The organism is Streptomyces sp. SolWspMP-5a-2, assembly GCF_900091845.1.
GTDB lineage: Bacteria > Actinomycetota > Actinomycetes > Streptomycetales > Streptomycetaceae > Streptomyces > Streptomyces doudnae.
Window position 1 is genome coordinate 1 of the sequence record NZ_FMCI01000152.1, and the last position, 57671, is coordinate 57671.

Sequence of the window (57671 nt, forward strand, 5' to 3'; positions counted from 1 at the left end):
CGTACGCGGGCGCCGGTCCTGCCGTCGACGGGCGGACATCCCGCGCGGCGCTCGCGGTACCGCGCGCGGCGCGCCGACGCGGGTGCGACGGCCGTGCGCGGGGCCGGAGTTCAGACCGGCAGCCGGGGCACGCTGTCGATGAGGCGGCGGGTGTAGGGGTGGTCCGGAGCGCTCAGCACCTGGCCGGTGGGGCCCTGCTCGACGATCCGGCCGCGTTCGAGGACCGCCGTGCGCTCGCACAGGGAGGCGACGACGGACAGGTCGTGGGAGACCATCACCATCGTCATCCGCCGCTCCTCCTTGAGTTCGGCGAGCAGGTCGACGACCTTGACCCGGGTCGTCACGTCGAGCGCGCTGACCGGTTCGTCGGCGAGCAGGACGCGCGGGTCGCACACGATGGCGCGGGCGATCGCGACGCGCTGGCGCTGGCCGCCGGAGAACTCGTGCGGGTACCGGGTCGCGGCGTCGGCGGGCAGGCCGACCCGCTCCAGCGCGGCGGCCACCTTCGGGGCGGCGCCCGCGCGGTCGTCGATGCCGAGGGAGCGCAGCGGTTCGGCGACGATCGCGCCCACCCGGCGGCGCGGGTCGAGGGAGGAGTACGGGTCCTGGAACACCACCTGGACGCTCCGCCGGAAGCGGCGCATCTGGCGCCGGTCGCGCGGGGCGAGGCTCTCGCCGTCGAAGCGGACGGCGCCCGCGGTGGGCCGCACCAGGCCGGACAGCAGCCGCAGCAGGGTGGTCTTCCCGGCGCCCGACTCCCCGACCAGGGCGAGGGACTGTCCCTCCTCGACCGGGAAGGACACGTCCCGTACGACGTCCTCGGCGGCGCCCCGGTAGCGCACGGCGGCGTCGGCCAGTTCCAGCACCGGTGTCATCGCGAGCTCCTCAGATCCAGGGCGGCCTGCAGCGTGCGGGCGCCGTCGACCAGCGTCTTGGTGTAGGGGGCGCGCGGGGCGCCGACGACGTCGAGGACGGGTCCTTCCTCGACGCACCGGCCGTCCTTGAGGACCAGTGCCCGGTCGGTGACCCGCGCGACGACGGCGAGGTCGTGGCTGACGAAGAGCACCGCCATCTCCCGTTCGGCGACCAGGGTGTCGAGCAGGGTGAGGATCTCGGCCTGCACGGAGACGTCGAGGGCGGTGGTCGGTTCGTCGGCGATGAGCAGGGCGGGCGCGCAGGCCAGCGCCATGGCGAGGGCGACGCGCTGGCGCTGGCCGCCGGAGATCTCGTGCGGGAAGGCGCGTGCCACCCGCTCGGGGTCGGGCAGCCGGACCTGCTCGAGCCCGTCGAGGACGGCCGAGCGCAGGGCGGGGCCGCGCAGCCCGGTGCGCCGGGCGAGCGGCCCGGCGATCTGGCGGCCCACCCGCATCAGCGGGTCGAGGGCGGTCAGCGGCTCCTGGAAGACGACGGCCGCGTCCCGGCCGCGGACGGCGGTGAGCCGCTTCTCGGGGGCGCCGACGATCTGGGTGCCGGCCAGTTCCACGCTGCCGGACGCGGTCATCCCGGTGGGCAGCAGGCCGAGGATCGCGAGGGTGGTCAGGGACTTGCCCGAGCCGGACTCGCCGATCAGGCCGAGGCGTTCGCCGCTGCCGACGGTGAAGGAGAGGTCGTCGACCAGGGTGCGGCCGTCGGCGGTGCGCACGGTCAGGCCGCGCACGTCGAGCAGGGTCATGACCGCCTCCCGCGGGTCGCCGGGTCGAGGGTGTCGCGCAGCCCGTCGGCGATCAGATTGACCCCGACGACGAGCAGGACCAGCAGGACGCCGGGGGCGAGGGCACCGGCCGGGGCGGTGGTGAAGGTCGCCTGGGCCTCCTGGAGCATGCGGCCCCAGGAGGCGTTGGGCGGCGGGGCGCCGAGGCCGAGGTAGGACAGGCCCGCCTCGGCGAGCACGGCGAGCCCGAACTGGAGGGCGAGGTTGACCACGAGGGTGGGCCAGATGTTGGGCAGGACGTGTCCGGCGACGGTGCGCGGCCAGGAGGTGCCCGAGGTGCGGGCGGCCGTCACGTAGTCCTCGGCGAGGACCCGCTTGACCAGGATGCGCACCAGCCGGGCGACGACGGCGCTCTGCGCGAGCCCGATGGCGAGGACGGCGGAGCCCAGGGTGGCGGAGCGGGCCGCGACCACGAGCATCGCCAGCAGCAGCGTCGGGAAGGCGATCAGGATGTCGAGGAAGGCGGCGAGGGTGTCGTCGAGCCAGCCCTGCGCGAACGCGGCCAGCACGCCGAGGGTGACGCCGATCAGGGCGGCGATCGCCACCGAGCCGAGACCGGCCTCGACGGCGATCCGGGAGCCGGTCATCAGCTGGGTGAACAGGTCACGGCCGAGCTTGTCGGTGCCGAGCAGGTGGCCGTCGCCGGGAGGGGCGAGCCGTCCGCCGGAGGTGTCGTCGGTGGCGTAGGGCAGCCAGACCAGGGAGACCAGCGCCAGCAGCGCGATCAGTCCGGCCAGGGTGACGCCGACCGCCAGGGTCACCGAGCGCCCGCGGCGGCGCGCGGGGGCGGGTGCCCGGGTGAGGAGGTCCGCGGGGGTCATCGGGCGCCTCCGGAGAGCCGGGCGCGCAGCCGGGGATCGACGATCCGCTGCGCGAGGTCGGCGACGAAGCCGATCAGCAGGACGGCGAGGGTGGACACGAACAGGACGCCCTGGACGACCGGGTAGTCGTGCTGGGCGATGCCGGTGGCGAGCAGCGAGCCGAGTCCGGGCAGCGCGTACACCGACTCGACGACGACCGCCCCCAGGAGGGTGGAGGCGAGTTCGATGCCGAGCACGGAGATCACCGGGACGGAGGCGTTGCGCAGGCCGTGGCGCCACATGGCGGCGGGGAAGGAGGCGCCGAGGGCGCGGGCGGTGCGCAGGAAGTCGCTGTCGAGCACTTCCAGGGCGGCGGAGCGGACGTACCGGATCAGCGAGGCGCTCATCACGAGGGCGATGGTGAGGACCGGCAGGACGAGGGAGCGGACCGCGTCGGCGGGGGCGGCCCAGCCGTCCTGCGGGAATCCGCCGGACGGCAGCCAGCCCGCGCCGAGCGCGAAGACCGCGATGAGGATCATGCCGAGCCAGAACACCGGGACGGCCATGCCCAGTTGGGAGATCCCGCTGAGCAGGGCGCCGTACCAGGTGTGCCGTCTGCGGGCGGCGACGAAGCCGACGGGCACCGCGATGACGACGGCCAGGACGAACGCGGCCAGCGTCAGCGGGACGGTGACGTTCAGCCGGGCGGCGACCTCGGGGCCCACCGGCAGCGAGCTGACGAAGGACGTGCCGAGGTCGCCGGTGGCCAACTGGCCGAGCCAGTGGGTGAACTGCTCGGGCAGCGGCCGGTCGGAGCCGATGGCGTGGCGGGCCGCGGCGATCTGCTCCGGGCTCGCGCCGACCGAGGTGAGCGCGTTGGCGGGATCGCCCGGCAGCAGGCGCAGCAGGACGAACAGCACCACGCTGGCCAGGGCGAGCGACACCAGGAGGAACGCGAGGCGGCGCAGGAGGTAGCGCCCCATCAGCCCTTCTTCTTGATGTCGTAGGCGAAGAACTGGGAGTTGAGGCCGTTGACCGGGTAGCCGGAGAGCTTGGTCCCGGCCACCACGATCTGCGGGTAGAGGTAGAGCCAGTCGCTGGCCGCGTCCTCGGCGGTCTTGCGGTTGACCTTCTTCAGCAGCGCGGTCTGCTCGGCGGTGGTCGACGCCTCCTCGGCCTGCTCGACCCACCGGGTGACCTGCTTGTCGTCGTAGCCCCAGTAGAAGTCGGGGTTGCCGTACCAGACCAGGTCGCGGTCGTTGACGTGCTCCTGGAGCGTGGCCGTGAAGTCGTGGTTCTTGTAGACCTTCGTGTACCACTCGTCCGGCGTGATCGTGTTGATCCTGACGGTGATGCCGACCTTGGCGAGCTGCGCCTTGATGAAGGTCGCGGCGGTGGGGTGCGGGTCGTAGTTGGGGGTGTCGAGGGTGAAGGAGAAGCCCTTGGCGTACCCGGCCTCGGCGAGCAGCTTCTTCGCCGCGGTGACGTCGTAGGCGTTGACCTCGGTGAGGTCCTCGTACCAGGGGTCGGTGGGCGGCACCATGGAGCCGATGAGCTTGCCGTAGCCGCCCCACACGGATGCGAGGAGCTTCTTGTCGTCGATGGCGGCGGAGACGGCGCGGCGGACCCGGACGTCGGTGAAGGGCTTGGCCTTGTCGTTGAAGGCGAGCAGCAGCTTGGTGGTGGAGTCGCCGTCGCTGACCTTGTAGTTCGCGTTGGACGTGAACTGGTCGAGGGCGTCGGGCGACTGCTCGCTGGTGACCACGTCGACGGCGTTGGTCAGCAGGGAGTTGTTGAGGGCGGTGGCGTCCTTGAAGTAGTGGAAGACGACCTTCTTGTTGGCCGCCGCGTCCCCCCAGTAGCCGGGGTAGCGGTCGAGGCTCAGGGCGGAGCCGCGGGTCCACTTGCCGAGGGTGTAGGGGCCGGTGCCGTCCTCCTGCGTCTTCAGGTTCTTCGCGCGGGAGTTGATGATCCAGACGTAGGAGAGGTTGTAGACGAAGGAGATGGACTTCTTCGAGAGCGTGACCTCGACGGTGTGCGCGTCGGGGGTGGCGATGCTTTTGACGACCTGGAGGTTGCTCTTGCGCGCGGACTGCGAGTCGTCGGCGAGGACCTTCTCCAGGCTGTACTTGACGTCGGCGCTGGTGACGTCCTTGCCGCTGTGGAACGTCACGCCGTCGCGCAGGGTGAAGGTGTAGGTGAGGCCGTCGGCGCTCGCCTTGTAGTCCTTGGCGAGGAGGTTCTCGACCTTGCCGTCGTCGGTGAGCCGGAACAGGCCCTCGTAGACGTTGCCGTTGAGGGCCTCGGTGACGCCCTGGCCGCCGCCCGCGGTGTTGTCGAGGTTCTGCGGCTCGTACAGGGAGCCGATGTTGACGGTGGCGTCCTTGTCCCAGGTGCCGGTGGCGGCGCCGCCTGAGCCGGAGCCGGAGCAGGCGGTGAGGGCGACGGCGAGGGAGGCCGAGGCGGCGACGGCGTAGCGGGCGTTCTTGGGAAGTCTCATGGTGTCCAGCGCTTTCGTGCGGATGGTGCGGGAGGCCGCGGGGTCGGTCAGTGCTGCGGGGTGAAGCCGTCGCGGAAGACGGGCCGCTTCTCGCCTGCCGTCACGGGCAGGTGGAAGCGGTTCTGCCGCGGCGGCATCGGACAGTTGTACTGATCGGAGAATCCGCAGGGCGGCACGAAGGCGCGGTTGAAGTCGAGGACGACGCGGTGGGCGTCGTCGGTGCGCCGGACGAAGAGGAAGCGCCCGGCGCCGTAGGTGGTGTCGCCGTTGGTCGGGTCGCCGAAGACGAGGAGCAGGGTGCCGCCGTCGTCGAAGGCGCTGAGGGTGTAGGCGCGGCCGTCCACGGTGAGGGCGATGTCGCCGGGGACGACGAGGTCGCGGGTGCCGCCGTTGTCCCGGATGTGCTCGAAGGCGATGCGGCGGGCGTCGGCCACCGGGGTGTAGGTGGCCTCCAGGACCCAGGACGGGTCGTAGGGGAAGACCTCGACGTCCTCGAAGGCGCGGACGGCGGGTGCCTGCGCGTCCCAGAAGCGCAGGCCGTGCTCGGGGGCGCCGGTGACCAGGTCGGTGCGGCGCAGGGTGGTGACGGTCACGCTGTCGGGCTGTCCGGCGCGGGCCGCGGCCAGGTCGGGCTCCTCGCCGGCCGGCAGCCAGCGGGTCTCGGTCAGGGCGAGGTTCCCGGTCGGCGCGGTGAGCGCGCGGCGGCGCCCGGCGCGCCAGGCGTCCCACTCCTCCCCCCGGTCGACGGAGGACGGCGGGGCGGTGGACTGGGACACGGCGTACTCATTCGGCTAGAAGGTCACGGCCGTCACGGATTGTGCGTAGCTGGCCAAAGCATGCACTTTATCGTCCATAAGGTCTTCTAATGTCAAACCCCTGTCTCACAGGCTGGGACGTCTGTCCATTGCCGCGGGGCCGCTCCGGCGGGGCCGGGGGCGGCTAGAAGGAGTCCAGCCAGAGCACGATGCCGGTCCGTCCGGTGAGGACCGCGGCCGCTCCGGCCCGGACGGCGGCCGCGCAGCGCGCCTCGGTGAAGGACGCGGGATCGTAGGCCGAGGACATGCCGAGACCCTCGCCGCGGAAGGACGCGCCCGACCAGTCGACGGCGGTGACGTTGTGCGTCGGCTCCGCCAACTCCGCGCCCACGACCAGGAATTGCTGGGCGAGATGGTTCGGGGTGACGGTCGCCAGCGGGTCGATCAGCTCGTTGCCCGCGCTGATCACCAGGTCGGGGCGCATCCCGATCGCGGTGTCGGCGGCGGTGAGCGGGTCGGGGCTGTCGGCCGCGTCCACGGTCCGCAGGTCGACCCCCTCGGCCCCGGCCCACCCGCGCACCGCCGCCACCAGCGCCCTGGTCGGCCGGTCGTCGCCCGCTGTGAGGAGCACCACGCGGTAGCCGGACGAGGGGCGCACTCCGGACCAGGAGCCGGGGCGCGGGGTGACGGTCGCCTCGGGGGCGGGCGGGGCGGACGGGTCGACGAAGCCCGCGCCGACCTCGCCGACGGCGGAGGGGCTCGGCTGCGGACGTGACCAGTCGTCACCGGAACCGCATCCGGCGAGCAGGGCGGTGGCCGCGCACAGGGCGGCGGCCAGGAGCGGGCGGCGCAAGACGATCGTCCTCCGGGGTGTGGGCGGGCGGCGCGGCGGGCGTCCCCGGCCGGTGCCGGAACGCGGTCGGCGGGGGCGGCGCGCTGGGGTTCCGCGTGCACATCCTGCGTCGCCGCTCCCCGGGATCTCCACGCGCCCACCCTCGAACGATCACTTGTTCCCACACGGTTCGCCGGACGGCCGCCGGAGGTTCACGCGGGACCAGCACGGTGCACGGGCAACCCCAAGGAGCCCCATGTCACGCCCTGTTCGCCGTCTGCTGGTCGTCCTCGCCGCGGCGGTGCCCCTCTTCCTCGCCCTCGTCCCGTCCTCCTCCGCCCACGGCTTCTCGTCGACCGTGTACGCGCACGTCTCCGACGGCGACGACGGCCGACTGCGCACCGAACTCCGCCTGGAGTACGACCTGCTGGTGGTCTCCGCCGCCGACACCGGGAAGGACGACGCCCTCTTCCGCACCGGCACCGCCGCGTTCGACGCCGGGGACACCGGCGCGCAGGCGGCCGCTCTGGAGGCGCACCGCGCCGCGGTCGTCGGTTACGTCACCCGCCGCTTCACCGTCGACCGCGGCGGTGCCTGCGCGCCCGCGCCGGTCGGCGGCTTCCGCATGGGCCGGGAGGAGGGCGTGCCCTACGCCCGGCTGACCCTCGACTGGACCTGCCCCGAGCGGGGCGAGGGCGCCGGTGACCACACGATCAGCAGCGCCCTCTTCCCGGACGCCGAGGGGTACGTCAAAGGGACCAGGACGATCGTCACCTCCACGGTCGGCGGGCACGGCGGCAGCGCCGCGCTCGACGCCGCCCACCCCTCCTTCTCCGTCGGCCAGCCCTGGACGGCGCGCTTCTGGGAGTTCTTCCGGCTGGGCGCCGAGCACCTGCTGGGCGGCATCGACCACATCCTGTTCCTGCTCGCGCTCATCGCCGGGTCACGGCGACCGCGTGAGATCGTCCTCGCCGCGACCAGCTTCACCCTCGCCCACTCGGTGACGTTCCTGCTCGCCGCCCTGGGCCTGGTGGAGGTGCCGGCCCGGATCGTGGAACCCGTCATCGCGCTCTCCATCGCCGTCGTCGCCGGGTGGCACCTGTGGCGTCTCGTCCGGCGCGGCATCCGCGCCGGGGACCTCGGACCCACCGGCGACGGACGCCTCGGCCTCGACCGGGCCGGGTGGGTCAGGCTGGCCGTGGTGTTCTGCTTCGGCCTGGTGCACGGGCTGGGCTTCGCGGGCGCGCTCGGCATCGAGGCGGCCTGGTCCTGGACCCTGCTGTGGTCGCTGCTGGTCTTCAACGTCGGCATCGAGGTGGTCCAACTCGCCGTCATCGCCGTGGTGTTCCCGCTCCTCCTGCTGCTGCGCCGCCGGGCGCCGCGGGCCGGCCTCCTGGTGACCGGCACCCTCTGCGCGGGCGTCGCCGCCATGGGGCTGATCTGGTGCGTGCAGCGCGCTCTCGGGCTCTGAACACCCGCGCACCGCACCGCGGACGGACCCGTGCGGCTCGTCGGCGCGGGCAACACCCCGTGGTCATCCGCATGTTCAGCCTCACCCAGGATCACATTTATCTGGCGTTTACTTCGCGGCGAAAGCTTGGCGATCTCCACCTCATGCACACCTCGTGCACACACAAGAAACGACACCTCATGAGACCGAAGCACTCCGCGGGGGCCCACGGGCCGCTGCGACGCCGCGCGGCCGCCTCGGCCACCGCGGCATCCCTGGGCCTGATCATGGCCCTCGGCGGCGGACTCGCCTCGCCCGCCGCGGCGGCCGACACCGCCACCCTCTCCGGGATCGTCCTCGGGGTGGGCGCCGACGAGACCCAGCGCACCGTCACCTGGTACTCCTCGGCCGACACCGCGCAGAAGATCCAGGTCGCCCCCACCTCCCGCGTCACCGGCGGCGCGTTCCCCGCCGACGCGGCCACCTTCGACGCCCTGGGCGCGGCCAACATCGCCACCAGCGGCGGCTACAACCGCCACGCCACCATCACCGGCCTCCAGGAGAACACCGCGTACTCCTACCGGGTCGGCGGCGAGGGCAACTGGTCGACCGCCTACACCTTCCGCACGCAGGACTTCGAGGGTCCTTACGACTTCCTGTTCCTGGGCGACCCGCAGATCGGCTCCTCCGGCGACATCGCCAAGGACCAGGCGGGCTGGCAGGACACCCTCGACGTCGCGACCCGGGCCAACCCGGACACCGAACTCCTCGTCTCCGGCGGCGACCAGGTCGAGACCGCGAACACCGAGTCCCAGTGGAACGCGTTCCTCGCCCCCGACCAGCTCCGCCAGTACCCGTGGGCCGCCACCATCGGCAACCACGACGTCGGCGGCAAGGCCTACGAGCAGCACTTCTCGACACCGAACACGGACCGCTCGGGCGCCTACTACTCCAACGGCAACCCGGCCTCCAACACCTCGGGCGGTGACTACTGGTACATCTACAAGGATGTGCTGTTCATCGACCTCAACAGCAACAGCTACGCCACCACGCAGGGCGGCGGCGGTGACGAGGCGCACACCAAGTACGTCAGCGACGTCATCGAGCAGCACGGCTCCGAGGCGAAGTGGAAGGTGCTGGTCTACCACCACGCCATCTACTCCCCCGCCTCGCACGCCAAGGACAGCGACAACAAGAAGCGCCGCGTCGACTTCCCGACCACCTTCTCCAAGCTGGGCGTGGACCTCGTCCTGCAGGGCCACGACCACAGCTACTCGCGCAGCTACCTGGTGAAGAACGGCGAGAAGGCCGACAAGAACGAGCAGCCCGGCGCGGCCGACGTCTACCCGGGCCCCGGCGGCGTCCTGTACGTCACCGCCAACTCCGCCTCGGGCTCGAAGTACTACGACATCACGGCGCCCGACAGCAGCGGCACCAGCGGCGCGGGCAACGGCGCCGACCCGCTCAACCCGAAGAACTACTGGTACAACTCGGTCCAGAACCAGGAGCACGTCCGCACCTACGTCAAGGTGCAGGTCCGCAACGACAAGCTCGTCGTGGAGAACCTGCGCAGCGGCACCTGCGCGGCCCCCAACTCCGAGGTGGAGCACGGCCTTTCGTGCACCAACACGGCGTCGGGCCAGCCGGTCGGCTCGGTCGTCGACAAGGTGAGCGTCCACCCGTACCACGGTGACGGCCAGTCCCTCCAGGTCAACGTGCCCGACCCGGCCCCGGGCGAGTTCGGCTGGACCATCGACGGCTACAACGGTCTGGTGGACCTCGGTACCGCCAAGGAGCGGGACGGCGACCACTTCACCGCGGCGGGCAAGATCAACCCGATCCTCGTCTCGGACACCCGCCGCACGCTCTCCCCGTGGTCGGTGTCGGCCGACGTCAGCGACTTCAAGGACGCGGCCAAGACGTTCTCCGGCGCCTACCTCGGCTGGACGCCGTACCTGCTGGACGCGGGGGCCGGTGCCAAGGCCGGTGCCTCCGTCGCCTCGGGCTACGACGACCAGGGCAAGGGCCTGTCCGTCTCGCGCGGCCTCGGCTCGGCCGACCAGGGCCACGCCCGCGGCAAGGCCAGGCTCGGCGCCGACCTGGATCTGAAGATCCCGGACAGCGTCCGCAAGGGCGGCTACCGCGCGACCCTCACGATCACCGCGCTGAGCAGCTGACCGATCCCGTTCCACCCGCGGGGCGGGCGGCCCGGCCGCCCGCCCCGTCCCTCCAGGAGACCCCGCCATGCGCGCACCCGCACCCCTCCGAGGCCGAGCCCGCCTCGCCACCCTGATCCGCGCCGTCGTCCCGACGCTGCTGGCGGCCCTCGCGTTCACCGGCGTGGCCACCGCCCCGGCCACCGCCGCGGACGGCGACGTCACCTGGACGGTCAGGACGGCCGCGAACGGGTACGGCAAGGACCGCTCCAGCTTCAGCCACGCAGTCAACCCCGGCGGGCGGATCGAGGACGCGATGGTCGTCGCCAACCACGGCAAGGACCCGCTGCGCCTCACCGTCTACGCCGCCGACGGGTACACCACCGGGAAGGGTCAACTCGACCTGCTCACCGAGGAGAAGCGGTCCACGGGCGTCGGCGCCTGGGTCCGCCCCGGGAAGAGCGCCGTCACCGTCGCGCCCGGCCGGACCGCCGAGATCCCCTTCACCGTCACCGTGCCCCGCGACGCCACCCCCGGCGACCACGTCGGCGGCATCCTCACCTCGCTGCGCCAGGCCGACGACACCGAGGGCATCGCCGTCGACCGGCGCCTGGGCATCCGCGTCAAGCTGCGGGTCAGCGGCGCCCTGCGGCCCGCGCTCGCCGTCGAGCGGCCGCACGTCGACTACCACGGCACCGCCGACCCCTTCGGCCAGGGCGACGCCACCGTCACCTACACCCTCCACAACACCGGCAACGCGATGCTCTCCGGCGCCCAACAGGTCACGCTCACCGGCCCGTTCGGCACCCTGCGCACCGACGCGGGCGCCATCGCCGCGCCGCCCGAGCTGCTGCCCGGCGAGCGCTGGACGGTGACCGTGCCCGTCCACGGCGTCACCCCCGCGCTGCGGCTGACCGCCACCGTCACCGTCACCCCGGCGATCACCGACGCGGCCGGTTCCACGACCTCGCTGCCTCCGGTCGAGGCCACGGTGACCGGCTGGGCGGTGCCCTGGACCCTGGTGCTCGCGCTGCTGTGCCTCGCGTCCGCGGCGACGGCGGTGTTCCTGCTGCGCCGCCGCGGACGCGCGCGCCGCGCGGAGCGCGAGGACGCCCTGGTCCGCGACGCGGTCGAACGCGCCCTGCACGAGCGGGAGCGGCAGGACGTCCGGGGGTCCTGAGCACCCCGCTGGCGGGCCCCGTACACGGCGGCTGACGTTCCCGGCCGGGCAGCGCCGCCGCGCCCCGGCCGCCGCCGTGGGACCGGGCGCGACCTCTCGTCCCGCTCGCCCGCACCTTGGCGCCGCACGGAACATGCCCGTGCGGCGCCAGTCTGTTCTCGCCCGAGGCCCACCTCTGTCCTCAAGGCCCGCGCGCCGCCTGGCTGTTCTCGCCCGAGGCCGTACCTCCGCCCTCAAGGCCCGCGCGCCGCGCGGCTGTTCTCGCCCGGGGCCCGCACCGCAGTCTCCACGGCCCGTGCGCCGCCCGGCTGTTCTCGCCCGATGCCGCACCTCTGTCCTCAAGGCCCGCGCGCCGCCCCGCTGTTCTCGCCCGGGGCCCACACCGCAGTCTCCACGTCCCGTGCGCCGCCCGGCTGTTCTCGCCCGGGGCCGCACCTCCGCCCTCAAGGCTCATGCGCCGCGCGGCTGTTGTGGTCCGGGGGCCGCACCGCCATCTCCCGGGTCCCCGTCGTGGAACGGGCGGCCGGGGTGTGCTCGGCGCCACGGGCGGCGCGCCCGGCGCCGGTGGCCTGCCGCCCCTCACCGCCCGGTCGGCGGGGGTCGCCGCAAAGTAAGCAGTTTTACGGACGTAGCCGCCCGTCCCCCGCTCCTACTGTCCTGCCACGAGCTTCTCGGCGGGCGCCGCCGGACCACCCCGGGGCTCGGGACGGAGGACAGCAATGGGACGTCTGACGGGCAAGGTCGCGCTGGTCACCGGCGGTGCCCGGGGCATCGGACGCGGCATCGCGGAACTGTTCGCGGCCCACGGCGCGGCCGTGACGGCGGTCGACGTCCTCGACCCCGCCGCCCCCGAAGGACCGGCCGACCCGGCTCCCCGGGACGGCACCGGCACCCTGGAGCACGGGCGGCTCGACGTCACCGACGAGCGGGGCTGGGCCGAGACCGTCGCCGGGGTCGAGGAGCGGCACGGCCGCCTCGACATCCTCGTCAACAACGCGGGCGTCGGCTCCTACGAGGCCGTCCACGAGCTGGCCCCCGACGAGTGGCAGCGGGTCCTCGGCGTCAACCAGACCGGCGTCTACCTCGGGATGCGGGCCGCGATCCCCGCGCTGCGCAGGTCGGGCGGCGGCTCGATCATCAACATCTCCTCCATCTACGGCGCCGCCGCGGTGCCCGGCTCGCTCGCCTACCAGGCGACCAAGGGCGCGGTGCGCAGCATGACGCGCAACGCCGCCGTCACCTACGCCCCCGACAACATCCGCGCCAACGCCGTGCTGCCGGGCTGGATCCGCACGCCGATGACGCTGGCGCAGACCCGCGAGTTCAACGACGCGGTCATCGCCTCCACCCCGCTGGGACGCGGCGCCGAGCCGCTGGACATCGCCCACGGCTGCGTCTACCTCGCGTCGGACGAGTCGTCCTACGTCACGGGCACCGACCTGGTCATCGACGGCGGCTTCCTCGCCCGCTGACCCGGCTCACCCGGCGGCCCGGGGCCCCACGCGGCGGTGTCCGCGGCCCCGCCTGGGTGCGCCGTCCCGCCGCACCGCATCCGCACATCACCGTCGGCCGGGCCCACGGGCCGGTCGCAGGAAGGGAGTTCACGCCATGGGGCGTCTGACAGGCAAGGTGGCGCTGGTCACCGGAGGGTCCAGGGGGATCGGCCGGGGCATCGTCGAGGAGTTCGCCCGCGAGGGCGCCGTCGTGGTCAGCGCCGATCTCGACGAGGTCGCGCCGCCGGTGCCCGGGGTCGAGGAGATCCGGCTCGACGTCACCGACGAGGACGGCTGGGCCGCCGCCGTCGAGGGGGTGGAGCGGCGGCACGGGCGGCTGGACGTGCTGGTCAACAACGCGGGACTGATCTCCTACGAGCCCATCGAGACGCTCACCCTCGCCGAGTGGAACCGAGTCGTCGGCGTCGACCAGACCGGCGTCTTCCTCGGCATGCGGGCCGCGATCCCGGCCCTGCGCCGGGCGGGCGGCGGGTCGATCATCAACCTCTCCTCCGCCTGGGGCGTGGTCGGCGGCGTGGGCACCCACGCCTACCACGCCAGCAAGGGCGCGGTGCGCAGCATGACCCGCAACGCCGCCGTCACCTACGCCCCCGACAACATCCGCGCCAACGCGGTGGTCCCCGGCTGGATCGCCACCCCGCTGACCGACGCGCAGCCCGCCGACCTCAACGCCGCGGTGCTGGCCGGCACCCCGATGCGGCGCGGCGGCACCCCCGCCGAGATCGCCTACGGCTGCGTCTACCTGGCCTCCGACGAGTCCTCGTACGTCACCGGCACCGATCTGGTGATCGACGGCGGGCTGCTCGCGCAGTGACCGCCGCCGCGCGCTCCCGTTCCTTCGCCCCGCCCCCTGAGAGGAAACGCACCCCATGGGCACTTCCCTGACCGTCTCCGCGGTGCAGTTCGAGATGCGGCCGCTGGACGGCTTCGACGCCTTCGCACGTCAGGTCCGCGCCCTCCTCGACCGCACCGACGGCTCCGAACTGGTCGTCCTGCCCGAGCTGTTCACCGCGGCGCTGTTCACCGCCCGCCCCGGCTGGCGCGACGAGCCCGTCTCGGCGCTGGGCCGGATCGCCGACCACACCGACGAGTACGTCGCCCTCTTCACCGAACTGGCCCGCGCCCGGGACCAGGTGATCGTGGCCGGGAGCCATCTGGTGCGCGACCCGGACGGCGACGGCGTCCTCAACACGGCGTTCGTCTTCTTCCCCGACGGCTCGGTCGTCCGGCACGTCAAGACGCACATCTTCCCCGCCGAGGCGGGCTGGGGCACCCGGGAGGGCGACACCCTCGCGCCGTTCACGGTCGGCGGCGTCACCGTCGGGGTCTCCGTCTGCTACGAGACCGAGATACCCGAGGTGTCGACGGTGCTGGCCCGGCGCGGCGCCGAGCTGATCGTCAGCCCGTCCTACACCTTCACCGAGGCCGGGTTCTGGCGGGTGCGGCACTGCGCGCAGGCCCGTGCCGTCGAGAACCAGGTGTACGTGGTGCACTGCCCGACCACCGGTGACCCGGGCGGGCCGCTCTCCCCCGGCTGGGCGCGGGCCTCGGTGCTGTCGCCGTGCGACGCGGGTTTCGCGCCGGACGGGATCCTCGCCGAGGCCGCCACCAACGTCGAGGACGTCGTCACCGTCCGGCTCGATCTCGACCTGCTGCGGGAGAACCGGCGGACCGGCGCGGCGACCACCGACACCGACCGCCGCCGCCGTGCCGGTCTCTACCGCCGCTACGCCGCCGACCTGCTCCTCGGCTGAACCGTCCGCCCGCTCCCTTTGTGAACCGTCCCGGCGGTCCCCGGCCCCTCCCCTGCCGCCCGCCGTCCACTCCCGCACGGAGGCCCCCATGCCCCTGAACCTGCCCGAGGGCAAGACCCTCGCCGTCAACATCGGCGCCGACTTCGACGCGCACAGCGTCTGGATGGGCACCTTCAACCTCAGCAGCCCCAGCTACCTGTCCCGGGGCGAGTTCTGCGCCGAGGTCGGGGTGCCCCGGCTGATCAGCCTCTTCGAACGGCACGGGGTGCGCGCCACCTGGTGCACGCCGGGCCACACCATGGTCACGTTCCCCGAGCGGGTCCGGCAGATCGTCGACGCCGGTCACGAGATCGCCGCCCACGGCTGTTACCACGAGGGCGTGCCGAAGCTGGACGCCGACACCGAGCGCCGTCTGATGGAGGCTCAACTCGCGCAGCACGAGCGGTACATCGGGGTCAGGCCGCGCGGATACCGCTCGCCCGCCTGGGACTTCACCGACCAGACGATGAGCGTGCTGGAGGAGAACGGGTTCGAGTGGGACTCCTCCCTGATGGGCCGTGACTTCGAGCCGTACCACCCGCGCCCGGTCCAGGTCGGCTGGGAGGAGGGCAGCACCTTCGGACCCGCCAGCCCGCTGCTCGAGTTCCCGGTCTCCTGGTTCCTGGACGACTTCCCTGCCGCCGAGTACATCCCCGGCGTCAACCAGGGCCTCGGCTCCAGCGAGGTGATGTTCCAGCGCTGGCGGGACCACTTCGACTACGCCTACCGGAACGTCCCCGGCGGCGTGCTCACCCTCACCGTCCACCCGCAGACGATCGCCCGCGCCCACTACCTGATGGGCTTCGAGCGGCTCATCGAGTACATGGCCGGTCACACGGGCACCTGGTTCGCCCCGCTCAGCGACATCTACGACACCTGGACCGAGGACTGACCCGCGCGCGGTGGCGCGGCGGCCTCCCCGCCACCGCGCCCCGCGCCCCGGCTCCCCCACCCCGCACCCCCTCCCCGGCGTGCGCCCGCTCCCCCGTCCCGCCCCTCGCCTCCCCCATCACCCCCTCTCCCCCTCTCCCCCCTCGCCGCCGTCCCCGCTCCGCCCGCCCGAACAGGGAGACCACCGCCATGAACCGTCCCTCGCCCGCCCGTGTCAGACGCGGGAAAGCCGCGCGCTCCCTCGGCGTCGCCGCGACCGCCCTCGCCGTCCTGCTCGGCGCGGGGGCCTGTTCGGTCCCCGGCGACCAGAGCGCCGACGGCGCCTCCGCCACCGGCGGCACGGCCGCGGGGCCGAAGAAGGTCGCCGACCTGAAGATCGCCTACTTCTCGGCCGGCACCAGCAACGCCTACCTCCAGGCCGCCATCGCCGCCGGGAAGAAGAAGGCGTCCGCGCTGGGCGTCCGGCTCGACGTCTTCGACGGGCAGTTCGACGCGCAGAAGCAGTTCGACCAGATCCAGACGGCCCTCACCAGCGGCAAGTACAACGCGTTCGCGGTGGAGCCCAACGACGGCAACCTGGTCTGCAAGCTGCTCACCCAGCAGGCGCCCCGCAAGGGCATCCTGGTCTCCGTCTTCAACCTGCCGATCTGCGGCCGGGCCACCAAGCTCGGCGAGGAGACCTGGCAGCCGGGCACCGTCACCTACGTCGGCGGCCAGACCCTGGACGTGTACGAGAAGTGGGTCGCGCAGGTCGTCAAGGACCACCCGGACGGCGCGCGGATCGCCCTGATCTCCGGACCCGACCTCAACGCCAACACCCTCTGTTTCCAGCAGGCCGCCAAGGCGTTCGCCACCCACAAGGGCTTCAAGGTGGTCGCCCAGCAGGCCACCGACTACACCACGCCCAAGGGCAACTCCGCCGCCCAGACCATCCTGCGGGCCAACCCCGACCTGGACGTGATCATGTCCAACTTCTCCGGGATGAGCCGCGGCATCGTCCAGGCCGTCAACAGCGCGGGCCGCAAGGGCAAGGTCAAGATCTACGACTTCGGCGGCGACACCTGGGCGCTGAACTCGGTCCGCAAGGGCGACCTCCAGCAGAGCGTGATGATGCTCCCGGCCCAGGAGACCGAGGAGGCCCTCCAGGCCCTCGCCGACCACGTCTCCGGCAAGCCGGTGCCGCACTTCATCAACCTCACCGAGTCCTCCGAGCTGCCCGGGACGCCGTTCGCGACCGCCTCCACGGTCGACGACTTCACGCCCGAGTACTGACCGGCGCGCGGCACGGCAGGAAAGGAGCCCCGATGCCCGACACCTCCCCCGCCCCGTCCCCGGCGGCCACCACCGTCCCCGACCCGCAGGCCCCGGCCGTCGTCTGCCGCGGCGTCTCCAAGATCTTCGGCAGGACCTACGCGGTCCGGGACGTCGATCTCGAGATCCCGGCCGGTACCGTGCACGCCCTCGTCGGCGAGAACGGCGCCGGGAAGTCCACCCTGCTCGGCATGGTCAGCGGCAGGCTCGCCGCCGACACCGGCACAGTCGGCGTCTTCGGCACCGAGATCGGCGCCGGCGGCCCGCGCCGGGCGCGCGGGCTCGGACTGGTCGCCGTCTACCAGGAACTCACCATGGTCCCCGCGCTCAGCGCCGAGGCCAACGTGTTCCTCGGCGGCAACCTCAGCCGCCGCGGACTGCTCTCCTCGCGCGAGATGCGCCGCCGCTACCTGCGGATGTGCGAGGACTTCGAGGTCGACATCCCGCCGGACGCCCCGGCCCGCACCCTGTCGGTCTCCCAGCAGCAGCTCCTGGAGATCATGCGCGGGGTGCAGGCCGACGGCCGGATCCTGCTCCTGGACGAGCCGAGCGCCGCGCTCGCCGAGCACGAACGGGACATCCTCTACCGGGTCCTGGACCGGCTGCGCTCCCAGGGCACCACCATCGTCTTCGTCAGCCACAACCTGGACGAGGTGCTGCGGCTGAGCGACACCATCTCGGTGCTGCGCAACGGACAGCTCGTCGAGACCGCGCCCCGCGCCCGCTGGAACCGGCAGGCCCTGATCCGCGCCATGGTCGGCCGGGAGATCGAGGTCACCGCCCGGGGCGGCACCCACGAACCGGGCGGCCCGGCCCTGGAGGCGTCCGGGGTCGACGTGCCCGGCGTCCTCTCCGGCATCGACATCCGCGTCCACGAGGGCGAGATCGTCGGCCTGTGGGGGCTGGTGGGCTCCGGCCGCACCACGTTCCTGCGCGCCCTGGCCGGTCTCGACCGCACCTCCAGCGGGCGGCTGCGGCTCGCCGGGCAGCCGGTGCCCTGGCCGCGCTCGGCCCGGCAGGCGATCGGCAGCGGGGTGGTGATGGTCCCCGAGGACCGCAAGAACGGCCTGGTCCCGGCGATGGACGGCACCGACAACGTCAGCGTGGGCGTCACCCGGGCCACCCGCGCCGGGCAGATCGACCACGGTGAGGAACGGCGGCGCGCCGAGCGGTACACCCGCTACTTCGGCTTCGACCCGGCCCGGCTCGGCGCCCCGGTGCGCCATCTGTCCGGCGGCAACCAGCAGAAGGTGCTGCTCGCCAAGTGGGCGGCCCGCGACCCGCGGGTCTTCCTGATCGACGAACCCACCCGGGGCATCGACGTGGGCGCCAAGTCGGAGGTGCTGGCGTCCCTGGTGCGGCTGGCCGGGGACGGCGCCGCCGTCGTCGTCACCTCGTCGGAGCTGGAGGAGGTGCTCGCCATCGCCAACCGGCTGCTGGTCTTCGCGGGCGGCCGGGTGGTCTCCGAGATCCCCGCCGACTCACCGCACTTCCGGGTGCGGGACATCGTCCGGCTCGGCTTCCACGACCAGGACGACGCGTGACGCCCCGCACCGGGACCCGGCGTCCGCCGCGCCCCGGGACCACCGCCCGCGCCGTCGCCACGGCCCCGGGCACCGAACCGACCACCCGCGAGGTGAGCTGAAGTGACCCCGTCCACCCTCTCCCAGCCGTCCGCCCCGTCGGGCGGGCCCGGCGTCGCGCCGCCGAAGACCGCCGCGCCGGGCGGCGACGACCGCGCGTCCCGACTGCGCTCCCTCGCCCTGCGGTTCAGCATGCTCTGGGTGCTGGTGCTGCTGGTCGTCGCCGCGACCGTGCTCTACCCGGGCTTCCTGCGGGCGGCCAACCTCCAGGACATCCTGACCCAGAACGCGGCCGTCGGGATCATCGCCGTGGCGATGACCTTCGTGATCATCTCCGGCGGTTTCGACCTCTCGGTGGGCGCCACCTACGCGCTCGGCTCCACCGTCTTCGCCGGGGTCACCAAGAGCACGGGCTCGGTGCTCCTCGCCGGGGTGTGCGCCCTGCTCGCGGGGCTCGCGGTGGGCGGGGCCAACGGCACGATCATCGCCCGCTGGAAGGTCAACCCGTTCGTCACCACCCTGGGCATATCGTCGGTCATCGCGGGGCTCGCCTACGTGTACTCCGACTCGGCGCCGTTCATCGTCGACGACGTCTCGTTCCAGTACCTGGCGCTGACCGCGCTGGCCGGGGTGCCGCTGCCGATCTGGATCCTGCTCGGCGCCTTCCTGATCGGCTCGGTGCTGCTGTCCAGGACCGGGTACGGCCGCAACATCTTCGCCATCGGCGGCAACGAGGAGGCCGCCCGGCTCTCCGGGCTGCGGGTGCCGTGGCTGGTGGGCAGCGCGTACGTGATGACCGGCGTGACGGCCGCCCTGGCCGGCATGATCGACGCCTCCCGGCTGGGCGTGGGGCAGGCCGACGTCGGCGCCACCGTCGCCCTGGACACCATCGCCATCGTGGTCGTCGGCGGCACCTCGCTGCGCGGCGGCGAGGGCGCGGTCTGGCGCTCCGCGGTGGGCCTGCTGATCCTGGCCACCCTGACCAACGTCTTCTACAGCCTCAACATCAGCCAGCACTGGCAGCTCATCGCCAAGGGCGTCATCGTCGTCACCGCGGTGGCCCTGGACTCGCTGCTGCGCAGCCGCCGCACCTGAACCCGGCGGTCCCGCCCGGCCGTCGCGTCCTCCTCGCGTCCCCACGGCCGGGCGCGCGGCCCGTGGGGCGCCGGACCCGCACCCGCCGGTCCGGCGCCCCACGGGCCCCTGGCGTCCCGGGAGAACTCGACAGTAACCACAAATGATTCCTTACCCGTTCGTTACACGTAACCCTGTCGTATCCCCCAGTACCTGGGCATGATGAGCCTGTCATCGCACCGGTCGCCGTGATCCACGCGGCAGGCCGCGCACGAAGGGACGGGAGACGACGCCCGTGTCCGCTCGGAAACGAACCGCACCCGCCTGGCCCGCCGGAGACACCCTCGCGCCCCCCGCCTCGGCGATCATGCTCGCCGACGGCACCGTGGAGGCCACCGACCGCACCCGCCCCGACCCGGCCGGGGGACCCGGCCTCGCCGTCGGCTTCCTGCGCGACCACCCCGAACTGGCCGACCTGGTGCTGGCCTGCCTGCGCACCGAGGCCGGACGCACCGGCTTCATGTGGACCGACAGCACCGCGCGCACCCTGGTCAGGGTCTGGGTCGACCCGTTCACCGACCCGCGCGGCGCGCCGATGGGCCGGGTCCTGATCGAGCCCTGCCACCCCTCCCCCTACGGTCTGACCCTGCGCGAGCTGGACGTCCTCACCCTGGTCGTCGCCGGTCTCACCAACAACGAGATCGCCGAACGCCTCTTCGCCAGCCCCCGCACGGTCACCACCCACGTCGACCGGCTGCTCACCAAGCTCCAGCTCTCCGGCCGGGCGGCCGCCGCCGCGCTCGCCCTCGACCAGGGCCTGGTGCGGCTGCCGTTCCCCGGCGGCGACACCCGCTTCGAGCGGCTCGGGCTGGGCCGGATCGCCACCGCGGCCCGGGGCGGTGTCCCGGCCCCTCCCCGGTCCCCGGGGCGCCGCGCCCGCTGCGCCGCCGTCCCCTGCTGCTCGGGGCGGCCCTGCCGCTGACCGGACCGGCCGCCGCCGACGGGCGCGAGATGCTGCTCGCGACCCGGCTGGCGCTGGAGGAGATCAACGACCAGGGCGGCATCGCGGGCCGCCGGATCGAGCTGGTCACCGCGGACTTCGACGTGACCGTCCCGTCGGCGGTGCGGGCGGCGTTCACCGAGCTGGTGGAGCAGGAGGTCGACGCGCTCACCTCCGGCTACATCGGTCCGCAGGACGTGGCGCACGAGATCGCCGCCGACTACGGCTGCCCGTACCTGCACGCGGCGACCCTCGACTCGATGGTCTCCCGGGTCGCCGAGGACCCCGAGCGGTACGGCGGCATCTTCCAGGTCTGTCCCAGCGACACCCGCTACGGGCCGGGGTTCGTCCGCTTCCTGACGTCCCTGCGCGACAGCGGCGCCTGGCGTCCCGAGTCCGACCGGCTGATGGCCGTCCAGGGCATCTGGCCGCTGGGCGACCTGGGCCGCTCGGAGATGGCGGCGGCGGTGGAGGCGGGCGGCTGGACCCTGGAGACGGTGTCCGAGGTGGGGATGTCCGACGACGCCTGGCAGCGGACCGCGCGCCAGGTGCGGGCGGCGGCCCCGGCGGCCGTCCTGGTCGGGCACTACTTCATGCCGGGCAGCCTGGCCTTCCTGCGCGAACTGCTCGCCGACGGACCGCCGATCCTGCCCTACCTGCTGTACACGCCGTCCATCCCCAGCTTCCGCGAGGAGCTGGGCCCGCTCTCCGACGGGCTGCTCTGGGCGACGGTCACCGGCACCTACTCCGACCACCTGGGCCGGTCGTTCGCGGCCCGCTTCCGCTCCCTGCACGGTGTCTCGCCGGGCCGCTCGCACGCCGGGATCGCCTACGACCGGGCCCGGATGATCGCCGGGGCGTGGTCCCAGGTGGACGACCCGCGCGACCACCGCCGGGTCGCCAAGGCGGTCCGCACGACGATCCACCGGGGCGTCAACGGCGCCTACTACCTGGCCGACCCGGGCCAGGCCGCGCTCGCCTACCCGGAGCTGACGCCCGATCCGTCCATCGGGCAGGCCCATCTCGTCTACCAGATCCAGGACGGCCACCAGCGGATCCTGTCCCCGACGCCGTACTCGGACGGCCGGTTCCGGCTGCCCCCGTGGTACGGCACGGGCGGCCGGGAAGGGGACGCGCCGCGTCCGGCGCGGACCGGGACGCCGTAGCGGGCCCCCACCAGCGGTCCCGGGCCGGGACACCGTAGCGGGGCCCTCGCGAGCGGTCCCGGGCCGGGACACCGTAGCGGGACCCTCGCGAGCGGTCCCGTTCCCGGTGTCAGCCCGTCGCGTCCGCGCGGTGGCGGTGGGCGGCGCGGGCAGCGGGCAGCGCCGCGAGGACGGCGGCCCCCGCGGTGGCGGTCAGCACGAACAGCGCCAGCAGAGCGGCCGGCGGCGTCTGCGCGAGCCCGGTCCCGAGGCCGGTGGACCGGCCCTGGACGTCGATCAGCCAGCGGGCCAGCGGCAGCCCCGCCAGCAGGGCGACGGCGTTCGCGGCGAGGACCGTGCAGACGGTGGCGGCGACGGTGATCCCGCTGATCTGACGCGGCGACAGACCGATCGCCTTGAGCGCGAGCAGCTCGCGCTCGCCCTCCCGGACGGCCGCGCCGATCGAGGTGAGCAGCTCCACCAGGCCGATGAAGGCCAGGATCGCGATCAGCCCGGCGACGACGTGGCGCAGCGCGGTGAGTCCCCCGGCGGGCCGGGCCACCGTGTACACGTCGAGCCTGCCGCCCGAGCGGTCGGTGACAGCGGCGGCGACCGCGTCCGGGTCGGCGCCGGGCGCCAGCCGCAGTTCGTAGCGGGAGGCGGGCAGTTGGGGGTCGTTCGCGCGCAGGTTGTCCAGGGAGGTGGAGATGACGCGGCCGTTGTTCTCGGCCTCCACGGAGCGGCCGACGATGTGCAGGATCTGCGGATGGGCGCCGACGGTCATCCGTACCCAGTCCCCCACCCGCACCTGGAGCAGGTCGAGCAGGCCCTGCCCGGCCACCGCCTCGTCCAGGCCGTGCGGGGCGCGCCCCTCGGCGAGGCGGTAGGGGTAGGGCTCGCGGTCGGTGCCCGCGCCGCGCAGCGCGATGGTGGCGGTCTGGCCCGGCACCAGGGCGCTGACCTCGACGCCCGGGTAGACGGCGGTGATGCGCGGGTCGCCGCGGAGCACGGCCCGGGTCTGGGCCTCGCCGAGTCCCGCGGAGTGGACGGTGAGCGCGGTGCCCGCGGGGTCGTCGCGGAAGCGGTCGATGGTGCTCCAGGTGCTCAGCGCGACGACCGTGAGCAGCAGCGGCAGCGTCAGCCGTGCCACGGTGGCCAGCGATCTGGGCCGCCGGGAGAGCACCCGGTGGGCGCCCAGGACCAGCGCGGGCGGCAGTCCCCGGCCGAGGGCCGCGCGGGCGAGAGCGGAGAGGCCGGTGCCGGGGGAGGCGGCGGGCCGCGGCACCGGCACCGGCGGGACCCGTCCGGCGCGCCAGGCGGCGAGCGCGGTGGTGGCGCCGATGAACAGCACGGTCCCCGCGGAGACGGTGAGCAGGCCCGTCGCGTACCCGGGCAGCATCCGCCAGATCCCGACCGCCTCGCCGATCCGGCCGGGGACGCGGCTGCCCAGGCCCTGCACGAGCGAGGCCGCGACGACGGCTCCCAGCAGGGCGTAGGCGAGGTGCTGGAGCACGAAGACGCGCACGACCTGGCCGGGGGTGAAGCCGATCGCCTTGAGGACGGCGATGTCGCGCAGGTGGTTGCGGACCCGGGTGGCGATGGCGCCGTGCACGGCGAGGCAGGCGGCGAGCAGCGCGGCGAGTCCGAACAGCCCGAGCACCTGGCCGAGGAGGCGGTTGTCGCCCTGCGCCTGGGTGCGGGCCTGGCGCCAGGTGGACACCTCGTCGACGGCTCCGGCGCCGAGCACGGTGACCGCCCGCTGGACGAGGTAGTCGGTGCCGTCGGGGTCGGTCAGCCGCAGTCCGGTGACCTGGCCGTCGGGGGCGCGGACGGCGGCCGGTGACGCCCAGACCAGGCCGGGCCGTTCACCGCGGCCGTAGCGGGGTTCGGCGCTGTCGGCGACGCCGAGGACGGTCAGGGTCCTGGCGGTGCCGGGGAGGGTGACGGTGTCGCCGGGGCCCGCGAGGAGGGCGGCGGCGAGGCTGCTCTCCAGGACGACCCCGTCGGGTTCGGTGGCGCTCAGCCAGCGTCCCGAGGTGAGCAACGGCCGCCCCACGGAAGGCAGTCGGCCGGTCGCGCGCAGTTCGGCCGAGGCCCGGGTGCCGTGCGCGAGGAGGGTCACCGACTCGGTCGGGTAGGGACCGGCGACGGCGTCGACGCCGTGCAGGTCGGCCAGCCGGCCGGTCTGGGCGGCGGCGCCGGTGTGGATCCAGACGTGCGGAGCGTCGGAGCGGGTGAAGACGCGCTGCCAGGGGTTGGTGGCGTAGGCGAACAGCGCGGTGGCCAGCAGCAGGGAGCCGACGATGCCGACGGTGGCGAGGACCAGGAAGAGCGCCTCGCCCCGGTGTCTGCGCAGGTCGGCCCGTGCCCAGCGGGTGAGGGCGCGCATCCGTCACCGCCTCCGTTCGGGTGGCGCCTGGTGCCGTGCGGCCGGGTGCCGGTGGTCCACCGCGGCGTCAGTCCCTCAGTTCGAGCACGCCGGAGGCGCCCGTGGCGCGCAGCGGGCCCGCGTCGAGTTCGACGTCGTCGGCGACGCGTCCGTCGAAGAAGCTGATGACCCGGTCGGCGGCGGTCGCCAGCCGGGCGTCGTGGGTGACGAGCACGATGGTCTGGCCGCGGCCGTGGAAGCGGGTCAGCAGCCGCATGACCTCGCGGGTGCCCCGGCTGTCGAGGCTGCCCGCGGGTTCGTCGGCGAGGAGCAGGTCGGGCTGGTTGACCAGGGCGCGGGCGAGGGCGACGCGCTGCTGTTCGCCGCCGGACAGCTCGCCCGGCATGTTGCGCTCCTTGCCGTTCATGCCCAGCTCGGTCAGGAGTTCCGCGCGCCGGGCGCGGGCCTGCCGGGGCGCCGTCCCGGCGAGCAGGGCGGGGAGTTCGACGTTGTCGGCGACGGAGAGGTCGGAGACCAGGTTGAAGAACTGGAAGACGACGCCGATCCTCGTCCGGCGTTCGACCGCCCAGCGGGCCTCGCCCCAGCCGTCGGTGGACTCGCCGTCCAGGCACAGCGCGCCGGAGTCGGGCTTCTGGAGCCCGCCGAGCAGGTGCAGCAGGGTCGACTTCCCGGCGCCCGAGGGGCCGGTGACGGCGACGAACTCGCCCCGGCGGACGGTGAGGTCGACGCCGCGGACGGCGTGCGCGGGGGCGCCTTCGCCGTGGTGGGTCTTGGTGAGGGCCTCGGCCAGCACCAGAGGAGGCGGGGTGTCGCTCACTGCTGCTCCTCCAGTTCCTCCTGGCACCGCTCCAGCCAGTCGAGGTCGGCCTGCAGGTGCAGCATCGCGCCCTCGATCAGCAGGGCGGAGATGCGGTTGTCGCGGTCTTCGGCGGCGAGCTTGGACAGGGTGCGCATCGTATTCAGGTACTGGCGCCGCTGTCTGTTGATGAGGGCGATCTGGTCGGCGAGCCCGGTGCGCGGGGCGAGGGCGAGTTTCATGAAGAACTCGTCCCGGACCCTGGGTTCCTCCGACGTCTCCTCGAACCAGGCCGCCAGCGCCTCGCGTCCGGCGTCGGTGAGACGGTAGATCTTCTTGTTCGGCCGGCTGGACTGCTCGATCTCCTCGCCCTCGATCAGTCCCGATTTGTCGAGACGGCCCAGGGTGACGTAGATCTGACCGACATTGGGCTGAGGGTATGCGGCGCCCAGGAGTTGTTCAAGATCCTGTTTCAACTCGTAACCGTGGGCGGGGCCACGCGCCAGCAGGGCCAGGAGAGGCAGCCGCACTTACGCTCTCCACCTCGTCTCCGTGTCGGGTCCGGCGAGCCGGTCGGCCACGGGCCGGTGCGCCGGTGGCCGATGAGCCGGGGCCCCTAGTATCGCGCATACCTAACAGGTATACATGCTTTTGCCGCCGTGGCGAAGAGGCCCGGTGGGGGGCGAGGGGCCCGGCGGGGCCGGAGCGGGAGGGAACCCATGCGCGGGGCACGCGCCACCGGCAGGGCTCTGCTCGTTCTCGCCGTGCTGGTCTCCGGTTACGTCGCCGCCGGGGCGCGGCCGGACGAGTCGGGCCGCGGTCCGCTGACCCTGGCCACGGCCGGGGACCTCACCGGCTATCTGGAGCCGCTGCTGAGCGGCTGGAACCGGGCGCACCCCGGTGAGCGGGTCACCCTGGTCGAGCTGCCGAACTCCACCGACGAGACCCGCGAGCAGATGGAGACGGACCTGCGCGGCGCCGGGCGGGGGCGGTTCGACGTGCTGAACATCGACGTCGACTGGACCTCCCAGTTCGCGGCGGCGGGCTGGATACGTCCGCTGCCGCGCGAGCGCTTCCCGCTGGACACCTTCCTGCGCCCGGTGGTCGACACGGCGACCTACGAGGGGCGGCTGTACGCGGTCCCCTACGTCACCAACGCGGGGCTGCTCCTGTACCGCAAGGACGTGCTGGCCGAGGAGGGCCTGCCGCCGCCGCGCACCTGGGCGGAGCTGGAACGGGACGCGCGGACCGTCGCGCCGCGGCACGGTCTGGACGGGTACGCGGGCCAGATGCTGCCGTACGAGGGGCTGACGGTGAACGCGGCCGAGGCGGTCTACTCGACGGGCGGCAGCATCCTGGGCGACGAGGGCAGGCGGGTCACCGTCGACTCGGCGGCGGCCCGGGAGGGCATCGGGTTCCTGGTGCGGGGCGTGCGCGAGGGCTGGATCCCCCGGGAGTCGCTGACGTACACGGAGGAGGAGTCCAAGCAGGCGTTCAAGGACGGCCGGCTGCTCTTCCTGCGGAACTGGCCCTACGCCTACGTCGCCGCGGACAGCGCGGGTTCCGCGGTCGCGGGCCGGGTCGGGGCGGTGCGGCTGCCGGGTCCCGACGGGCCGGGCACCAGCGTGCTGGGCGGCTCCAACCTGGCGGTCACCGCGCACACCCGCCACCCGGACTCGGCGAAGCGGCTGATCGACTACCTGACCAGCGAGCCGGTGCAGCGCGAGGTGCTGACGCTCGGCGCGCTGCCCCCGGTGCGGGCCGCGCTCTACGACGATCCCGCGCTGGTGCGGCGGTTCCCGTACCTGCCCGTGCTGCGGGACGCGGTGCTGTCGGCCGCCCCGCGCCCCAAGAGCCCGCGCTACGACCAGGTCAGCCTGGTGGTGCAGGCCGTCGTGCACGACGCGCTGACCGGGCGCCAGAGCCCGGACGACGCGGTCAGGCGGCTCGCGACCGAGCTGGCCGCCGTCACCCGGCGGTAGCGCACCCGTCACCCCGTAACTTACTTGTTAGGTAGGGCCGTTCATCTTCAGCGGCCTGATTGCGCCGAAATATCGCTCTATAACCGGCAGTTGGCTGAGCAAACCGTCCCGCGTCCATTGACATCCGCATGTCATCGCTACCTAACATGCATGCATAACGACCACGACGCACAGACGGGCACTCGGGGTGATTTCCCAGCGCAATGACGCGCACCACTGGTGGCGCGACGCGGTGATCTACCAGGTCTACGTCCGCAGCTTCCTGGACAGCACCGGCGACGGCATCGGCGATCTGGCCGGGGTCACGGCCGGACTGCCCTACCTGCGCAAGCTGGGGGTCGACGGCATCTGGCTGAGCCCGTTCTACCCCTCGCCGCAGCACGACCACGGCTACGACGTCGCCGACTACCGCGACGTCGACCCGGTCTTCGGCGACCTCGACGAGTTCGACCGGCTGATGGCGACCGCCCGGCTGCTGGGCGTCCGGGTGCTGCTCGACATCGTCCCCAACCACTGCTCGCACGAGCACCCGGACTTCCGCGCGGCGCTCGCCGCCGGGCCAGGCGACCCGGCCCGCGCCCGGTTCCACTTCGCCGACGGCCGCGGACCCGGCGGGCACCTCCCGCCCAACAACTGGCACGCCATGTTCGGCGGGCCCGCCTGGACCCGGGTCACCGAGGCCGACGGCCGCCCCGGCCAGTGGTACCTGCACATGTTCACGCCCGAGCAGCCCGACTGGAACTGGCGCAGCCCCGAGGTCGCCGCCGCCTTCGAGGAGGTGCTGCGGTTCTGGCTCGACCGGGGCGTGGACGGCTTCCGCATCGACGTCGCCGCCGGGCTGTTCAAGCACCCCGGACTGCCCGACTCGCCCGACCCCGAGGCGGACGCCCGCGCCCGCGACTCCGTCAACCCGCTGGCCTGGAACCAGCCCGAGGTGCACGACGTCTGGCGGCGCTGGCGTGCCGTCTGCGAGGAGTACACCGCCGCCGACGGCCGCGAACGGCTCCTGGTCGGCGAGGTGTCGGTGCCCACCGCCCGTGAGCACGCCCGCTACGTCCGCCCCGACGAGTTGCACCAGGCGTTCTTCTTCGACCTGCTCAGCGCGCCCTGGAACGTGGACGCCTTCCGCAAGGTCATCTCCGAGGCCATGCAGGACATCGCGGGCACCGGCTCCACCGTCACCTGGGTCCTCAACAACCACGACCAGGTCCGCACGGTGACCCGCTACGGCGAGCCCGCCACCGAGGGCAGCGGCCTCGGCTCGGCGCGCGCCCGCGCCGCCGCCCTGCTGATGCTCGCGCTGCCCGGCGCCGCGTACATCTACCAGGGCGAGGAACTGGGCCTGCCCGAGGTCGTCGACCTGCCCGACGACGTGCTCACCGATCCGATCTTCCGCCGCACCGGCAGCCGGGCCCGCATCCGCGACGGCTGCCGGGTGCCGCTGCCCTGGTCGGGACAGGCGTCCCCGTTCGGGTTCACCTCCGCGCTGGAGGGCGCCAAGCCGTGGCTGCCGCAGCCCGAGTGGTTCGCCGAGCACGCCACCGACCGCGCCCTCGCGGACACCCGCTCCTTCTGGCACCTGTACCGCGACGGCCTCCAACTGCGTTCCGCGCTGCCCCAGTTGGGCGAGGGCACGCTGCGCTGGCTGGACTCTCCGCCCGGCGTCCTGGCCTTCGCCCGGGGCGACGGCCTGGTCTGCGCCGTCAACTTCACCACCGCACCGGCGCCCGCGCCGGTCACCGGCACCCCGCTGCTCGCCAGCGGCCCCTGCTCCCCCGGCGTCCTCTCCGGTTCCACCGCGGCCTGGTGGATCACCGGCGCGACCGCCGTCTGACGCACCCGGCTCCACACCTGCTGAAAGGTCATCGACGATGATGCGACGACGTGTCCCCCTGCTCACCGGCTCCGTCCTGCTCCCCCTGGCCCTCGCCGCGACGGCGTGCGGCGGCGGGGACGTCTCCGCGGGCGGCGGGGACAAGCCGCTCGACGGCCAGACCGTCACCGTGGCCGGGGTCTGGTCCGGCAGCGAGCTGAAGAACTTCCAGAAGGTGCTGGACGCCTTCACCGAGAAGACCGGCGCCTCGACCCGGTTCGTCTCCACCGGCGACAACGTGTCCACGGTCGTCGGCAGCAAGATCGAGGGCGGTGACGCCCCGGACGTGGTGATGGTCCCGCAGGTCGGCGTGCTCCAGCAGTTCGCCCGCAAGGGCTGGCTCCAGCCGCTCTCCAAGAGCGTCCAGGGGACCGTCTCGTCCGACTACGCGAGCGTCTGGAAGAACTACGGCAGCGTCGACGACACCCTGTACGGCCTGTACTTCAAGGCCGCCCACAAGTCGACGGTCTGGTACAGCCCGAGCGCCCTCGAACAGGCCGGGGTCAAGCCCCCGACCAGCTTCGACGCGATGCTGAAGGCCGGGCACGCCGTCTCCGACTCCGGCCTTGCCGCGTTCGCCGTCGCCGGTCAGGACGGCTGGACCCTCACCGACTGGTTCGAGAACGTCTACCTCTCTCAGGCCGGGCCCGAGAAGTACGACGCGCTCGCCGCCCACCGGCTGAAGTGGACCGACGAGAGCGTCGTCAAGGCCCTCACCACGCTCGGCACGCTGTTCAAGGACAAGCAGTTGCTGGCCGGTGGCCAGAAGGGCGCCCTGAACACCGACTTCCCCGGCTCGGTGGAGAAGGTCTTCGGCCCGCAGCCCGAGGCGGGCATGGTCTACGAGGGCGACTTCGTGGCCGGTGTCGCCAAGGACCAGTTCGGTAAGAAGATCGGCGAGGACGCGGACTTCTTCCCCTTCCCCGGCGTCGACGGCAACACCGCGCCGGTGGTCAGCGGCGGTGACGCGGCGGTCGTCCTCAAGGACGGCAAGCACCGCGCGGCCGGGATGAAGCTCCTGGAGTACCTGGCCTCACCCGAGGCCGCCGCGCTCTGGGCCGGTCAGGGCGGCTTCCTCTCCCCGAACAAGAAGCTCGACCTCGGCGAGTACGGCGACGACGTGACCCGGGCGACCGCCAAGTCCCTGATCGAGGCGGGCGACACCGTCCGCTTCGACATGTCCGACCAGGCCCCGGCCGCGTTCGGCGGCACCAAGGGCGTCGGCGAGTGGAAGCTGCTCCAGGACTTCCTGCGCGACCCGTCCGACCCGAAGGCCACCGCCGCCGCGCTGGAGACGGCCGCGGCCAAGGCCTACCAGGACTGACCGGCCATGACCGTCACCCTGACCGACGACACGTCACGGCCCGCCCCGCCGCCCGCGAGCAAGCCCCGGCGGCGGGGCGGGCCGCGGGGCCGCGCCGTCGCGGTGCTGTTCGCCCTGCCCGCCCTGCTGCTGCTCGGCGCGCTGGTCGTCTACCCCGTCCTGTTCTCCATCGGCCGCAGCCTCTTCGACGCCTCCGGCACCCGGTTCGTCGGCGCCGACAACTACACGGAGATGTTCCACGACCCGGCCACCCTCAAGGCCGTCCGCAACACGGTGCTCTGGGTCGTCATCGCCCCGGCGCTGCTCACCGGGCTCGGCCTGATCCTCGCGGTCCTGGTCGAGAAGGTCCGCTGGGCCACCGCCTTCAAGCTGCTGATGTTCATGCCCATGGCGGTGTCGTTCCTGGCCGCGGGCATCATCTTCCGGCTGGCCTACGACGAGGACCCCGACCGGGGTGTGCTGAACGCGGCGGTCGTCTCCGTCCACGACGCGTTCGCCGGCACGTCCCCCTACCCGACCGCCCGCGCCCGCGAGGGCCAGGGGCTGACCCAGCAGAAGGACGGCTCCTACCGGACCGGGGCGAACCTGTCGCCCGGCGACACGGCGACCCTCCCCCTGGTCGGCGTGCTCCCCGCCGACCTGCCCTCCGGCGCGAAGCCCGCCACCGCCCGCCCGGCCGCCCCGGGTGAACTGCGCGGTGTCGCCTACCTGGACTTCGTACCCGGCGGCGGAGGCACCCAGGGCGCGATCGACCGCGGGGAGAGCGGTCTGCCCGGCATGAAGGTCGAGGCGGTCCGGGACGGGCGGGCCGTCGCCTCCGCGACCACCGCGCCCGACGGCTCCTTCGCCCTCACCGGACTGGCGCCCGGCAGCTACGCGCTGAAGCTGCCCGCCGCCAACTTCGCCCAGCCCTACGACGGGATCTCCTGGCTCGGCCCGACCCTCGTCACCCCGGCCATCATCGGGGCCTACCTGTGGATCTGGACCGGGTTCGCGATGGTCCTGATCGGAGCGGGCCTGTCCACCCTGCCGCGCGACGCGCTGGAGGCGGCCCGGATGGACGGCGCCGACGAGTGGCAGATCTTCCGCCGCATCACCGTCCCGCTCCTCGCCCCCGTGCTGACGGTGGTGTTCGTGACCCTCGTCATCAACGTGATGAAGGTCTTCGACCTCGTGTACATCATCGCGCCGGGGCCGGTGCAGGAGGACGCCACCGTGCTGGCCACCCAGATGTGGCTGGTGTCCTTCGGCGGCGGCAACGACCAGGGGCTGGGCAGCGCGCTGGGTGTGCTGCTGTTGCTGCTGGTGGTCCCGGCGATGGTCTTCAACGTCCGGCGTTTCCGAAGGAGTCAGCGATGACCGCCGTCCGGCGCGGCCTGAGCAGCGGCCTGGTGCAGGCCTTCCTCGTCCTCATCGGGCTGATCTGGCTCACCCCGCTGGGCGGGCTGTTCCTGTCGTCGATGCGCTCCGCCGAGGACAGCGCGAAGGGCGGCTGGTGGACGGCGCTCCTCGCCCCGGGCCAGCTCTCCTTCGACAACTACGCGGCGCTGCTGGAGAACTCCGGCATGACGCAGGCGTTCTGGAACACCGTGCTGATCTCGGTGCCCACGACCGTGCTGGTCGTGGTGCTCGCCGCGCTCGCCGGATACGCCTTCGCGTGGCTGCACTTCCCCGGCCGCGACGTGGTCTTCCTGGTCGTGGTGGCGCTGTTGGTGGTGCCGGTGCAGATCGGTCTGCTGCCGGTCGCCAAACTCTTCGGCCAGCTCGGCCTGTTCGGCTCGATCCCCGGCGTGGTGCTGTTCCACGTGGCGTACGGGCTGCCGTTCGCGGTGTTCCTGCTGCGCAACTACTTCGCCGAGATACCGCAGGAGATGCTGGAGGCGGCCCGGATGGACGGCGGCACCGAGTGGCGCATCTTCCGGCAGCTCGTGCTCCCGGTGGCCAGGCCCGCCCTCGCCTCGCTGGCCGTCTTCCAGTTCCTGTGGGTGTGGAACGACATGCTGGTGGCGCTGCTGTTCGCGGACAGTTCGTCGCAGCCGCTGACGGTGGCGCTCCAGTCCCAGACCCGGCAGTTCGGCAGCAACATCGACGTGCTGGCACCGGGCGCCTTCCTCTCGCTGATCGTGCCCCTGGTGGTCTTCTTCGCCTTCCAGCGGCACTTCGTCCAGGGCGTGATGGCGGGGTCGGTCAAGTAGCCGCGCCCGCGGGCGGACCGCCCGTGATCGCGGCCGCCGCCGTCGCGCGCTGTCGCCCGGCTCCGGCCGGTCGGTGCCGCGGTCCGGTTCCGCGCCGTCCGGTCAGCCCTGCGGTCCGGCTGCGCGCCGGTCCGTTCAGATGACGTGTTCGCGGACCCACACGAGGAGTTCGGGCGCGTTGAGCGCGTTCACCCACAGGTCGGCCCGCTCCGCGTCCCGCTCGGCGGGCCGCGGGCCCACCCCGAGGACGCGCAGGCCCGCGCTGCGCGCGGAGTCGACGCCGGTCAGGGAGTCCTCGATGCCCAGGGCGGTCTCCGGCGCCGCGCCGCACAGCCGGGCCGCGGTGGCGTAGACGTCGGGCCAGGGCTTGGGGCGCACCGCCTCGCCGCCCCCGTCAGGCCCCGCCCCCGACGGGACGACGATGTGCTCGAAGTGGCGCCGCAGACCGGCCCGTCCGAGGCTCTCCTCCACCACCTCCAGCGGGCAGTTGCTGGCCACCGCGAGCGGCAGCCGCCCGGAGAGCAGCCGGACGAACTCGGCCGCGCCCGGCATCGTCGCGGGGTCGTCCGTGACGAGGTCGAGGAAGTGCTCCAGCAGCCCCTTGGTCAGGACGTCGGTCAGTTCCGGCTTCTGCACCTCCTCGGCCATCAGGCGGCCGCAGTCGATGTAGTGCACTCCCTTGGCGCGGTCCGCGAATCCCGGCGGGGTGGTCAGGCCGAACGACTGGAAGGCCCTGGTGCGGGCCTCCTGCCAGTGCCGCTCGGTGTCCATCAGGGTGCCGTCGCAGTCGAAGACGACGGCCTGCGGGGACCAATGGAGGAGTGGGGATGCCTGTGTGGTCACGAGGGCTCCTGGGGGAGTGGCGGTCGTGCTCGTGGCGGACCGCGGTTCGGGTGTGACGCGGTTCCCCGTGCCGGACGCGCGCGGACCGGCCGCGTCCTTCGGCGCCGTCGTCCGGGCGGAGCGGTCTGCGTACGGCGCATTCCGTCCCAAACGGGAAACATCGCGACGGCTACGTTATTTCTGTCGCTCTCCGTGACGCAATCACTGCATCGAGTGGTCGACAGCGCTCTGGGGCCGGTGTAACGGGGGGTCATGTGCGACCGTGGAGCACGCGCGCCGCGGTCGGCCAACCCCGCTCATCGGTCGCACAGTTGGGTCATATGCGGGAGGCACAGCCGAAATTCGCGGCTCGGTCAAGGAAAAGGAAAATCCGCGCCACCGATTGGGCCGAAAAGGGCGATGATCACCCGCAAGCATTCACCTTCGAAAGAAAAACGCAATCATCGGGCACCGACGTCGATAATTGCCCCCGGCGTACGCGGGCGCATTACACTCCGCCCGTCACGGGAACGTTGAGCGAAGGTGGACAGGACGTTGCAGGAACGGGCCAGGGCAACCCGCCGATCACTCCTGGAGGCAGCCGCCTGTCTCTTCGCCGAACAGGGCTACGCCGGTACCAGCGTGAACGACATAAGTGCCCGCTCGGGCCGGACCAGCGGCGCCATCTACTTCCATTACGCCAGCAAGGAAGGGCTCGCCCTCGCGGTCGTCAAGGACCGGTTCGCCACCTGGCCCGCGCTGGCCGCGCCGTATACGGATCCGGCCGTCCCGCCGCTCGAACGCCTGGTCGCCCTGAGTTACGAGGTGGCGCGTGCGCTGGCCGAGGACACGGTGACGCGCGCGGGCGCGCGCCTGTGGGCCGAACGCGAGACCATCGACGCCGAACTGCCCGACCCGTTCGCCCTCTGGACCACCGCGGCCACCCGGTTGCTCGCTCAGGCCAGGACCGCGGGGCACCTCGCGCCCAACGTGCGTCCCGCCGCCACCGCCCGCACCCTGGTGCGCGCCTTCTTCGGGCTGTGCACCCTGACCGAGGCGCTGGAGGGGCCGCAGACCGTCACGGACCGGCTCACCGACTGGTGGCATCTGACGCTGCCCTCGCTCCAGCACGGCGCCGACCCGGTCGACCTGGTGGGCCGAGCCGCGTGACGCCCGGCGCGTGACGCCCGCTCACTCCTGGGTCGGCAGCCACACCCCGTGCAGTCCGAGCGGCACCCGCACCGGCACGCGCAGCCGGGCGACCGGCCCCGACGCGGGGTCCTGGGCCGGGATCACCAGCAGGCTGCTGCCGCCGTCGGCGCGGTCCGTGGCGAACATCAGCCAGTAGCCCTCGTCCTCGCCGTCCCGTCCCGGCTCGGCGGCGAACGACGGCTCCCCGAGGGAGAGGTTCTCGCCGCGCCACACCGCGGGCGGGGCGTCCGGACGGTCGGCGTCGTACCAGCGGACCGAGTCGAACTCCCCCGGCAGCAGCCCGTCCGCGTCCCCGCTGACGGCGGCCACGGCGATCCTGCGGTGCCTGCGGCCGATCCTGCGCTCGTCGACCCGCGGGAACTCCACCTTCGCGTCGTCCAGCAGGGTGCGGGCGATCCGTCCGGTCACCGGGTCGACGACGGCCCGCGCCAGACCGCGCTGTGCCCCGGGCGCGGACCGGTCGCCGTCCGGGGCGGGCGGACCGCCGAGGCCGAGGCGCGGCCACTGGACGTAGTCGAGGACGGCGCCGGGACCCGCCGGGTCGTCGTAGGCGTTGACGGTGTGCCACATCCAGAAGGCCTCGCCCGCCGCCCAGCGGACCGGGCCCCCGTCGCGGGGCACGAGGGCGATCCGGGTGCCGCTCTCCGGCCGCCAGTCGATCAGGGAGCCGCCGTGCAGCGCGGCGGTCAGGTCGAAGAAGGCCGGGGCGAGCACGAGGACGACGTAGCGGGCGGTCAGCGCCATGTCGTGGATCATCAACGGCTCGTCCACCCCGGGCACCGGCGTGGGCCCCACGGTGACCCGGCCGGTCCGGTCGATGAGGGACCAGGTCAGCCAGGGCGGCTCGACGTCGTAGTGGAAGACCGCCATCTCGCCGGTGACCGGGTCCACCTTGGGGTGGGCGGTGATCCCCGCGGGCAGCGCGCCGTCGAAGGTCTCCTTGCCGACCGTCTCCAGTCCGGGGCCGATCCGGAACGGGCAGGCGGACTCGGCGAGGGCGAGCAGCCGTCCCGCGTGCCGGACGACGTTGATGTCCGGCAGATCCTTGAAGGTGCCCGCGAGGTCGGGGCCGACCTGGTCGGCGGTCGGCATCACCATCGACTCCAGGCCGCCCCACAGGGCGTGGCCCGCCTTCTCCTCGGCGAGGACGCCCGGGGTGCGCACGAAGCAGTTGCGGTAGCGGGCCCGGCCCTCTGACATCCACACGCCGTGCAGCATGCCGTCGCCGTCGAGCGGATAGAGGAACGAACCGATGGGGGTGAAACGGGGGTTGGGCCCGTTGCGCAGGTAGAGGCCGTCCAGGCTGTCGGGCAGGGTGCCGGTCACCTCCAGGTCGACGGCGTCGACCTCCTCGGTCACGGGGGCGAAGCGGCCGGAGAGCTGGGCGACCCGGGTCGGGTCGAAGGCGGCGCGGTGCGTGGTCACGAGACGCCTCCGGGCACCGCGGCGCGCTGTCGCGCGGTGTACCGGTCGGGGTAGTGCTCGGTGAAGCGCACCGCGAGCACCAGCAGGGCCACCGGGATCACCCAGTTCAGCCAGTCGGAACCGCCCCGGGTGTGCACGGCGACCACGCCGAGGACCGCGGTCACCACGAACACGGCGGACCACATCGCCGTCAGGACCAGGTTGATGTGCCGGAAGACCGGCGAGTCCCAGTGTTCGCGCGGGGTCGACTCGCGGGCGTACTGGCTGGTGAACGGCACGAACGCGAGCGAGGCCAGGCACACCACGGCGATGACGCCGCTGGAGATGGCCTGCGCGTAGGTCTCCAGCCACACCAGGTCGTGGTGGTCGAGGACGAGCGCCAGCACGCTGATGACGGCGAAGAAGACGACGCCGGTCACCTCCAGGATCTTGAACTTCCCGCGCCGGAAGTCGGGCACGTTGAGCGCGATCGAGGCGACCAGCGCGGCCAGGGCCGCGTACTCCCAGGTGCTGGGGCCCGCCACCACGTCGAAGATGATCCAGGGGGCGAAGGCGAAGAAGATGTTGCCTGTCCGCTTGGTCGAACCGGTGCCTGCCACGAAGCACCTCCTGTCGCGCCGGGGCGGGGACAGCGGGCCTGACCGCGGCCCCCCGTCCATCGTTGCGCCGATCGCGGCACCCCGCATCCCTGGCCGGGGCGGGCGGCTCAGGGTGCGTCGTCGCCCGGCGGCTCGGGCATCGCCGTCCGCAGCCGCAGCAGGACGTGCAGTTCCAGGGCGCGGTCCGGGGTGCGCCAGGTGTCGCCGAGGACGCGGTCCAGGGCCGAAAGACGCTGGTAGAGGGTGTTGACGTGGACGGCGAGGGCGTCGGCGGTGGCGCGGGCCCGGCCGCCGTGGGTGAGGTAGGCGTGCAGCGTGTCGAGGAGGGGGACCCGGCGACGGGCCTGCTCCGCGAGGACGGGTCCGAGCAACTGCCGGAAGCGGGCCTCCAGGTCCGCGCGGCCGGTGTGGTCCAGGAGGATCCGGTAGAGGCCGAGCTGCGCCGCCGTCGCGGTCTGGCCGTGCCGGTCCAGGGTCCGCAGGGCGTCCAGGGTCGAACGGGCCTCGGCGAAGCAGCGGGCCAGCGCGCGTCCGCCGCGGGCCGGGCCCGCGATGCCGGCGGTGGGCGCGTCCGGGCCGCGCGGCCAGTCCCGCTGGAGCTCCTCGGGGTCGGCGGCGGGGGCGACGACGACCAGCCGGGTGCCGTGCTCGGCCGTCACGGTCCCGGCGGGCCACGGCAGCCGCTCGATCCGCGGGCGGGCCGACGCCGGTTCGGCCACCAGCACCGCGTACGAGGCGGACGCGTCGAGACCCGCGAGGCGCAGGTCCTGCGGGCGGTCCGACGGTGTGGTCAGCAGGTCGAGCAGGAGCACGTCGCGGGTGGCCCGGCCCGCCTCGGCGACGGCCTGTTCGGCGACCAGCGCGAGGGCCAGCGCGGGCGCCGCCCGGTCCAGCAGCAGCGGGTCGCCGGGGGCGGCGGGGCCGGTGAGGACGAGCGCCCCGAAGGTCCGCTCCCCCGCCGTCACCGGGCGGACCGCGCCACCGGGCCCCGGGTCGGGCGGCGGGCCGGACGTCACGAAGCCGACCTCTCCCCCGGCGGCGGCGCGGATCTCGTGCAGCAGGTCCTCCACCCCGCCGCCCCTGAGCACCACCCGGGTCAGCCGCCCGTCCAGGCGCAGGATGCGCTCCAGTTCCGCAGCACGGTCGGCGAGCCGGGCGTTGTCCTCGGTCAGGTCCCGCACCCGGCGGGCGTTGTCGACGGCGGGCGCGGCGTGCGCGGCGAGCGCGCTCAGCAGGGTCACCTCGTGCTCGCCGAAGTCGCGCCGCCGCCGGTCGCCCGCGAACAGCACGCCCAGGACCCGGCCGTCCAGCCGCAGCGGGACGCCGAGCAGTCCGCGCATGTTCTCCGCGCTCGCGGCGGCGTCGGCGGGTCCGTCGTGCCGGAAGCGCGGGTCGGTCCGGTAGTCGGCGGTCCAGCGGGGCGCCGCGTGGGAGAGGACCTCGGCGGCGAGCCCGCGCGACAACGGGACGGCGAGGTCGACCAGTTCGGGGGTGAGCGCGCCGGCCGCGGCCACCAGGCGCAGATGTTCGCCGTCCACCAGGCCGAGGTAGGCGAGGTCGGCGCCGAGCAGTCTGCGGGCCTGGCCGACGATCTCCGGGTGGAGGGCGTCCGGCGTGCTGAGGGAGGCGAGCCTGAGGGCGATGTCGTTGAGCGCGCCCAGCTCGGCCGCCCGCTGCGCCCGTTGGTGCAGCAGGGTCTTCAGGCGCAGCGCGTCCGCCGTCTCCCGGTCGGCCGTCCCGGCGTCCCGGGAGCGCGCGAGGTCGGCGCCGTGGCGCAGCAGGTCCTCGGCCGCCGCGTCGCGCAGCAGCAGGTCGAGCCAGGATCCGCCCGTCATGCCCGTCGACCCCCGCAGCGCGCGCTCACCGGGATGGATGGTTCCACCACCGCAATGGCCCCATGGTAGGCATCCCGTCCATTGAGCGGGTGCGGTGATCATCCGTAGGGTCGTCGGCATGCGCGACGACGCGGGGCCGCGGGAGCTGGCCGACGAACTCGAACGGCGGCTGCCCTCTGGCCGCGTGCTCACCGACCCGGGGGTGACCCGGAGCTACGCCCACGACGAGGCGGAGTGGGCGCCGCACGGGCTCCCGGCCGCCGTGGTGCGGCCGCGCACCGCGGAGGAGGTCAGGACCGTGGTGCGGGCCTGCCTCGACCACGGGGTCCCGCTGGTGACGCGGGGCGCGGGCACCGGGCTCTCCGGCGGGGCGAACGCCGTCGACGGCTGCGTGGTGCTGTCCACCGAGGCGATGACCGCGATCCGCGAGATCGACCCGCTGGAGCGGCTGGCCGTGGTGGAGCCGGGCGTGGTCAACGAGGATCTGCGCACCGCCTGCGCGGAGCACGGCCTGTGGTACCCGCCCGACCCGGCCAGCGCCCGCTGGTCGACGATCGGCGGGAACGTCGCCACCAACGCGGGCGGGCTCTGCTGCGTGAAGTACGGCGTCACCCGGGACTACGTGCTGGGGCTGCAGTTCGTGACCGGCACCGGGGAGCTGGTGCGGGTGGGGCGCAGGACCGCGAAGGGCGTCGCCGGGTACGACCTGACGTCGCTGCTGGTCGGTTCGGAGGGCACCCTCGGGGTGATCACCGAGGTGACCGTGCGGCTGCGGCCGCTCCGCGAGCCCGAGCACACGGTGGCCGGGCACTTCGCGTCCGTGGTGGACGCGGGGCGGGCGGTCGCCGCGGTGGCGGAGGCGGGCGTCACCCCGTCGGCGCTCGAACTGATCGACCGGCACTGCCTCGCGGCCGTCGACGCCTGGAAGCACATGGGTCTGTCGACGGAGGCCGAGGTGGTGCTGCTCGGCCGCTCCGACGCGCCGGGCCCGGCCGGTGAACAGGAGGCGGACGTCATGCTGGGCTGCTTCGAGCGGGCGGGCGCCACCTACGCCGTCCGCTCCACCGACCAGCACGAGGCGGAGGCGCTGTTCGAGGCGCGGCGGCTGGCCTACCCGGCGCTGGAGCGGCTCGGCCCGGTCCTCACCGAGGACATCTGCGTGCCGAAGGCCGCCGTCCCCGAGATGCTCGGGCGGATCGACGCGATCGCCGCCCGGCACGACACGCTGATCGCCAACATCGCGCACGCGGGCGACGGCAACCTGCACCCGCTGCTGATCACCCCGCCGGGGGACGAGCGGGCCCGGGACCGCGCGCAGGCCGCCTTCGCCGACATCATCGCGGAGGCGCTCGCGCTGGGCGGCACGGTCACCGGGGAGCACGGGGTGGGGCTGCTGAAGCGGGACGGGCTGAGCGACGAGCTGGGGCCCGCCGTGCTCGCCCTCAACCGCACGGTCAAGGACGCCCTGGACCCGCGGCACGTCTTCAACCCGGGCAAGGTCGTGGCGTTCCCGCGGGAGGACGCGTGAGCGCGGATGTCGCCGTGGACCTCGGCGCCGGACGGTCGGTCAGGGGCCTGCGCGCGGACGGCGTCGCCGTCTTCCGGGGCGTCCCGTACGCGGCGGCGCCCGTCGGCGCCGGACGCTTCGAGGAGCCGCGCCCGGCCGCGTGGAGCGGCGAGTGGGACGCCCGCGCCTGCGGCCCGACCGCGCCGCAGGGCCGCACCGAGGTGCCGGGGCTGCCCGATCTGTCGGTGCTGGTCGGCCCGGGGTGGCTGCCGGGCGCCGAGTACCTGACCGTCGACGTGTGGACGCCCGACCCCGGGGCGGGCGGGCTGCCGGTGATGGTGTTCGTGCACGGCGGGTCGTTCACCGGCGGCACGGGCAGCGCGCCCGGGTACGACGGGAGCGGGTTCGCGCGGGACGGGGTCGTCCTGGTGACCCTGAACTACCGGGTCGGCGTGCCCGGGTTCCTGCGGCTGCCCGGCGCCCCGGACAACCGCGGGCTGCGCGACCAGATCCTGGCCCTCGGGTGGGTGCGCGACCACGTGGCCCGGTTCGGCGGTGACCCGGAGAACGTCACCGTCTTCGGTGAGTCGGCGGGCGCGCTCTCGGTGGGCGCCCTGCTGGCCGCCGCGCCCGCCGGGCTGGTGCGGCGCGCGATCAGCCAGAGCGGCGGCGCCTCGCACGCGCTGACCCCGGCGCAGGCCGACCGGGTCACCGCCGCCGTCGCCGGGCAGCTCGGGGTGCCCGCCACCGTGGCCGCCTTCGCAGGTCTCCCGGACGAGGCGCTGGTCGAGGCGGTGGCGCACGTCTCGGCGTCCGGGCTCGACCTCGCGGTCGACGGGGTCCGCGACCCGCTGATGGGGCTGAGCAGGTTCGGTCCCGTGGTGGACGGCGAACTGCTCACCGGGCAGCCGGTGGAGGCGGTCCGGGCGGGCACGGCCGACGGCGTCGACCTGCTGGTGGGCGCCAACCGGGACGAGATGAACCTCTACCTCGTCGCCCTGCCGTCGCCGCCGGTCACCGAGCCGATGCTGCGCGCGGCGGCGGCCCGGCTGCATCCCGGGCCGCAGGAGCTGATCGACGCCTACCGGGCGGCGGGCCGGGGCGTGACGCCGGGCGAGGTGCTGTCGGCGCTCGGCACGGACTACATGTTCGCGGTGCCGACCGCGCGGCTCGCCGAGGCGCACGCCGACCGGCCGGGCGGCACCTGGCGCTACGAGTTCGCCTGGCGCTCCCCCGCCGCCGACGGCCGCCTCGGCGCCTGCCACGGCGTCGAACTGCCCTTCGTCTTCGGCCTCGTGGGCCGGATCGACACCGGCGTCCTCGGCATCCCGGGGACGGATCCGGACGTCCTGGCGCTGGCCGGTGCCACGCACGCGGCCTGGGTGGCGTTCGCCCGTGACGGTGATCCGGGCTGGCCGCGCTTCACCGCCGACCGTCCGGCCGTGCGGCGCCTCGACGTGGCGGGGAGCCTCACCCTGGCGGCCGACGGGCCGGAGCGTGCCCTGTGGCGGGGCGTGCGCTGAACCCCGTCAGGGCCGCGGCCGGTCGGCGCGCACCGGTGCCGGGCTGGGCCGCCCGCCGGTTCCTGCGGTGTTCCGCCAGGTCGAGTCGTCGCGCCGTGCGTCCATGATGCCCCCCGTTGTCGCCCGAAAGCTCCAACTATCTGACGGATAGCGGCTGTTGACAAGACCCGTCCGGATCGGGCGGTGGATCCTGGGCGGTCCGGTGGTCGGCGGCGGGGTCCGGCAGGGCGCGGACCAGCAGCCAGCCGAGCCCCGGCAGCAGGATCAGCGGGGCCAGGGCCGTGCGCAGCGAGGTGGCGTCGGCGAGGGCGCCGATGACCGGGCTGGCCAGGCCGCCGACGCTGACGGTCAGTCCGAGGGTGATGCCGCCCGCCGTGCCGACGCGGCTCGGCAGGTAGTCCTGCCCGAGCGTGACCTGGAGCGAGAAGGGCACGAAGAGGGCGGCCGAGGCCAGCGCGACGCACGGGTACAGCGCCGGTCCCGGCAGCAGCACCAGCCCGGCGACGGCCGGGATCATGAGCAGGTACGCCCGGCGGGTGACGGTGACCCGGTCCCAGCGTTCGGCGAGCCGTCCGCCCGTGACGGAACCGACCGCGCCCCCGGCGTAGAGGGTGAAGAGGGCCGCGGTGCCCGCCGCCGGGCCGCCGTGGGTGCGCTGCTGGGCGTAGAGCGGGACGAAGGTGCTCAGGCCGACGAAGACGACCGACCGGACGACCACCGCCAGCGACAGCCGCACGAACGACGCCGGGTCGTCCGGCCGCGGGACGCCCTCCGGGGCGGCGCCGGTGGCGCGGCGCCGCTCCAGCTCGCGCAGGACCGGCAGGCACAGGACGGCGCCGACCAGGGCGGGCAGCGCCAGCAGCGGGGTCGTCCGCAGCCCGCCGGGCGCGACGACGGCGGCGACCAGCAGGGGCGCGAGCGCGAACCCGATGTTGCCGCCGACCGAGAACCAGCTCATGGCGCGGTGGCTGCCCCCGGCGGCGATCCTGGCCACCCGCGCGGCCTCCGGGTGGTAGGCGGCGACACCGATCCCGGAGACCGCCACGGACGCCAGCGTCAGCGGGTACGAGCCGCTGACCCCGCCGAGCGCGATGCCCGCGCCGCCCAGGAGCGTGCTCAGCGGCAGCAGCCAGGGCATCGTCCAGCGGTCGGTGAGCAGCCCGAACAGCGGCTGGGCGACGGAGGAGAGCAGGGAGGCGGCCAGCACGACGCCGGAGACGGCGGCGTAGCTGTAGGCGCGTTCGGCGACGAAGAAGGGGACGAGGGCGGCGACCGCGCCCTGGTAGACGTCGACGCAGGCGTGTCCGAGGGACAGCAGGGTGATCGTCGGGTTTTTCGGCACCGCTCCATGCTGGTCGGCGGGGGCGCTGTCGTACTTCCGATAACCTGCCGACCGATGCAGCAGATCCGCCACACCCCGGTGGCGCCGACCCGGGCCGAACGCCTGCCCTCGGGTACGGCGATCGACGCGCACCGGCACGACGACCACCAGATCATCTACGCGGGCCGCGGGGTGCTGGCGGTCACCACGAGCGCGGGGTCCTGGGTGGCACCCGCCGACCGGGCCGTCTGGGTCCCGGCCGGGACGGTGCACGAGCACCGGGCCCACGGCGAACTCGATCTGCACCTGGTGGGGCTCCCGACCTCGGACAACCCGCTCGGGCTGGACGGCCCGGCGGTGCTGGCGGTGGATCCCCTGCTGCGCGAGCTGATCCTGGCGCACACCCGCTCCCCCGGCGACGACAGCCCCGAACGGGCCCGGCTGCGCGCCGTCCTGCTCGACCGGTTGCGGGTCTCGCCGCAGCAGCCGCTGCACCTGCCGGAACCGACCGTGCCGGTGCTGCGGGCGCTGTGCGCGATCCTCGCCGCCGACCCGGCCGACAACCGGACCCTGGCCGCGCTGGGCCGCGAGGTGGGGGCGAGCGACCGCACCCTCTCCCGGCTCTTCCGCGGCGACCTCGGCATGACCTTCCCGCAGTGGCGCACCCGGCTCCGGCTGCACCACGCCCTGATCCTGCTCGCCGAGCACACCCCGGTGACGGTGGTCGCCCACCGCTGCGGCTGGTCGTCGGCGAGCGCGTTCATCGACGTCTTCCGCCGCGCCTTCGGCCACACCCCGGGCGCCCACCGGGCGTAGCGGCGCCGGCGTTCCCCGGGTGCCCCGCGGCGGCAGGACCGTGCGGCCCGGCCGCCGCGGGGCGCGGGTCAGCTCACGGTGATGCGGTCGATGTCGGGGGCCCACGCCCCGCTGTTGGCGAGGGTGACGGTGTTCCCGGTCCCGGCGGCCAGGTCCAGGGTGAGGGTGGTGGTCGCGGTGGTCGTCCAGTCGGCGGTCGGCGCGAAGGCGACCGTCTTGGCCGTGCCGCCGTTCGCCCTGACGGTGGCGGTGCGGGACTCGGCCGTCGTGTAGTGGACGGTGACGGTCCTGGTGCCGCCGGTGCCGCCGTCGACGCCGTTGAAGGTGAGGGTGGCGCCGTTGCCGAGGTAGCCGACCTTGGCGCCGCCCGAGCAGCCCGCGCAGTCGGCGCGCACCGCGGTGCCGGTGAGGGTGTTCCCGGTCGCCTCCGCCTCGTAGCTGTGCGGTCCGCCGCTCTGGGAGCCCACCGTCATGGCGCCGAGGGCGAGCCAGCCGTCCGCGTTCTGGCCGCTGGTGGCGAAGCGGAGCTTCTTGGCGGCGGCGCTGACGTTCTCCAGCGGGTTCTTGGCCTTCATCACCAGTTGGTAGCCGCCCGGGGCGACCCCGGAGAGGTCGACGGAGGTGTCGAAGTACCGGGCGTAGCCGTAGTCGAGGTAGGTGGGGTCGGCGCCGACGCCCCAGTCGGGGAAGGCGCGGATCTTCGCGGGCATGACCTGGCGCAGGTCCCAGGGGGTGGCCCAGCTCTTGACGACGGTGCCGGAGGCGTCCTTGAGGCCGAGGCTGACCGTCCAGGGGTAGTAGAAGGGCGCCACGCCGTCGTTGGTCATCCGGACGCCGATCGTGGTGGTGCCCTGGGCGGTGTCGTGGAAGTAGGCGCGGTCGACGCCGAGGTCGTAGCCCATCAGCCGGACGGCGGCGGCGACCTTGGGGTCGTCGGGGGCGTAGGCAGCGCTGCCCTCGTTCATCTTCCAGGTGGTGTGCTCCAGTTCGAGGCACGCCTTCATGTCGTCCACGGCTCCGGAGCCGCCGGGCCAGGAGGCGAAGGCGGTGGGCTGGATCTCGGGGCGCACCTCGCCGCCCATGGAGGCGGTGGTCCAGCGGTTCTCGACGCCCCGGTCGAGTTCCTTCTGGAGCTGGGAGTAGCCCGCTCCGCCCATCGAGACCGGCAGGGTGACACCGGCGGCGGGTGAGCCCTCGCGGTAGCAGAACGAGTCGTCGTGGAAGCCGACGGCGGGCAGGTCATCGGCGGCGCCGCCCGCCGACTCGGGGTACCTGACCTCGATCTTCGTGTGGGTGAAGGCCTTGTCGTACGCCTGGACGATCTGCGCGCCGTGGGCGTCGGTGGGCATGTAGTTCGGGTACGCGTCGGACGAGGTGTCGGTGTCGTAGGGCCAGGTGTGCCACTCGCCCCAGAGGCCGATCAGCCCCATGTGGATGAACCCGACGCGGGGGTCGCCGTCGTAGCGGGCGCCGAAGGCGGCGATGAACTTCTTGAGCGCGTCGAGCAGGTAGGCGCTGTCGTAGTCGGGGCTGACGGTGTTCCAGTAGGCGTTGGTGCGGTTGGCGACGTGCCCGGCGAAGCACGGCGGGATCGCGTCGGCCGGGTGGCTGCCCGAGCCGCCCGGGTACTCGATGTAGAAGCGCAGGGCGGTCTGGTTGCCGTAGGAGGCGCTCTCGTCGAGGGCGGCGTCCAGGACGCTCCAGTCGTAGGAGCCGCAGTCCGCGGCGTTCTTCATGACCTCGGAGAGGCCGAAGTAGCTCCAGGTCAGCGCGTGCGGGTAGCCGGTGTTCTGGTTGCCGCCCGGCTGGTAGAAGCGGGCGAACCCCTTGAGCGGGTTGTCCAGCGGGGCGTCGGCGCGGGCGAGGGTGTGGACCGGCAGCGAGGGGTCGGGGGAGGGTCCGGGCGCCGGGCGGGCGGGGGCGCCCTGGGCGGTCGCCGTCGTGGTGGGGGCGGGCGCCGCCCAGGAGTCGCCGGGGAGCGCCGCCAGGGCCAGGGCCAGTGCGGTGGAGCAGAGTGCGGCCAGGATTCCTCTGCCGCGTCGCTGCGCGTAGGTGCGCACGGTGTCAACCTCCGGTGTCGGATGGTGAGATGGCGTCCGGCGGCGGGGCCGGAAGCCGTTCCAGGCCCGTCGATTCCTCGCTGACCTGCGCTGACATGCCCCGGGCGGGGCGGTGGCGGCCGGTCCTCGATGAGCGCTTCGGGGGCCTGAACCTGATTTGTTATGAGCCAGCATTGACAAACTTTCACTGTTGCTCATCAATATGTGTCCACGGTGCCCCACTGGCAAGAGGTGCGGCGCAGATCTCTTCGGAGGGGAACCATGGGCGCGGAGACCGCAGTTGCGCCACCGCAGAAGGGCACCGGTCCCGACCAGGGCGCCGCCAGGCCGCCGGGCGGGTCCCGCCGTGCCCGCGACGACCGCAGGGCGGCCTGGCTGTTCCTGGCACCGGCGCTGATCGGCTTCGCGCTGTTCTACGCGTATCCGACGGTGCGCGGCTTCTACTACTCGCTCACCGACTACAACCTGCTCAGCGATCCGGTCTTCACCGGCGTGGACAACTACCGGGACCTGATCGGCGACGAGCAGTTCTTCAACGCCCTGAAGGTCACCGGCTACTACGTGGTCCTCAACATCGGCTCGCAGACCGTGCTCGGCCTGCTGCTGGCCACGCTCATGCACCGGCTGACCCGGTCGGTGGCGCTGCGCGCGATGCTGCTGGTGCCCTGGCTGGTGCCGAACGTGACCGTCGGCCTGCTGTGGATGTGGCTGCTGGACGCCAACCTCGGCTTCGTCAACCACGTCCTGGACGCCCTCGGCTTCGGCACCACCGGCTTCTTCACCTCGCCGACCTGGGCGATGCCGACCGTCGCGGCGGTCAACACCTGGGCGTACACCGGCTACACGGCGCTGCTGCTGTACGCGGGGATGCTCCAGATCCCCCACCACCTGTACGAGAGCGCCTCGTTGGACGGCGCCGGGGAGTGGCGCATGTTCACCAGGATCACGCTGCCACTGCTGCGGCCGGTGCTCGCGCTGGTGCTGGTGGTGTCGCTGATCGGCTCGTTCCAGATCTTCGACACGATCGCGGTGACCACCAAGGGCGGGCCCGTCAGCGCCACCCGGGTCATCTACTTCTACATCTACGAGCAGGCGTTCACGAACTTCCACATGGGCTACGCCTCCGCGGTGGCCGTGGTGCTCGCGGTGGTCCTCGGCGCGCTGACCGCCGTCCAGATGCGCCTGCTCCGCGCCTCCCGCTCCGACCTGGCCTGATGAGGAGACACCCGTTGAACCGCCCCCGCACCACAGTCTCCCCGGGCCGGATCGTGGCCTGGACGCTGCTCGGCCTCGCGCTGCTGCTGACCGTCTTCCCGTTCTACTGGATGATCCGCACCGCCCTCACCCCGGCCGCCGACCTCTACTCCGACTCCACCGGCCTGGTCCCCGACCACCCGACGATGATCAACTTCCTGCGGGTGCTCGGGCTGACCAGCGAGGAGGAGGCACGGGCGGCGGGCGGCTCGGGCGCGCACGTCGACTTCCTGCGCTACCTGCTCAACTCCGTCGTCTACAGCGGTCTGATCGCCGTGCTCCAGACCCTGTTCTGCGCGATGGCGGGGTACGCCTTCGCCCGGCTGCGCTTCCCCGGCCGGGAGACGGTCTTCGGGGTGCTGATCGCCGCGCTGATGGTGCCGCCGATCTTCACCGTGCTGCCCAACTTCGTCCTGGTGAAGAACCTCGGCCTGCTGAACACCTTCGCCGGGATGGTCGCCCCGAGCGTGCTGATGACCCCGTTCGCGGTCTTCTTCCTGCGGCAGTTCTTCCTCTCCATCCCCCGTGACGTGGAGGAGGCGGCGACCCTCGACGGCGTCGGCGCCTGGGGGATCTTCTGGCGGATCGTGATGCCGATGAGCCGCGGCCCGCTGATCACCATCGGCCTCACCACCACCGTCTGGTCGTGGAAGGACTACCTCTGGCCGCTGCTGACCGGCCGCGAGGAGGAGACCCGGGTCCTGACCGTGGCCCTCGGCATCTTCCAGCAGCAGTCGCCCAACACCCAGCCCGACTGGACCGGTCTGATGGCCGGTTCGGCGCTGTCGGTCCTGCCCGTGCTCGTGCTGCTGATCGTGCTCGGCCGCCGTCTGGTCGAGTCCCTCAACTTCACCGGCATCAAGTAACCACCGTCCCGCACCCGCCAAAGAGGTCCCGCGATGAGAACCACGCACCTGCGCATCGGCGCCGCACTGCTCTGTCTGTCCGCCACCGTCTCCCTCGTCTCCTGTTCCGGCTCGGGCGACGACTCGGCCGGCGGCCGCACCACCCTCGACTACTGGCTGTGGGACGACCGCCAGCTCCCCGCCTACCAGGAGTGCGCGACGGCGTTCCACAAGGCCAACCCCGACATCACCGTCAAGATCACCCAGACCGCGTGGGCCCAGTACTGGCAGAACCTCACCACCCAGCTCACCTCGGGCGACGCCCCCGACGTCTGGACCGACCAGGCGTCCTACTATCCGCAGTTCGCCACCAGCAACCAGCTCCTCGACCTCCAGCCGCTGGTGGACCGGGACAAGGTGGACCTGACCGCCTACCAGGACGGGCTCACCGAGACCTGGGTGAAGGACGGCAAGCGGTACGGGCTGCCCAAGGACTGGGACACCATGGCGCTCGCCTACAACACCGCCCAGTTGAAGAAGCAGGGCGTGGACGCCGCGGACCTGGCCGACCTGACCTGGAACCCGTCCGACGGCGGCACGTTCGAGAAGACGATCGCCAAGGCCACCGTCGACACCCACGGCCGCAACGGTCTCGACCCGGACTTCGACAAGAGCAAGGTCGCCACGTACGGGTTCCTGCCCGAGTGGGCCGACGGCTCCCAGGGCCAGAACGGCTGGGGCGACCTGGCCGCCTCCAACGGCTTCACCTACCTCGACAAGAACCCGTGGGGCACGCACTACAAGTACGACGACCCCAAGCTCGCCGAGACCGTCGCCTGGTTCAAGCGCCTCATCGACAAGGGCTACTCGCCCCGCTTCGACAAGCAGTCCTCGGTCGCCAACTCCGAACTGCTGGCGGCGGGCAAGGGCGCCATCATGGTCGCCGGTTCCTGGACCATCTCCTCCTTCACCGACCCGAAGTCGAAGCAGAAGTTCGCGTTCGCGCCGCTGCCGACCGGTCCGGTGGGCCGCAAGAGCGCCATCAACGGCCTCTCCGACGCCATCTACGCCGGGACCAAGCACCAGGAACAGGCCTGGAAGTGGGTCAAGTTCCTCGCCTCCCCCGAGTGCCAGGACCGCGTCGGCGAGCGGGCCGTCGTCTTCCCCGCCCTCAAGTCCGGCACCGAGAAGGCGCTCGCCGCCCACAAGGCGCAGGGCCACGACGTCAGCGCCTTCACCGACTCGACGACCACCGAGGGCGGCACCTTCCAGCTCCCGGTCACCGAGCACGGCACCGAGATCAACCCGATGGTCCAGGACGCCATCCAGTCGGTGATCCTCGGCCAGGCGAAGCCGCAGGCCGCCCTGAAGGCGGTCAACGACAAGGTCAACGGCCTCTTCAAGTAGCCGCCCCACGGCAGCACCCACCCCCAGACGCAAGGAGATCCATGGCCCAGCTCGCAGACCTCGGCGGACACACCGTCGCCCTCGCACTCGAGGACGACGCCCCGCCCCAGGTCGTCGACGGCGGACTGCTGCTGCCCCCGGCCGGGTGGCCGTCCTGCACGGTCTGGGCGACGCGTCCTTCTACCGCCACGGGCACAACTCATGGAGCCCCTGCGGCTGGCGTCGCCTGTCCGAGCCCCCGCTGCGCATCGAGAGCGCCGAACGCCGTCTCACCGCCGACGACACCGTGTGGGACGACCCGGCCCGGCACCACTCGTCCGCCGTGGCCGCCCTCCAGGGCGACGACGGGCGGGTGCTGCTGCTCGGCGCGCTCGGCCTGGACGTCCCGCGTCTGTCGGCGGACCGGGACACCCTGGCCGCCTGGTCCGAGGGCGGCGACGCGCCCTGGTTCCTCGCCCTCGGCACCGAGGACGAGGTCTTCACCGCCTACGCCCGCCACCTCGCCGACCGGCTCGGCCGCAGCGGGAAGCGGGCCGGGAACGTGTGGTGCAGCTGGTACGCGTACTACGAGAACATCACCGAGCAGCAGCTCGCCAAGGACATCACCGACCTGCGCGGTCTGCCCTTCGACGTCGTCCAGATCGACGACGGCTGGGAGCTGGCCGTGGGCGACTGGGAGGCCAACGCCAAGTTCCCGTCCGGGATGAAGGCGCTGGCCGACCGGATCACGGACGCCGGACTGCGGCCCGGCCTGTGGATCGCCCCGTTCATCCTGCACCCCGAGTCCGCGACGGCGCGGGACCGCCCCGAACTGCTGCTGCGCGACGAGCACGGCGAGCCGGTGGTCGCCGGACACAACTGGGGCACCGGCTACTTCGCCCTCGACCTCACCCACCCGGCGGCGCAGGAGCACCTGCGCGAGACGATCCGCCGGGTCACCCGGGAGTGGGGGTTCACCTACCTCAAGCTCGACTTCATCGGCGCGGGCACCGCGCCGGGCGTCCGCGCCGAGGCCCTCGGCCGCGAGGAGGCGTACCGGCTCGGCCTGCGGATCATCCGCGAGGAGGCGGGTCCCGACGCCTACCTGCTGGGAAGCGGCGCCCCGCTGCTGCCCTCGCTCGGGCTGGTCGACGGCATCCGCAGCGGCCCGGACGTCGCGCCGCTGTGGGAGCACTACGCGACCCAGGACCCGTCGGACGCCCTGGCCCGCAACGCGGTCGTCAACACCGTGCACCGGCTGTGGCAGACCCCGCTCCTCGAGGTCGACCCGGACGTCGTGTACTTCCGCAGCCGCCTGAACCTGCTCACCGAGCAGCAGCAGCGGTGGCTGCGGGACCTCGCCGACGTCTGCGGCTTCCGCGCGGTCTCCGACCCGCCCTCCTGGCTGCGCCCCGACGAGCTGGAGGAGATGACCGGGTACCTGGCCGCCCGGCCGCGGGTGCGCCGGGTGGACCGCTACCGGTACACGGTCGACGGCCGCGAGGTGGACTTCGCACCGGCCGTCGATCCGGGCACGGAGCAGCGCTACCCCATCGCCTGACGTGCGCGAACCGGTCCGGCCGGGGGCCATGAATTAGTAAACTGCTCAGCAATATCCAGCGGCGGGGACCCGCCCCCTTCAGGGAGCACCAGATGGCGACGACCGGAACAGATCTGTCCCGGATGCGCGAGATGAACCAGCTGTCCATCGTGTGGGCGCTACGCGGCAACCCGCCCTCGACGGTCACTGAACTCGCGGGCCGGGCCGGACTGTCCCGGCCGGCCGTCGACGTCCTGGTGCAGTCCCTGGTCACCGACGGCTGGGCGGAGGTCGAGGAGCCGGGCGCCAACAGTGTGGTGGGCCGCCCGGCCCGCCGGTTCCGCTTCCGGGCCGACGCCGGTCACGTCCTCGGCATCGACATCGGCGTCCACAAGATCCTCGTCGTCCTCAGCGACCTGGAGGGCAACCTCGTGCGCACCCTGCGCCGCCCGGCCGACCCCGAGGCGGACCCGCGGGCCAGGCTCGCGGCCGTCGACCGGGTCATCGACGAGGTGCTGCGCGGCGCCGGAATGACGCCGGACGACATCTGGGCGATCACCGCGGGAGTGACGGGACCGGTCGACGCCAGCGGCCGCACCTCCCTGTTCACCCCGCTGCCCGGCTGGAACGCCGCCGACCCGGTCGCCCACCTCGGCGCCCGGTTCTCCTGCCCGATCCAGGTGGAGAACGACTGCAAGCTCGCCGCCGTCGCCGAACGCTGGAAGGGCGTCGCCTCGGACGCGGACGACATCGTCTTCCTGCTCGCCGGACTGCGCACCGGCGCCGGGCTGATCCTGGACGGCACCCTACGCCGGGGCCACGGCGGCGCGGCCGGTGAGATCGGCGCCCTCAAGGCCGTCCGCTGGCTGACCGCGCCCGGTCATCTGGAGTCCTGCCCCGGCGTGCCCGCGAGCGCGGCCCCCGGCGAGGCCGCCGCCTGGGTGTTCCAGGCGGCGCGGGACGGCGACCGGGACGCGCGCACCGCCGTCCGCCGCTACACCCGCGACCTCGCCGTCGGCGTCGCGGCCCTGGTGCTCGCCCTCGACCCGCAGGTCGTCGTGTACGGCGGCGGGTTCTCCCGCTCCTCCGACGTCGTCCTGGAACCGCTGCGCCAGGAACTCACCAAGCACTGCCTGCGGCTGCCCGAGCTGCGCGCCTCCACCCTCGGCGACGAGAGCGTCGCCCTGGGCGGGGTGCGGCTCTCCCTCGACGAGGTCGACAGCCGTCTGCTCAGCGACGGGCTCGCGGCGCCCAGCGCGCCGCGCCGCTGACCGCCCGGCCGCGGGCCGGACACCCCCGCACCACGAGAAAGGACCGTCCCCATGGACGACCGTGCCCAGCCGCAGGACCGCGAACTCAGGGTCGGGGTGGTCGGCGTCGGACAGCGCGCCGACCTGGCCACCCTGGCGAACCTGCCGGGTGTCGCCCGGGTGGTGTCCTGCGCCGACCCCAGCCCCCGGGGCCAGGACGACGCGAGGCGCCTGTTCGGAGACGGCGTCACGGTCCGCGAGCGGTACGAGGAGATGCTCGGCGACGACCTGGACGCGGTGTTCGTCCTCACCCCGGACGACCTGCACACCCGGCCCGCGCTGTTCTTCCTGGAGGCCGGGGTCGCCGTCTTCGTGGAGAAGCCGCTCGCGATCACCCTCGCCGACTGCGACGCGCTCCTCGCGGCCGCCCATCGCACCCGCACCCGGCTGTACGTGGGCCACAACCTGCGCCATCTGCCGATGCTGCGCAGGGTGCGGGAGCTGATCGACACCGGCGCGATCGGCCGCGTACGGGCCGTGTGGTGCCGTCACTTCGTCGGGCACGGCGGCGACTTCTACTTCAAGGACTGGCACGCCGAGCGGGCCCGCACCACAGGACTGCTGCTGCAGAAGGGCGCGCACGACCTCGACGCCATCCACTGGCTGGCCGGCGGCTACACCCGCGACGTCGTCGCGCAGGGCGCCCTCGCCGTCTACGGCGACAACCCGCGCCGTGCGGGCAGGGAGGCGGCGCCGGGGCAGGAGCGGATGCCCGACTGGTTCGACCCGGAGATCTGGCCGCCGGCGAAACTGCGCGACCTGCACCCCGTCGTCGACGTCGAGGACATCAGCATGATGCTGGGGCGCCTGGACAACGGGGTGCTGACCAGTTATCAGCAGTGCCACTTCACCCCCGACTACTGGCGCAACTACACCGTCATCGGGGACGAGGGCCGCCTGGAGAACTTCGGCGACGGCATCGACGGCGACCCCGCCACCGTCAAGGTCTGGAACCGGCACCGCTCGGGCTTCCGCGACGACGCCGATCTGGTCGTCGCCGTCCCGGCGGCGAGCGAGGGGCTGCACGGCGGCGCGGACCGGGCGCTGGTCGAGGAGTTCCTGCGGTTCGCCGCTTCCGGGGGCGCCACGGAGACCTCCCCGGTGGCGGCCCGGGAGGCGGTGGCGGCCGCGGCCTCGGCGACGGCCTCGCTGCGCGCGCACGGCGCGCGCGTCGACGTGCCCGCGCTCGACCCCGTCCTCGTCGACTACTTCGCGCGCCACCAGGACGACCCCGCCCGGTGAACGGCCCGCCCCCCGGGCGGACACGGCGAGGCCGGGGCGGACCGCTGCGGGCGGTCGGCCCCGGCCCCGGCCGGTGAGCGGCGGACGCTCAGATCATCGGGCGGCCCAGCGTCGACGGGTCCGCGCCCGGGGTGCCCGGTACGGGGGCGTCGTCCGCGCGGGTGGTCCCGTAGTGGGTGCCGACCTGGTCGTGGTACTCGGGGTTGCCCAGGTGCGTGTTCTTGTCGAACTCGGGCGCGCTCTTGATCTCGTCCTTGGTGCGCGCGACCTGGATCGTCCTGGCCTCGGCGTCGATCCCGACGATGGTGCCCGCGGGGAGCAGCACCTCCTTGCCGAAGATCCACACCCCGGTGTCCACCACGATGTACTGCGACCCCACGTCGTTGGAGTGCTTGTCCACCTTGCCGATGTGGCCGTCCGTGGCCTCGACCTTGTAGCCGGTCAGGTCGGCGTCCGGAGTGTGACCAGCGCTGGCCGGGTAGTCCCAGATGTTCTCGGTCATGGTCGTACCTCCGTGTATCAGTCGCTTCCGGTCGGTCGGTGCGGGTCCGCACCGTGCGTCCGTTCCGGCGACACCCCCCGGTTGTCCAGGGCGGGCGTCCTCAAACAATGTCCGCGGCGGCGAACCGCGTTCAGCGCTTCCGCGCCTCGGGGCCCGTGTCCGCGGCCCGGTTCACCACCGGTACCAGCGGCCCCTGCCGCCGCTTCCGGCACCGGGCCGGATCACGAAGCCGAGCAGCCACACCACCAGGACGATGACGGCGATCCACCACAGGGCCTTCAGGGCGAAGCCCGCGCCGAAGAGGATCAGGGCCAGAAGAAGAACCAGAATCAAAGGAACCATGTTGTCAACTACCTCCTGGACAACGGGTTCTCCCCGATCACCTTTACAAACACACAAAAGCCGCGTTTCTTTCACGCGTGCCGGGGCATCCTGCCGCCCCGCACAGGGGTGCCCCGTCCGGCGCCCGTCACTCCCCCGCGGCCGCGTCAACCCGGCGCCCGGCGGCGGCGGGTGGATCGCGGACGCCCTGTATCCGCAACTCAGCAGCACACAGGGGTTGTTGGGCACCCGGCGGGACGGACAGGACATCACGCCCGATCAGTACAGTCGCCGCATGTCCACCCCGACCGTTCCTCCCGCCGGGCGTCCCAGCCCGGCCGGCGCCCACGCGCTGCGCGCCCGTTACCGCGCCGAACGCGCCCGCAGACTGCGCCCCGACGGCGCCGCCCAGTACCGGCCGCCCACCGGCGCGTTCGCCGCCGACCCGTACGCCGACCCGGAGTTCACCCGGGCCCCGCTGACCGACCGCGTCGAGGCGCTGGTCGTGGGCGGCGGCTTCGGCGGGCTGCTCGCCGGGGCCCGGCTGCGGCAGGCGGGCGTGGAGTCGGTGCGCGTCGTGGAGCGCGGCGCCGGCTTCGGCGGCACCTGGTACTGGAACCGCTATCCCGGGGTCCGCTGCGACGTGGACTCCTACGTCTACCTCCCGCTGCTGGAGGAGACCGGCACCATGCCGACCTGGAAGTACGCGCCGGGCGAGGAGATCCGCCGCCACGCACTGGCCGTCGCGGACCGGTTCGGGCTCTTTGAACAGGCCTGCCTCCAGACCCGGGTCACCGCCCTGACCTGGGACGACACCGAGGCGGAGTGGACGGTCGAGACCGACCGCGAGGACCGGATCAGGGCCCGGCACGTGATCCTGGCGACCGGCCTGTTCGGCGACGCGCGCCTGCCGGGCATCCCCGGCATCGAGACCTTCACCGGCCGGATGTTCCACACCAGCCGGTGGGACTACGCCTACACCGGCGGCGGCGCGGACGGCGGCCTCACCGGGCTCGCGGGCAAGCGGGTCGCGCTCGTCGGCACCGGGGCGACCGGCGTCCAGGTCGCCCCGCTCCTCGCCGAGTCAGCCGGTCACCTCTACGTCTTCCAGCGCACCCCGTCCTCCGTCGATGTGCGCGGCAACCGTCCGACCGACCCCGCGTGGGCCGCCTCGCTGCGGCCCGGGTGGCAGCGGGAACGGCGGGAGAACTTCGCGCGGATGCTCGCCGGGGTGCCCGTCGAGGAGGACCTCGTCGCCGACAGCTGGACCGGCGCCGGCCATCTGCACGAGAAGGTGCTCCCCACCGACCGGTTCGCCCACCTCACCGCCGAGGAGCGCGAACGGGCCTACGAGGAGGCCGACTTCGCGAAGACGGCGGAGCTGCGCGCCCGGATCGACGCGCTGGTCGACGACCCCGTGACCGCCGAGCGGCTCAAGCCCTGGTACCCGTACATCTGCAAGCGGCCCACCTTCAGCGACAGTTACCTGCCGATGTTCAACCGGCCCGACGTCACCCTCGTCGACACCGCGGACACCCGGGGCGTGGAGCGGATCACCGGGAACGCGCTCGTCGTCGGGGACACCTCCTACGAGGTGGACTGCCTCGTCCTCGCCACCGGGTACGACGTGGTCACCGGCGCCCTCTCCGGCACCCTCCCGATCCGGGGCCGGGGCGGCATCCCGCTGCTGGAGAGCTGGGCCGAGCGCGGGCCGCGGACCCTGCACGGCTTCCTCAGCCACGGCTTCCCCAACCTGTTCCACCAGGGCAGGATCCAGAAGGCGGCCACGGCGAACTACCTGCACGCGGTGGACGAGCAGTCGGTGCACATCGCGGCGATCGTCGCGGAGGCCCGCAGGCGCGGGGTCCGCGTCGTGGAACCGACGGAGTCGGCCCAGGAGGAGTGGGCTGCGACGATCCGCGCGAAGGCCGTCGACCTGTACACGTTCCACGCCGGATGCACCCCCGGCTACTACAACAACGACGGGGACCCGCCGCGCGGCAGCGAGATCTACGGGGACGGCCCGCTGGCCTTCCACCGGCTGCTGCGCGAGTGGCGCGCGGGCGGGGGCATGGACCAGGTGCTGGGTCCCGCGTAGCGGGCGGGGCGCCGAACGTGGTGACGCTCGGTGCCCCGCCCGTGCCGGGGTCCCCGGTGGGGTCAGGGGTGGTCGGCGGTGCCGCCCTCCGGCGGGGCGGCCTTGCCCCGGCGACCGCCCGGGTACGGCGCGTTCCCGGCGTCCCGGACGCTGTCACGGGCGGCTGCGGCCACCGCGGCGGGCGTGATGCCGAACTCGTCGTACAGGCGCTGGTAGTCGGCGGAGGCGCCGTAGTGCTCCAGGCTGACGATGCGGCCCGCGTCCCCCACCACCTCGCGCCAGCCCTGTCCGACGGCTGCCTCGACGCTGACCCGGGCGCGCACCTCGGGCGGCAGCACCTTCTCCTGGTAGGTGAGGGGCTGCGCGGCGAACCACTCGCGGCACGGCATGGACACCACGCGGACGCCGACACCCTCGTCAACGAGGAGGTCCCGGGCGGCGAGCGCGATCTGCACCTCGGAGCCCGTCGCCACGAGGATGACGTCCGGGACGGCGCCGTCGGCGACGTCGGTGAGGACGTAGGCGCCCCGGACCGCGCCTGCCGCCGGGGCGAACTCGCCGCTGTGACGGTCCAGGATCGGCAGGTTCTGCCGGGTCAGGACGAGTCCGGCGGGCCGGTCGGTGTGTTCCAGGACGGTCCGCCAGCAGGCCGTCGTCTCGTTGGCGTCGGCGGGGCGCACCACGTCGAGGCCGGGGATGGCGCGCAGTGCCGCGAGGTGCTCGACCGGCTGGTGGGTGGGTCCGTCCTCGCCGAGGCCGATGGAGTCGTGCGTCCACACGTAGGTGACGGGCAGTTCCATCAGCGCGGCCAGCCGCACCGCGGGCCGCATGTAGTCGGAGAAGGTGAGGAAGGTGCCGCCGTAGGGGCGGGTGAGGCTCTGGAGGGCGATGCCGTTGAGGATGGAGCCCATCGCGTGCTCGCGGATGCCGAAGTGCAGGGTGCGTCCGTAGGGGCCGCCCTTCCACTGCGCGGTCTGCCGGTCGGCCGGGACGAACGACGGCGCGCCGTCCATCGTCGTGTTGTTGCTCTCGGCGAGGTCGGCCGATCCGCCCCAGAGTTCGGGCAGCGTGTCGGCGAGCGCGGAGAGCACCTCGCCTGACGCCTTGCGGGTCGCGATGCCCTTGGGGTCGGCGGGGAACTCGGGCAGGACGTCGGTCCATCCCTCGGGCAGCCGCTGGGCGCGCAGCCGGTCCAGGAGCGCGGCGCGGTCCGGCTGGGCCGCGCGCCAGGCGTCGTAGCCCTCCTGCCAGCGGGCGTGCTCGGCGCGGCCCCGCTCGGTGGCCTCGCGGGTGCGGGCCAGGACGGCGTCCTCGACGACGAAGGACCGTCCGGGGTCGAAGCCGAGCAGCTTCTTGGTCGCCGCGACCTCCTCCTCGCCGAGGGCGGAGCCGTGCGCCTTGCCGGTGTTCTGCTTGGTGGGGGCGGGCCAGCCGATCAGGGTGCGCAGCATGATCAGGGAGGGCCGCCCGGTCTCCGCCTTGGCCGCCTCGACGGCCGCGAGGAGGGCGTCGACGTCCTCCACGTAGCCGTCGGCCCGGGTCCAGTCGACGGTCTGGACGTGCCAGCCGTAGGCCGCGTACCGGGCGGGGACGTCCTCGCTGAAGGCGACGTCCGTGTCGTCCTCGATGGAGATGTGGTTCGAGTCGTAGAAGACGACCAGGTTGCCGAGTTCCTGGTGTCCGGCGAGCGAGCTGGCCTCCGAGGTGACGCCCTCCATGAGGTCGCCGTCGGAGGCGATGACGTAGACGTGGTGGTCGAAGGGGCTGGCGCCGGGTGCGGCGTCGGGGTCCAGGAGGCC

At 73.3% G+C, this 57671-nt stretch carries 46 protein-coding genes and 1 pseudogene (1 of these 47 running past the window's edge); 28 read left to right on the forward strand and 19 right to left on the reverse strand.

Going from position 1 to position 57671, the window contains the following annotated elements; genetic code table 11:
- Positions 1-110: 110 nt before the first annotated feature.
- From GA0115242_RS15465 to GA0115242_RS15495, 7 genes are all read right to left on the reverse strand, one after another.
- Positions 111-875 carry an ABC transporter ATP-binding protein gene (locus tag GA0115242_RS15465; RefSeq protein WP_093828731.1) on the reverse strand — a complete coding sequence of 255 codons (765 nt, stop codon included), beginning with the start codon at positions 873-875 and terminating at the stop codon, positions 111-113.
- Positions 872-1672 carry an ATP-binding cassette domain-containing protein gene (locus GA0115242_RS15470; RefSeq protein WP_093828733.1) on the reverse strand — a complete coding sequence of 267 codons (801 nt, stop codon included), beginning with the start codon at positions 1670-1672 and terminating at the stop codon, positions 872-874. The genes GA0115242_RS15465 and GA0115242_RS15470 overlap by 4 nt, the downstream gene beginning before the upstream one ends.
- Positions 1669-2532 (reverse strand): ABC transporter permease, encoded by an 864-nt coding sequence (locus tag GA0115242_RS15475; RefSeq protein WP_093828735.1) that lies wholly within the window; start codon positions 2530-2532, stop codon positions 1669-1671. The genes GA0115242_RS15470 and GA0115242_RS15475 overlap by 4 nt, the downstream gene beginning before the upstream one ends.
- Entirely contained in the window at positions 2529-3494 is a 966-nt protein-coding gene (locus GA0115242_RS15480; RefSeq protein ID WP_093828737.1) for an ABC transporter permease, read from the reverse strand. The genes GA0115242_RS15475 and GA0115242_RS15480 overlap by 4 nt, the downstream gene beginning before the upstream one ends.
- The gene (locus GA0115242_RS15485; protein ID WP_093828739.1) at positions 3494-5011 is read right to left on the reverse strand and encodes an ABC transporter substrate-binding protein; all 1518 of its coding nucleotides are present in this window, start codon (positions 5009-5011) and stop codon (positions 3494-3496) included. The genes GA0115242_RS15480 and GA0115242_RS15485 overlap by 1 nt, the downstream gene beginning before the upstream one ends.
- Before the next feature lie 47 nt (positions 5012-5058).
- Complete coding sequence (locus tag GA0115242_RS15490; protein WP_093828741.1) at positions 5059-5787, reverse strand: DUF1684 domain-containing protein; 729 nt, start codon at positions 5785-5787, stop codon at positions 5059-5061.
- A 163-nt stretch (positions 5788-5950) separates the two neighbouring features.
- Complete coding sequence (locus GA0115242_RS15495; protein WP_093828743.1) at positions 5951-6619, reverse strand: hypothetical protein; 669 nt, start codon at positions 6617-6619, stop codon at positions 5951-5953.
- Positions 6620-6854: 235 nt separating this feature from the next.
- Between GA0115242_RS15495 and GA0115242_RS15500 the strand changes: the two genes are divergently transcribed.
- The 12 genes from GA0115242_RS15500 to GA0115242_RS15555 all read left to right on the forward strand — a co-directional run bounded on the left by GA0115242_RS15500 (position 6855) and on the right by GA0115242_RS15555 (position 21716).
- Positions 6855-8069 carry a HupE/UreJ family protein gene (locus tag GA0115242_RS15500; protein WP_093828745.1) on the forward strand — a complete coding sequence of 405 codons (1215 nt, stop codon included), beginning with the start codon at positions 6855-6857 and terminating at the stop codon, positions 8067-8069.
- A 179-nt stretch (positions 8070-8248) separates the two neighbouring features.
- Complete coding sequence (locus GA0115242_RS15505; RefSeq protein WP_093828747.1) at positions 8249-10225, forward strand: purple acid phosphatase family protein; 1977 nt, start codon at positions 8249-8251, stop codon at positions 10223-10225.
- A gap of 67 nt (positions 10226-10292) precedes the next feature.
- Positions 10293-11384, forward strand: coding sequence for a WxL protein peptidoglycan domain-containing protein (locus GA0115242_RS15510; RefSeq protein WP_093828749.1), 1092 nt, complete (start codon positions 10293-10295; stop codon positions 11382-11384).
- Positions 11385-12103: 719 nt separating this feature from the next.
- Positions 12104-12856, forward strand: coding sequence for an SDR family NAD(P)-dependent oxidoreductase (locus GA0115242_RS15515; RefSeq protein ID WP_093828751.1), 753 nt, complete (start codon positions 12104-12106; stop codon positions 12854-12856).
- Positions 12857-12992: 136 nt separating this feature from the next.
- Positions 12993-13712, forward strand: a complete 720-nt coding sequence (locus GA0115242_RS15520; RefSeq protein WP_093828753.1) for an SDR family oxidoreductase — start codon at positions 12993-12995, stop codon at positions 13710-13712.
- A 55-nt stretch (positions 13713-13767) separates the two neighbouring features.
- Positions 13768-14652: a nitrilase-related carbon-nitrogen hydrolase gene (locus GA0115242_RS15525; RefSeq protein WP_093828755.1), complete on the forward strand. Its 885-nt coding sequence runs from the start codon at positions 13768-13770 to the stop codon at positions 14650-14652.
- A gap of 88 nt (positions 14653-14740) precedes the next feature.
- Positions 14741-15583: a polysaccharide deacetylase family protein gene (locus GA0115242_RS15530; protein WP_093828757.1), complete on the forward strand. Its 843-nt coding sequence runs from the start codon at positions 14741-14743 to the stop codon at positions 15581-15583.
- A 188-nt stretch (positions 15584-15771) separates the two neighbouring features.
- Positions 15772-16854, forward strand: a complete 1083-nt coding sequence (locus tag GA0115242_RS15535) for a sugar ABC transporter substrate-binding protein (protein WP_093828759.1) — start codon at positions 15772-15774, stop codon at positions 16852-16854.
- Positions 16855-16886: 32 nt separating this feature from the next.
- On the forward strand, positions 16887-18437 hold the full coding sequence (locus GA0115242_RS15540) for a sugar ABC transporter ATP-binding protein (protein WP_093828761.1): 1551 nt from the start codon (positions 16887-16889) through the stop codon (positions 18435-18437).
- 102 nt (positions 18438-18539) lie between these two features.
- Complete coding sequence (locus GA0115242_RS15545; RefSeq protein WP_202555370.1) at positions 18540-19571, forward strand: ABC transporter permease; 1032 nt, start codon at positions 18540-18542, stop codon at positions 19569-19571.
- 274 nt (positions 19572-19845) lie between these two features.
- Positions 19846-20532 carry a helix-turn-helix domain-containing protein gene (locus tag GA0115242_RS41595; RefSeq protein ID WP_256089444.1) on the forward strand — a complete coding sequence of 229 codons (687 nt, stop codon included), beginning with the start codon at positions 19846-19848 and terminating at the stop codon, positions 20530-20532.
- A gap of 29 nt (positions 20533-20561) precedes the next feature.
- Positions 20562-21716 carry an ABC transporter substrate-binding protein gene (locus GA0115242_RS15555; RefSeq protein WP_176729819.1) on the forward strand — a complete coding sequence of 385 codons (1155 nt, stop codon included), beginning with the start codon at positions 20562-20564 and terminating at the stop codon, positions 21714-21716.
- Between the two features lie 109 nt (positions 21717-21825).
- On the opposite strand, the gene GA0115242_RS15560 is transcribed toward GA0115242_RS15555, so the two are convergent.
- The 3 genes from GA0115242_RS15560 to GA0115242_RS15570 form a co-directional block, all read right to left on the reverse strand.
- Complete coding sequence (locus tag GA0115242_RS15560) at positions 21826-24084, reverse strand: ABC transporter permease (RefSeq protein ID WP_093828765.1); 2259 nt, start codon at positions 24082-24084, stop codon at positions 21826-21828.
- A gap of 67 nt (positions 24085-24151) precedes the next feature.
- Positions 24152-24901 (reverse strand): ABC transporter ATP-binding protein, encoded by a 750-nt coding sequence (locus tag GA0115242_RS15565; RefSeq protein WP_093828767.1) that lies wholly within the window; start codon positions 24899-24901, stop codon positions 24152-24154.
- Positions 24898-25410 carry a PadR family transcriptional regulator gene (locus tag GA0115242_RS15570; RefSeq protein ID WP_093828769.1) on the reverse strand — a complete coding sequence of 171 codons (513 nt, stop codon included), beginning with the start codon at positions 25408-25410 and terminating at the stop codon, positions 24898-24900. Before GA0115242_RS15570 ends, GA0115242_RS15565 begins: the two co-directional genes overlap by 4 nt.
- A gap of 189 nt (positions 25411-25599) precedes the next feature.
- Between GA0115242_RS15570 and GA0115242_RS15575 the strand changes: the two genes are divergently transcribed.
- The 5 genes from GA0115242_RS15575 to GA0115242_RS15595 all read left to right on the forward strand — a co-directional run bounded on the left by GA0115242_RS15575 (position 25600) and on the right by GA0115242_RS15595 (position 32254).
- Complete coding sequence (locus GA0115242_RS15575; protein ID WP_093828771.1) at positions 25600-26862, forward strand: ABC transporter substrate-binding protein; 1263 nt, start codon at positions 25600-25602, stop codon at positions 26860-26862.
- Between the two features lie 187 nt (positions 26863-27049).
- Complete coding sequence (locus tag GA0115242_RS15580; RefSeq protein ID WP_256089445.1) at positions 27050-28696, forward strand: glycoside hydrolase family 13 protein; 1647 nt, start codon at positions 27050-27052, stop codon at positions 28694-28696.
- Positions 28697-28733: 37 nt separating this feature from the next.
- A complete protein-coding gene (locus GA0115242_RS15585; protein WP_093828773.1) occupies positions 28734-30059 on the forward strand; it encodes an ABC transporter substrate-binding protein in 1326 nt (441 codons plus the stop codon).
- A gap of 6 nt (positions 30060-30065) precedes the next feature.
- The gene (locus GA0115242_RS15590) at positions 30066-31418 is read left to right on the forward strand and encodes an ABC transporter permease (RefSeq protein WP_093828775.1); all 1353 of its coding nucleotides are present in this window, start codon (positions 30066-30068) and stop codon (positions 31416-31418) included.
- Complete coding sequence (locus GA0115242_RS15595) at positions 31415-32254, forward strand: carbohydrate ABC transporter permease (RefSeq protein ID WP_093828776.1); 840 nt, start codon at positions 31415-31417, stop codon at positions 32252-32254. Before GA0115242_RS15590 ends, GA0115242_RS15595 begins: the two co-directional genes overlap by 4 nt.
- 135 nt (positions 32255-32389) lie before the next feature.
- Here GA0115242_RS15595 and GA0115242_RS15600 read toward each other — a convergent pair whose 3' ends face one another.
- The gene (locus tag GA0115242_RS15600) at positions 32390-33097 is read right to left on the reverse strand and encodes an HAD family hydrolase (RefSeq protein WP_093828777.1); all 708 of its coding nucleotides are present in this window, start codon (positions 33095-33097) and stop codon (positions 32390-32392) included.
- Positions 33098-33619: 522 nt separating this feature from the next.
- On the opposite strand from GA0115242_RS15600, the gene GA0115242_RS15605 reads away from it, so the two are divergent.
- Positions 33620-34246 carry a ScbR family autoregulator-binding transcription factor gene (locus GA0115242_RS15605; protein WP_176729820.1) on the forward strand — a complete coding sequence of 209 codons (627 nt, stop codon included), beginning with the start codon at positions 33620-33622 and terminating at the stop codon, positions 34244-34246.
- Between the two features lie 21 nt (positions 34247-34267).
- On the opposite strand, the gene GA0115242_RS15610 is transcribed toward GA0115242_RS15605, so the two are convergent.
- The 3 genes from GA0115242_RS15610 to GA0115242_RS15620 all read right to left on the reverse strand — a co-directional run bounded on the left by GA0115242_RS15610 (position 34268) and on the right by GA0115242_RS15620 (position 38147).
- Positions 34268-35713 carry a carotenoid oxygenase family protein gene (locus tag GA0115242_RS15610; protein ID WP_093828780.1) on the reverse strand — a complete coding sequence of 482 codons (1446 nt, stop codon included), beginning with the start codon at positions 35711-35713 and terminating at the stop codon, positions 34268-34270.
- A complete protein-coding gene (locus tag GA0115242_RS15615) occupies positions 35710-36312 on the reverse strand; it encodes a hypothetical protein (RefSeq protein ID WP_093828782.1) in 603 nt (200 codons plus the stop codon). Before GA0115242_RS15615 ends, GA0115242_RS15610 begins: the two co-directional genes overlap by 4 nt.
- A 107-nt stretch (positions 36313-36419) precedes the next feature.
- The gene (locus GA0115242_RS15620) at positions 36420-38147 is read right to left on the reverse strand and encodes a helix-turn-helix domain-containing protein (RefSeq protein ID WP_093828784.1); all 1728 of its coding nucleotides are present in this window, start codon (positions 38145-38147) and stop codon (positions 36420-36422) included.
- A 118-nt stretch (positions 38148-38265) separates the two neighbouring features.
- On the opposite strand from GA0115242_RS15620, the gene GA0115242_RS15625 reads away from it, so the two are divergent.
- Together GA0115242_RS15625 and GA0115242_RS15630 are read left to right on the forward strand one after the other, a co-directional pair.
- A complete protein-coding gene (locus tag GA0115242_RS15625; RefSeq protein ID WP_093828816.1) occupies positions 38266-39675 on the forward strand; it encodes an FAD-binding oxidoreductase in 1410 nt (469 codons plus the stop codon).
- Positions 39672-41177: a carboxylesterase/lipase family protein gene (locus tag GA0115242_RS15630; protein ID WP_093828786.1), complete on the forward strand. Its 1506-nt coding sequence runs from the start codon at positions 39672-39674 to the stop codon at positions 41175-41177. Before GA0115242_RS15625 ends, GA0115242_RS15630 begins: the two co-directional genes overlap by 4 nt.
- A 136-nt stretch (positions 41178-41313) precedes the next feature.
- Here the strand turns inward: GA0115242_RS15630 and GA0115242_RS15635 are convergent, their stop codons facing one another.
- Positions 41314-42519 (reverse strand): MFS transporter, encoded by a 1206-nt coding sequence (locus GA0115242_RS15635; protein WP_093828788.1) that lies wholly within the window; start codon positions 42517-42519, stop codon positions 41314-41316.
- 54 nt (positions 42520-42573) lie between these two features.
- On the opposite strand from GA0115242_RS15635, the gene GA0115242_RS15640 reads away from it, so the two are divergent.
- On the forward strand, positions 42574-43314 hold the full coding sequence (locus GA0115242_RS15640) for an AraC family transcriptional regulator (RefSeq protein ID WP_093828790.1): 741 nt from the start codon (positions 42574-42576) through the stop codon (positions 43312-43314).
- Positions 43315-43382: 68 nt separating this feature from the next.
- On the opposite strand, the gene GA0115242_RS15645 is transcribed toward GA0115242_RS15640, so the two are convergent.
- Positions 43383-45374, reverse strand: coding sequence for a carbohydrate-binding protein (locus GA0115242_RS15645; protein ID WP_218088642.1), 1992 nt, complete (start codon positions 45372-45374; stop codon positions 43383-43385).
- A gap of 261 nt (positions 45375-45635) precedes the next feature.
- Between GA0115242_RS15645 and GA0115242_RS15650 the strand changes: the two genes are divergently transcribed.
- The 6 genes from GA0115242_RS15650 to GA0115242_RS15675 all read left to right on the forward strand — a co-directional run bounded on the left by GA0115242_RS15650 (position 45636) and on the right by GA0115242_RS15675 (position 52951).
- Complete coding sequence (locus GA0115242_RS15650) at positions 45636-46589, forward strand: carbohydrate ABC transporter permease (protein WP_093828794.1); 954 nt, start codon at positions 45636-45638, stop codon at positions 46587-46589.
- 14 nt (positions 46590-46603) lie between these two features.
- Positions 46604-47494, forward strand: a complete 891-nt coding sequence (locus GA0115242_RS15655; RefSeq protein ID WP_093828796.1) for a carbohydrate ABC transporter permease — start codon at positions 46604-46606, stop codon at positions 47492-47494.
- Positions 47495-47527: 33 nt separating this feature from the next.
- Positions 47528-48880, forward strand: a complete 1353-nt coding sequence (locus GA0115242_RS15660) for an ABC transporter substrate-binding protein (protein ID WP_093828798.1) — start codon at positions 47528-47530, stop codon at positions 48878-48880.
- 145 nt (positions 48881-49025) lie between these two features.
- Entirely contained in the window at positions 49026-50420 is a 1395-nt protein-coding gene (locus GA0115242_RS15665; RefSeq protein WP_256089446.1) for a glycoside hydrolase family 36 protein, read from the forward strand.
- A 92-nt stretch (positions 50421-50512) separates the two neighbouring features.
- Positions 50513-51670, forward strand: a complete 1158-nt coding sequence (locus GA0115242_RS15670; RefSeq protein WP_093828800.1) for an ROK family transcriptional regulator — start codon at positions 50513-50515, stop codon at positions 51668-51670.
- Between the two features lie 51 nt (positions 51671-51721).
- Complete coding sequence (locus GA0115242_RS15675; RefSeq protein ID WP_093828802.1) at positions 51722-52951, forward strand: Gfo/Idh/MocA family protein; 1230 nt, start codon at positions 51722-51724, stop codon at positions 52949-52951.
- Positions 52952-53117: 166 nt separating this feature from the next.
- Here GA0115242_RS15675 and GA0115242_RS15680 read toward each other — a convergent pair.
- Together GA0115242_RS15680 and GA0115242_RS15685 are read right to left on the reverse strand one after the other, a co-directional pair.
- Positions 53118-53453, reverse strand: a pseudogene (locus tag GA0115242_RS15680) (PRC-barrel domain-containing protein); the annotation flags it as partial.
- Between the two features lie 171 nt (positions 53454-53624).
- Complete coding sequence (locus tag GA0115242_RS15685) at positions 53625-53795, reverse strand: hydrophobic protein (protein WP_093828804.1); 171 nt, start codon at positions 53793-53795, stop codon at positions 53625-53627.
- A 274-nt stretch (positions 53796-54069) separates the two neighbouring features.
- Here GA0115242_RS15685 and GA0115242_RS15690 point away from each other — a divergent pair, with 274 nt between their 5' ends.
- Positions 54070-55872, forward strand: a complete 1803-nt coding sequence (locus GA0115242_RS15690; protein WP_093828806.1) for a flavin-containing monooxygenase — start codon at positions 54070-54072, stop codon at positions 55870-55872.
- A gap of 62 nt (positions 55873-55934) precedes the next feature.
- Here the strand turns inward: GA0115242_RS15690 and tkt are convergent, their stop codons facing one another.
- On the reverse strand, positions 55935-57671 hold the 3' portion of the coding sequence (tkt, locus tag GA0115242_RS15695) for a transketolase (RefSeq protein ID WP_093828808.1). It continues 489 nt past the right edge of the window; the window shows 1737 of its 2226 coding nt (coding positions 490-2226); the start codon falls outside the window, past its right edge; its stop codon occupies positions 55935-55937.

Excerpts from the sequence above, each read along its gene's own strand:
- GA0115242_RS15465 (WP_093828731.1), bottom strand. The coding sequence starts at position 875 with ATGACACCGGTGCTGGAACTGGCCGACGCCGCCGTGCGCTACCGGGGC.
- GA0115242_RS15470 (WP_093828733.1), bottom strand. The coding sequence starts at position 1,672 with ATGACCCTGCTCGACGTGCGCGGCCTGACCGTGCGCACCGCCGACGGC.
- GA0115242_RS15475 (WP_093828735.1), bottom strand. The coding sequence starts at position 2,532 with ATGACCCCCGCGGACCTCCTCACCCGGGCACCCGCCCCCGCGCGCCGC.
- GA0115242_RS15480 (WP_093828737.1), bottom strand. The coding sequence starts at position 3,494 with ATGGGGCGCTACCTCCTGCGCCGCCTCGCGTTCCTCCTGGTGTCGCTC.
- GA0115242_RS15485 (WP_093828739.1), bottom strand. The coding sequence starts at position 5,011 with ATGAGACTTCCCAAGAACGCCCGCTACGCCGTCGCCGCCTCGGCCTCC.
- GA0115242_RS15500 (WP_093828745.1), top strand. The coding sequence starts at position 6,855 with ATGTCACGCCCTGTTCGCCGTCTGCTGGTCGTCCTCGCCGCGGCGGTG.
- GA0115242_RS15505 (WP_093828747.1), top strand. The coding sequence starts at position 8,249 with ATGAGACCGAAGCACTCCGCGGGGGCCCACGGGCCGCTGCGACGCCGC.
- GA0115242_RS15510 (WP_093828749.1), top strand. The coding sequence starts at position 10,293 with ATGCGCGCACCCGCACCCCTCCGAGGCCGAGCCCGCCTCGCCACCCTG.
- GA0115242_RS15515 (WP_093828751.1), top strand. The coding sequence starts at position 12,104 with ATGGGACGTCTGACGGGCAAGGTCGCGCTGGTCACCGGCGGTGCCCGG.
- GA0115242_RS15520 (WP_093828753.1), top strand. The coding sequence starts at position 12,993 with ATGGGGCGTCTGACAGGCAAGGTGGCGCTGGTCACCGGAGGGTCCAGG.
- GA0115242_RS15525 (WP_093828755.1), top strand. The coding sequence starts at position 13,768 with ATGGGCACTTCCCTGACCGTCTCCGCGGTGCAGTTCGAGATGCGGCCG.
- GA0115242_RS15530 (WP_093828757.1), top strand. The coding sequence starts at position 14,741 with ATGCCCCTGAACCTGCCCGAGGGCAAGACCCTCGCCGTCAACATCGGC.
- GA0115242_RS15535 (WP_093828759.1), top strand. The coding sequence starts at position 15,772 with ATGAACCGTCCCTCGCCCGCCCGTGTCAGACGCGGGAAAGCCGCGCGC.
- GA0115242_RS15540 (WP_093828761.1), top strand. The coding sequence starts at position 16,887 with ATGCCCGACACCTCCCCCGCCCCGTCCCCGGCGGCCACCACCGTCCCC.
- GA0115242_RS15555 (WP_176729819.1), top strand. The coding sequence starts at position 20,562 with ATGCTGCTCGCGACCCGGCTGGCGCTGGAGGAGATCAACGACCAGGGC.
- GA0115242_RS15560 (WP_093828765.1), bottom strand. The coding sequence starts at position 24,084 with ATGCGCGCCCTCACCCGCTGGGCACGGGCCGACCTGCGCAGACACCGG.
- GA0115242_RS15575 (WP_093828771.1), top strand. The coding sequence starts at position 25,600 with ATGCGCGGGGCACGCGCCACCGGCAGGGCTCTGCTCGTTCTCGCCGTG.
- GA0115242_RS15585 (WP_093828773.1), top strand. The coding sequence starts at position 28,734 with ATGATGCGACGACGTGTCCCCCTGCTCACCGGCTCCGTCCTGCTCCCC.
- GA0115242_RS15590 (WP_093828775.1), top strand. The coding sequence starts at position 30,066 with ATGACCGTCACCCTGACCGACGACACGTCACGGCCCGCCCCGCCGCCC.
- GA0115242_RS15595 (WP_093828776.1), top strand. The coding sequence starts at position 31,415 with ATGACCGCCGTCCGGCGCGGCCTGAGCAGCGGCCTGGTGCAGGCCTTC.
- GA0115242_RS15620 (WP_093828784.1), bottom strand. The coding sequence starts at position 38,147 with ATGACGGGCGGATCCTGGCTCGACCTGCTGCTGCGCGACGCGGCGGCC.
- GA0115242_RS15625 (WP_093828816.1), top strand. The coding sequence starts at position 38,266 with ATGCGCGACGACGCGGGGCCGCGGGAGCTGGCCGACGAACTCGAACGG.
- GA0115242_RS15640 (WP_093828790.1), top strand. The coding sequence starts at position 42,574 with ATGCAGCAGATCCGCCACACCCCGGTGGCGCCGACCCGGGCCGAACGC.
- GA0115242_RS15650 (WP_093828794.1), top strand. The coding sequence starts at position 45,636 with ATGGGCGCGGAGACCGCAGTTGCGCCACCGCAGAAGGGCACCGGTCCC.
- GA0115242_RS15660 (WP_093828798.1), top strand. The coding sequence starts at position 47,528 with ATGAGAACCACGCACCTGCGCATCGGCGCCGCACTGCTCTGTCTGTCC.
- GA0115242_RS15670 (WP_093828800.1), top strand. The coding sequence starts at position 50,513 with ATGGCGACGACCGGAACAGATCTGTCCCGGATGCGCGAGATGAACCAG.
- GA0115242_RS15675 (WP_093828802.1), top strand. The coding sequence starts at position 51,722 with ATGGACGACCGTGCCCAGCCGCAGGACCGCGAACTCAGGGTCGGGGTG.
- GA0115242_RS15685 (WP_093828804.1), bottom strand. The coding sequence starts at position 53,795 with ATGGTTCCTTTGATTCTGGTTCTTCTTCTGGCCCTGATCCTCTTCGGC.
- GA0115242_RS15690 (WP_093828806.1), top strand. The coding sequence starts at position 54,070 with ATGTCCACCCCGACCGTTCCTCCCGCCGGGCGTCCCAGCCCGGCCGGC.